The sequence below is a fragment of the Chlamydiota bacterium genome, assembly GCA_016178055.1.
GTDB lineage: Bacteria > Auribacterota > JACPWU01 > JACPWU01 > JACPWU01 > JACOUC01.
This window is the reverse complement of record JACOUC010000071.1, coordinates 1-57,671: the sequence shown is the minus strand read 5'-3', so window position 1 is coordinate 57,671 and position 57,671 is coordinate 1. Positions and strand designations below refer to the sequence as shown.

Genomic DNA, 57,671 nt, shown 5'->3' with positions numbered 1-57,671 from the left:
GAAATAAAATTCCAAAGCGATGCTGTACATGGGGTTGATAAAGAAGGCTTACATTAAAGCCCAGCCCTTCCCCATCTCCAGCCAATCGAGAATTGCCATCCGCCATTCCCGAAATTCCAGCCAAGGCTCCAAAATCAACCTTGCTACGCAGATCAGCACTTCCAATCACTACGTCCAAACCAGCCGCGGCAGAAAGCTCAGGGGTTAATTGATAAGCGATCACCGGACTCACGTCCATCGTTCTTAATTCAGAACTCGTGGTCACATAACGGAAAGCCCCTCGATCATTGTATTCTGTTGCAAGCCCAAAAAGAGAATAAACTCCCAAACCAATCGCCCATTTTTTATTGAGTTGTTTCACAGCATAAAAATGGGGAACCATCCCCATATCATTTTCCGAAGATTCTTCGACCCCAGATGTACTTGTATAATCGGTATCGAGAAATATAAACTCTGCTCCCGTCAAAGCTTGATCGCCTTTAAGACTGGGCATCGCCGCTGGATTATAATAAAGACTCGAGGCATCATCCGCTTGAGCCGTATAAGCGCCAGCCTGTCCTTGAGCCTTTGCCCCTTCATCGTATAACCTAAAACCAATCGCATAGGCTGATGAAGCTGAAAAAATAAAAACCATCCAAATTCCTAATCCATAAGCAACAAATTCTGCTGTTTTATTTTTTTTCATAAAGAGCTTACCTCCCTTTGAAGGACTGGAATTGGAGAATCCCCTTTTGTTTCCATCATTCGAATAAAAGATTCTACAAGATCAGGATCAAACTGACTTTTCCCTTGCTCGCGTAATTCTTTAAAACTGAGCTCACTCGATTGTTTTTCCTGATAAACTCGCTGGGAGGTCATCGCATCGTAGGCATCAACAATGGCTAACATTCTTGCGCCCAAAGGAATTTCACGCCCCCGAAGTCCTGCAGGATAACCTTGCCCATCAAAGCGCTCTTGGTGATAGAGCAAAATGTCCAGGACATCTTTTAACAAATCTACCGATTGGAGAATTTTATATCCAATAAAGGGATAAAGCTTGATTTCTTCGTATTCTTCTGACGTCAGACCCGACTTTTTATTCAAGATTTCTTGGGCAATTCCGATTTTACCAATGTCATGTAAATAGCCAATAATCTCTAATTTCTCAGCAATCTCAGAATCTATTTTAAGAAATTTGGCAAAGCGTGCCATGAGTTTTGAAACCCGATAGGAATGTCCAGCGGTATATTGATCTCTGATATTAATCGCAGAAATTAAAGCACGAATGGTCCCATCATAATTTCTCTGAATCGCCTCCGAGAGCTCTTGAATTTTCTCCTGATTTTTCTGATAGGTTCTTTTACGTTCCAAAGCCCGTCTTGTGGCCTTTAGAATTTCATCCACTGTAAAAGGTTTGAGAATATAATCCGAAGCTCCTAAACGAAGAGCAGCAACAGTGGTATCGATCGTAGGATAGCCCGTTATTAAAATAACTTGTGCCGTTGGACAGAATTTTTTGACATTCTCTAAAAACTGGATCCCGGTCATCTGGCACATAAGAATATCGGAGAAAATGACATCCACATTTTTAAGATTTGTTTGAAGAAGTTGGAGGGCTTGTTCAGCACTAGGGGTTGTGAAGACTCGATAATGCTCTTTTAAAATCATGTCGAGGGACTTACGAATCCCCTCTTCATCGTCTACCACAAGAATTGTCTTTCGTAGACTCTCCATGACGATTCTCCAAAAAAAAATTTCCCACAGGAAGTATCCATTTTTTCTGGCATCCCGCCTGTGGGTGGGAACGAGGAAGCACTCGGGTCCTTATATATCAAGTCCCATGCCAAGTATAAATTTAAATAAAATTAATATGTAAGTATCTATAAATAAATAAGTTATAAAAATTATTCTTTTTGATTTTAATTTTAAAACACTGAATAGCAATATACAAAAAAGGACGGAATAATTAGTTTGCCCAATTTTGTTAGTTATGATAAAAAAACGAGAGGATTCTATGAATTTTCAATGAGACCTGGAGAAGGCAGAATTTCATTGGGAGAGGGAAGAGAAGAATTTTCTTCTTGTTTGTTAGATTTACGAGAAGTTCGCACAGGCTGAATTTGGAGTTGGTCAATTTTATATTTTAAAATCCTTCTCGTGGTCCCTAAAAGTTTTGCCGCTCGAGTATAAATCCCGTTACATTTACGAAGCGCTTCTTCAATGATCTGCTTTTCAAAAGCGGCGACAATGGATTCCAGAGAAGCACCTTCTTTAGAGTTTTGACCAAAAAGATTTTTTTGAAACTGGTGCATCCGAATTTGTTGAGGAAGATCCTCCAAACGAATCATCGGATGATCTACCATGACCACCAAATTTTCTAGGGCATTTTGAAGCTCTCGAACATTTCCAGGCCAGTCATAATTTTGAAGCGCATCCATCGCTTCTTGAGCAAAACCTTCGACTTTAGAATGGGCTCCTGTTCGATGACGATCTAAGAAATGATAGACCAAAAGGGGAATATCTTCTCTTCTTTCTCTCAAAGGAGGAAGAACAATCGGAACTACACTGAGTCGATAATAGAGGTCTTCTCTAAAGCTACCCTCTTTTACCGCCTTTTCCAGATTTTTATTGGTGGCAGCGACAAATCGAACATCGACCCGAATAGACTCTGTTCCTCCGACTCTTCGAAATTCCTTTTCTTGAATGGCCCTCAAAAGCTTGGCCTGAAGCTCAAAGGGCATATCGCCAATTTCATCAAGGAAAACGGTTCCTCCATCGGCAAGCTCTAATGTTCCATCTTTTCTTTGAATGGCTCCGGTAAAAGCACCTTTTTCATGCCCAAAAAGTTCACTCTCCAAAAGTTTATCAGGAACAGCAGAGGTATGAACCACTACAAAGGGCTGTTCTTTTCTATTTCCATTATAGTGAATGGCCCGGGCAACCAGTTCTTTTCCAGTACCACTTTCTCCCGTGACCAAAACATTGGCATTAGAATTCATCACACGCGTAATGCTTTCAAAAAGATTTTTCATTTTTTCACTGGTTCCCACAATATTGTCAAATTGATAGGCCTTCTTTAATTCAACCCTCAATTGATCAATTTCATGGCGAAGATTACGCTGTTCCAAGGCACGCTTAACAAGAATTTGAAGTTCATCAACATTAAAAGGTTTATGAATGTAGTCGAAGGCTCCCAATTTCATGGCCTCAACCGCCGTTTTCACTTTACCCTCTCCCGTGACCATAATGACTTGCGTGTCCGGTTTTAAAGACCTGACTTTTCGTAACACCTCAATCCCCCCCATCCCCGGAAGAAGAACATCCAAAAGAACTAAATCAGGATTTTCATTGTCCAATACCTTAAAAGCCTCTTCGCCCGTGGGAGCCGTAATCACCTGATAAGAATCTTTGAGAATCATTTTTAAAGATTCTTGAGAACCTAATTCATCATCAACAACCAAAACTTTTGGAGATTTAGCTGATTTCATCTCGCACCTCATTGGATGACATTTCAAAAGCCATGGGTTTTTTTTGATCTTTTAGTTCGTCTCCCTCTACAGGCATTTCACTGGGTAATCGAATCGGAATCACTACCTGAACACAGGTTCCTTTTCCTTTTCGACTGGTAAAACTGATTTGACCTCCATGATCTTCAATAATTCTCTTTGCCATAGGAAGACCCAGCCCCATCCCTAAAGTTTTGGTCGAAAAGAACGGCTCGAAAATTTCTTGAGAATGTTCTTCAGAAATTCCATCGCCGGTATCTTCAATTTGAATGAGCAAAGCCTCTTCTTTAAAAAGATTATCAAACCCTTCACCCAGAGGAGGGATCTTCGTTTTGAGAGTCAATATGCCTCCCTTCCACATCGCTTGAGCTGAATTTCGAAGGATGTTTCCCAAGGCCCTGATCATCAGGGTACGATCCATCAGAAGAGATCCTATGGAGTGCTGATAGACCCTCTCAATTTGAATATTACTGAGGTTAACATCCTTCAAATCTCCTAAACTGGACTCAAGAACTTCACGAATATCTTCAGATTTCATTTTTAATTCAATGGGCTGAGAGAAGAATACAAAATTATCGACTAAATTCTCGAGACGATCAACCTCGCCAGAAACGATGGTATAAAAATCCTTGCGAAAACTTTCTTCCATATATTTTTCTGGTAAGAGTTGAGAAAAAGTCTTAATTGAAACCAAACAATTTTTGAGTTCATGGGAACAAGATTGTGCAATTTTAGATATAAAACTAAATTTCTCCTGGGTTCTCGATTGCCTCTGGAAATTTTTAATCTGGGATAAATCTGTGAAAATGACAACAACCCCTACAAACTCATCTGAACGAGAACGAATCTTAGCTGAATTCACCCCAATATGCTTTCCGTCTCTTAATTTAACTTCATGACGGTGATATCCCCGCCCCGTTTGTAAAGTCTCTTCTATTAAGTGAACCAAGGTTTCGGGTAAAAAAGAAAGATCTTTGCCAACCCATCCATAAGAACTATTCCCTAGAATATGCTGAGCTTCTCGATTCAAATGGGTGATTTTTCGTGTACAATCGACGGTAATAACCCCCGTAGAGGCATGTTCAATCACGCTCTCGGCATAATCCATCTTCAAAAGAACGTCATCCGTCATGGTTGCATCCTTTGAGATGAAGATTGTTTGGGCAGGAATAAAGTAGAGCGAAATCCTTCTTCAGGATTTCGTAAAAAATATTACTGGTTCTACAATTAGATAAAAAAAGCACTCGGTTCACAAAAATTCTCCGAAGTGCATCCTCGTTTAGCAAAAATAGTATCAGCTTTCCTTTAGATAAACCAAGAAAATTCTTTTGTACACCTTATTTTTTATTTTAAACTCGTATTTTTACAAAAAAAAAGCCCCGGGATTGACCCCGGGGCTTTTTTAAATCAAACCTACTAGAATCTCCAAACAACACCACCACCGACGAGGAAAGAATTTAAATCAACATCTGATTCTCCAAGAACGCTGGTAGAAAGATCTGGATCAGAAAAATAAAAACGCATATCCAAATACCCAGACACATTTTCATTGAAATGATACTCGACACCGCCTCCAATTTGACCTGCAAAGCTATTATCGATGTCCACATCATCGCCGACCACTTCAATGTCGTTAAAACTAACACCGATACCGCCGAAAAGATATGGATCGACCATGTAAACACCGGGCCAAAGATTGACACGAGCATTGAAAAGAAGCGGAACTACAGTGACATCACCCGCATCTTGATCAAGATCCGGATTGGTCCATCCTGCATCTACTTCAACGGCAACATACTGATTCCACTGATAACCGACTTTACCCCCGACGAAAGGAGCAACGTCCAAATTATCGTTGAAGGGAACAAAGGCCTGGAAGTTCGGCTCAACATATAAGCCATGAAGCGTCCAAGCCATCTCCTCACCATCAGCCTGAGCAAACCGTGTAGTGACAAGGCCTGTAACCAAAACAAGCAATGCCAAAAATATCCTTTTCATTTTGTAAATCTCCTTTCTTAATGTAATGATTCTTAAAATAACACCACGCACTTGTGATGTTTTCATTTAATGCTCGTTTCTAAATTCTCACCCCCCCTTCTGTGAGATTGGGAGACACTCTATCAAATTTGACTCCCTTAAGGGAAGGGAAATTTTTTCCTCTTCCTCATCTTTGCTACAAAAAAACCTTCCATTTGGTTATTGGGAAGGATTCGTTGAGAGCGTGTCACTGATGGGTGGAATGTTTTTTCTTCCCAGGTTTTTAAACCATTCATTACATTGGGAATATTCAATGAGAGGGGCTCGATTTCGATTTTGTCTTTAAATGCTTCAAGTGCCTCGTTCAAAACCCCTTCATTTTCCTCGGGAGCAAAGGTGCAAGTAGAATAAACTAAAACGCCGCCGGGTTTTAGAGCTAAAATTCCTGAGAAAAGGAGTTTCTTTTGCTTACGGGCCATTTCATGGACTTTGGAGGGTTTCCAGTATCCGAAGCTTGCCGAATCATGAACGTCAAAACGCCCCTCGGCACTGCAAGGAGCGTCGACCAGCACACGATCAAAATAATTTGGATATTCTCGTCCAAAGGCTTCTCCATACCTCAAAGAAAGTTCTACGTTTTTTACCCCTTGCATTTCAACATTGGCTTTAAGCCGGTAAAATCGGATTTTGTTGTTGTCATTGGCAACAATCTTTCCTTCGTTCTTCATCAAGGACGCCATTTGGGTCGTCTTACTGCCAGGAGCTGCTGTTAAATCCAGAATCATTTCACCGGGTTGCGGGTCTAAAACCAAAGGGGGAATCATACTCGTAAGGCTTTGAACATAAATTTCTCCCTTTTCATACATTTCCGTTTTCTGAAGCTCGCGTAAAGAATCTCCCTGAAGAATCAGTGCATCCGGATACCATGAAACTTTCTGGACCCGAAACCCTTGAGCCAATAATTTTTCTAGAACAATGGAAGCGGATGATTTTAGCGGGTTGACACGAAAGGTTGTGGGACGTTTTTCAGCAAAGGTGTTGGCCAGGGTATCCCATTTAGAAGGCGGGAAAATACGCTGTAATCTTTCTAGGAAACCCTTTGGAAGAGATCGAATTTCGCTACGCATGTTATTTAAATGGTAAGAGCTTGAAAAGAACGAATTCCCAAAAGAATTTCCTTAAGCGGCGGAGTTTTAAACCAAATTCTTTGCGTGATCTCATTTGAACAGGCTTGATAAAGAAGCGAAATCAATTTCAAGAATTCTTCTGGAAGAGGTTCCGGTCTATTTTTTACTTTTTCCTTCCAGCGAATTCGATCCTTTTTCTTTGCTTCCTCAACTTCCGTAAACCAGGGGGTTTTGCGATAATAAACGCGTGCAATCTCTTTACTGACAGGCATTCCTTCAAATGTAAACCGGCATTCATCTGGGGTTCCCAAAACATCGACCAGCATCAAATTTCGATGTTCATCAAAGGCAAATTCAACCTTCCCATCCTCATGAACTAAACCGACCCGTTCAACCTCTTGGGTAATGAGTTGGTTAATCGCAAGGGTTGCTTCTTTTAAGGCAACAAATTCTCCCGTTTTTAAATTGGCTAAGGTACGAGCCTCATTCCAAGAAAGATAACGGTCAATGGTTTCTAATTTCGTCGAAACATCCAGCATGGGTTTTTGAAGCCTCTCGCCTGGAATGGGCATTTTATCTAATCCCATTTCGTGAAGCGTGAGGCTTCCTTCTTTTAATCGCTTAAAAACACTAGCTCCCTCAGGAAGAGCATTGCGATAAATAACCTCCAAAGGAATAAGAAAATTCCCCTTCTCTTTCTGATAGAGAGAATAATTAAAAACGCCATTTTCTAGTGAGGGGCGTAGAATACGAACCAAACGAACTTGAAGAGTATCGATAGATTCTTTCAATTCTGATAACCGTGTCACCTGACCATTTGCGATAAGCCCAAGGTAATGGGTTTTAAGCCCCATTTTTTCCAGCTTCTCAAAAAAATAAGCGCTTAAAATGCACAGGGCCTTCCCTTTTCCTTCAATGTGATCCGGCATTTCTCCCCAATCAAAAACAGAATATCGATCTGAAAAACGAAAGGAACCTACGCCCAAGGCATGTTCTTCGGGCTGACTCAAAATATTTAAATCTTTAACGCTTCCCACGTCGAACCTCCTCATCGTCTTTCTCTAAAGTTTTTTTCTTCTCTTCTTGATATTTTTGAAGCTTCGTTTTTAATGAGGGATTTCCCATGGCCAAAATTTTCACAGCTGCCAAAGCAGCTTCTTCAGGCTCTAGAACAAACATCGGACAAACGCCTGAAGGCATTCGAAGGCTCGAAAAAATGTCTCCCCCTGAAAATTTTTCACTGTAGGGAGGGCAGGCAAGAACAGGAAGACTCGTATGGGCATCGACAAATCCGCTTAAGGCGTTGCTGCGTCCTGCAACCGTAATAAAAACCGCTTCTTCTTTTTCGTGAGTTTTAATAATTTCTAAGACCTTTAATGGAACTTTATGGGCAGAAGCAATTCTTAAGACGTGAGGAACATTTAACTTTTTTAAAAATTTTGCCATTTTCTCGCAATGCTCAAGATCTCCCTTGGAAGCCATGAGAATAACAACTTGACCCATAAAAACCTCCTTTAAGATGGTCGCCGGTGATCCTTAAAACAGTGTTTCATTCTAAACTTGTTAATTTCCCTTTGCAATCCTTCTTCTAGCCAGGATTTCTCATCAGATTTCGTAGCGAGACCGTCAAGTCCGCTTTGGATGCTAGGAAGACGACCGAGACCCTGTGAGGCGTACTTTACAGTACGTTGAGCAGGGTCGACCGAGTTTGACGACGCAGACGAGGCGGAATTGGCGCTCTGAGTAGAAATGTGATGAGAAATTCGGGCTATCCCACCGCTTTTATTTCCAGAATTCGGTCGACACGAAAGGTTCTTTCCTCCTGCCTTTGGGAATCATAGGCCTGAACTCCAAGGAAAGATTTGCCTTGATAGTTCAGTTCTCCTGCAAAAAAGGGCTGAATGAGTCTCTTCGATTTTTCATCATTGGTCTTAAGATAAATCACCTCCAAGCTCTTTTTTGTTTGAATGGCTTCACGAATAAATTTCATTTTCTGATCCATAGGAATGTTTTTTTCAGAGAGTTGATATTGATATCGGGTGACAAAAGAAACAACCCGCCAATCGACAAAAATATGTCTTTTTTGAACAGGCTTCTTAAGAAATATTCCCTCTAGAGAGGTGGACCGGCTTAAAGCCACATACATTTGACCATGGGCAAAGGTCCCCTTGCCAATGTCGATCACCAGACGTTCAAATGTTCTTCCCTGACTTTTGTGAATGGTCACTGCCCAGGCGAGCATCATCGGATATTGGGTAAAGGAGCCCACCATCTGTGAAGTCAGTTTTTGGGATTTTTCATCAAATGAAAATTGATAAAGCTCCCAGGTGAAGGGGGTGACCTCGACCCGATTTCCATTCGTGAGCTTGACCCAGACGACATCCTCTCCTTCACTGGAATCAATCTCCTGAATCTGACCGACACTCCCATTGACCCATCGACCCGATGAATCGTTATTGAGCATCATCACCTGAGCTCCAACTTTAAGGCCCAGTTCCATCTTTGTCGGTAAATACGAATCTTTAAAATCGCCTTCCTTGAGCCCGGAATAGGTATACAGTTTCCCAGGAAGTTTCATCAGTTGGGACACATTGATTTCTTCAGCCAATGCGTTGGTCGTCGTAAGTTGAATGAAAAAATCCTTCCCGTCAGGTTCAAAATCCGGTTTACATCGTTGATTGATGACTCGAAGATGTTCTTCGGTGGGGGTATTATTACGAATGGCATTCAGTATTTCGATAAAACGGGAATCGCTTTGCCGATAAATTTTTTCGAGTTCGATCCAGTTCATCTGAAAATTTTTAAAAACATGTGAATCAAAAAAGTACGGGCTTACGTAATGCCGTTCGAAAATCTCCCGCTCCTTTGAGGGGACCACCGGAGGGAGTTGATACAAATCTCCGAAAAAAATCATCTGAACCCCGCCAAAAGGCCTCGAAGAGTTTTGACCATTGAGCCTCATAAACCGATCAACGCAATCTAAAATATCCGCTCGAACCATGGAAATTTCATCGATAATAATCGATTCGATTTTTTTATAAATGTTCTTGCCTCGGGAAGAAATTTTTTTGATTTTATCTAAAGTGATGTCTGGTTTAAAACGGAAGAAGGAATGAATGGTTTGTCCCTGTACATTAAGGGCTGCAACTCCTGTGGGGGCGAGAACCACCGCTTTCTTTTGGGTATGATGACGAAAATAATTGAGAAGGGTTGATTTCCCCGTTCCGGCCTTCCCTGTGATGAAAATATTTTGAGAAGTATTTTCCATTCCATCTAAGGCCTTCTTAAATTCGGAATTGAGGTCAAGTTTTTCCTTCAGATGTGATTTTGTGCTGTCCATACGCAATACCTTTTCAAGCATTCTATCGTTTTATGTATCCAGCGCAATGGGAAATTATCTCTCATGAATCTAAAATAAATATTTTTCTTGAATTAAAGCATCTGTACGAATACCTTTACTTCTATGGAACAGGAATGGCCAAAAGCACTAGCGATGATTATATGTGATGAAATCATCGAAGACAAAAGAACGAATAAAAAGAGTTTGATAGGAATTTTTAATTCTATAGCGGCGTATAATTTACCCATCCGTCATAAAAAAATGCTTGTATTTATATCTGTAACTAACTGCAGGGGAAGCTATAAGACAATTCTTCAATACTCCAGTCTTAAAGATCTAAAACCTATAGCACAAATTCATGGTACAATCACGTCCACGGATCCCAATGCAGTTATCGAGTGCGCTTTCGAACTCTTTGACGTTGCTTTCCCTTATGAAGGAAAGTATAACTTTCAACTTCTTATTGATGATAGGCCAGTTACAGAGAGAGTGTTTAATCTCGTTAAAGGTACGGTGTTATGAGAAGGAATCCTATAGAAAATCCTCTGCAGATATTAGGAAGCAACGCATCCATTAAATTACAAAATAGAGAGATTGGGTCCATTCCAAATGTAACTTTTTTCTATTTCACAAATCAGACCTTTGAAACTCTCGATGAAGAAATTCTAGAATGGATATCAAGAAACAATCCTTCACACAGTTTCTTGTACGATGAAGATGAGGATGTTTATTCATTGGACGATGGCTTTCCCGTATGAGTTTATCGCGAGGGGATGTTGTACTTTTAAGTTTTCCTTTTACGGATCTTTCATCTCAAAAGGTCCGTCCTGCTGTAGTTTTATCACGAGAGTCTTATAATAATAAAGGAGAAGATATCATTGTCTGTTCTGTTACCTCAAACATAAATAGACAGGGACTCTTTAACATAAAAATTGATGATTCTCATCCTGAATTTTCAATCTCTGGATTTAAATTGCCATCGGCCATTATAGTGGACAAGATTCACTCGCTTCACAATTCTCTCGTAAAAAGGAAATTAGGATCATTAGGACAAAAAACTCTTAGCAAAATTGAAAAGATATTGAAAGAGATTTTGTTTAGCTAAGAAACTGATCTTGTTTCGACTTAGCTATTTTGAGACGGCTGAAAATTGGAAAGCGACTTATGTTGCTTTTACACCACTTGGGTTGATCGTAAGTTTGGGCTTAGATCATGCATCAGAAAAAATTTCAAAAAATATTGGTGGCCAACCGAGGTGAGATCGCGATTCGTGTTTTTCGGGCGGCGACAGAACTTGGGGCAAGGACCGTTGCGATTTTTTCCGAGGAAGATCGCCTCTCGCTTCATCGCTATAAGGCGGACGAGGCCTACCCCATTGGGTGGGGATTAGGCCCTCTCAAAGCCTATCTTGCCATTGATGAGATTATCGAACTTGCAAAACAAAAGAAAATCGACGCCATTCATCCAGGCTATGGATTTCTTTCTGAAAATGCCGAATTTGCCCTTGCTTGTGAACGCTCTGGGATTACGTTTATTGGTCCTTCCTCAGAACATATTGCCATGATGGGTAATAAAGTTGCCGCTCGAAATGCTGCTCAAAAGATAGGCCTGCCTGTCATTCCGGGTACTCCAGATCCAGTTACCCTTGATGAAGCGATTGCGTTTACGCATGAGATCGATTTTCCTGTTATGTTGAAATCTGTCTTTGGGGGGGGAGGGCGAGGCATGAGAATTGCTCGCGATAGAGAGGAGCTTAAATCATTCTATATAGAAGCTCAAAGAGAAGCCAAAAGCGCCTTTGGCCGGCCAGAGATTTTTATTGAAAAATTGGTGGAAAATCCCAAGCACATTGAAGTCCAAATTTTGGCAGATGCCTATCAAAATGTCGTGCATTGTTTTGAGCGTGATTGTTCAATTCAAAGAAGACATCAGAAGGTGATTGAAATAGCTCCAGCAGGGTCCCTCTTAAATGGATTAAAAAATGGGGAAGAGCTTCGTCAGAAAATCCTAAAGGCAGCTGTGGATCTGGCCAAATCTACGGGCTATCAAAATGCGGGAACAGTCGAATTTTTGGTTCAGCCCGAGCTTGGAAAATTCTATTTCATGGAAATGAACACCCGCATCCAGGTGGAACACACCGTGACCGAGATGATCACGGGAATGGATCTGGTCAAGGCACAAATTCGAATTGCAGAAGGTTATCAACTTTCAGATCCAGAGATTGGTATTTTAAATCAATCGGATATTCAATATCGCGGAGCGGCGATTCAATGCCGAATCACAACGGAAGATCCAGCTGCCAATTTTGTTCCTGATTATGGACGCCTAACGACTTATCGGTCTCCGGCAGGGCATGGGGTTCGTTTAGATGCTGGAAGTGCTCATACAGGAGCCATTATTACTCCTTTTTATGATTCTCTTCTTGTTAAAGTCACAACTTATGGCCGTCATTTAAAAGAGGCGGCTGAACGCATGGACCGGACTTTGGCCGAATTCAGAATTCGAGGGGTCAAAACCAATATTAATTTTCTTCGCGCCGTGATGAAGGAAAAGGAATTTTTAGAAGGTCATTTCAAAACGGATTATTTAGAGCGACATCCGGAGCTTAAAGTTCCTTCCGAAACTCAAGATCGGGCTTCGAAGTTGCTCCAATATATTGGAAATATCATTGTTTGCGGGGCTCCTCATACCAAAATCATTCAAAGGCCCAAGCAAATGCCGACACCTCGCATTCCGAAATATGATGGGACGTCCCCTGTGCCTTCCGGAACAAAACAGATTTTAGATGAGAAGGGACCTGAGGGACTGATTGAATGGATCGGGAAGCAAAAGCATCTTTTGATCACCGATACCACTTTTCGAGATGCTCATCAGTCACTTCTGGCCACCCGTGTTCGAACCTTCGACATGCTGGGCGTAGCTCAAGGGATGTGTCGGCGAGAACCCCATTTGTTTTCCTACGAAATGTGGGGAGGGGCCACATTTGATACCTCTCTTAGATTTCTCAAGGAAGATCCATGGGCAAGGCTAGCTGCGATTCGTCAAGCGATGCCCAATGCCCTTTTGCAAATGCTCTTGCGAGGTTCTAATGCGGTGGGCTATACAAGTTATCCATCGGCCATTATCAAAAAATTTGTTCAACTTGCAGCGGATACGGGGATTGATATTTTTAGAATATTCGATGCCTTTAATCAATTAAAGGGCATTCAAGTTGCAATCGAGGCGGTTCGAAATGTAGGCCGCATTGCAGAACCGGCCATTTGTTACACAGGAAATATCGAAGATCCAACGCGGACAAAATATTCGCTGCAATATTATGTCAAACTTGCAAAGGAATTTGAAAAAGCAGGAGCTCATATTCTGGGGATTAAGGATATGGCGGGTCTTCTACGCCCGTATTCAGCGAGAGTTCTGGTAAAGGTATTGAAAGAAGAAGTGGGGATTCCTATTCATTTACATACCCACGATACGACGGGAGTGCAGGCGGCGACTATCCTAATGGCTGCAGAAGAGGGCGTTAACATTGCGGATGCGGCTCTTGCTTCCATGAGTGGAATTATGTCCCAGGTTAATCTAAATAGTCTTGTGGCAGCTCTGGAGCATCATAAGCGATCGACCGGGCTTCATCTTTCGACTTTGAATGAATATTCGGCCTATTGGGAAGAGGTAAGAAAAAATTATATTCCCTTCGAGTCTCATTTGCGCTCAAGCTCGGCCGAAGTCTATTTTCACGAGATGCCAGGGGGTCAATACACCAATCTCTATGAACAGGCCGAGGCCATGGGCCTTTCCCCTCGATGGAATGAGGTGATTAATGCCTATGCCCTGGCGAACAAACTTTTTGGTGACATGATCAAAGTGACCCCTTCTTCTAAAGTGGTGGGGGACATGGCTCTTTTTATGGTTGCAAATAATTTAGATGGAAATAGCTTTTTTGAAAAAGCGGAGCATTTATCTTTTCCAGCCAGTGTTATCAATATGTTGAAAGGGGATTTAGGCTTTCCTCCCGGAGGATTTCCGAAACGTCTTCAAAAGGTAGTTCTTAAGGATCAAGTGAAAGAGAAATCGAAACCATTGATCAGTTTGGCTGAAAGTCGGGTAGAACTTGAGAAAAAACTGGCAGCCTCCTCTAAAAAAACCTCTTTTAAAGTAAGTGAACAGGATGTGATTTCTTATGTGATGTATCCTCAAGGCACCGTTGATTATCTTATTCATAAAAAAATGTACGGCGACACATCGATTCTTCCGACCTCTACCTTCTTTTTTGGGATGCAGCCGGGGGAAGAAATTGCGGTTGACCTTGAAGAGGGGAAAACCCTTTATATCAAACTGATTGCAATTTCTGACACGGATGTCGAAGGAATGAAAACGATATTTTTTGAATTAAATGGCGATCCCCGCGACGTCAAAGTGAGAGATCCCGGTCGCGAAGTCACTGTTCCAAAACGCCCAAAAGCAGACCCTGAAAATTTGCATCATGTAGGCTCTCCCATTCCCGGAAGAGTGACCGATGTCTTTGTAAAAACAGGGGACGCCATCCAAAAAGGCGATAAGTTATTTATGCTTGAAGCCATGAAAATGGAAACCTCCATTTCTGCCTCACGGTCAGGAACCCTATCCACGATTTATGTCAAATCTGGCGATGTTGTTGACGCTGGCGATTTGGTCATGGCTTATCAATAATCACTCATTGATTCATCTTTTCAAAACTGATATCGTCATTTTAAGTATGAGAACGGCATTTCTTTTAACCATTTCTAATATTTTCATGACCTTTGCTTGGTACGGGCATCTTAAATTTAAACAGTCCGCTTTGTGGAAGGTTATTATCATCAGTTGGCTCATCGCTTTTGTAGAATACTGTTTTCAAGTTCCAGCCAATCGCTTCGGACATGGATCCTATAGCGCAGCTCAATTAAAGACCATGCAAGAAGTCATTACTTTGGTCGTTTTTTCCATTTTTTCTCTTTTCTATCTCAAAGAGCCCCTAAAATGGAATTATTTGGTTGGTTTTGGCATGATCGTTGCTGCTGTTTTCTTTATTTTTCACGAATGGTAATTTCTCTATCCTCGCATCTCTTATCTAACTCCAGATTTAGATTAAATTTTTTCTAAAAAATAATTAAATGTTACTCATTCTTTTCCAATAAGTTAAGGAATTTTTGGAGACTATTTATCAGTGATTCTAAGATCTATCTATTGACATCAGCTGTAATGGTTTTATAATTAAGAGTGATATAACAATCGAATAAGTTTCTCTGAAAAGGGCAAACTATCCGTAAGGGTAGGACGCAAAGCTATGGGTCCTAAAAAGGCCGCTTTTCGTGAAGCGTGGCTCGCATTTGGCTATAAGGGATTTTAATCCTTTTTTTGGCGATATACGAGATACGAACGACGATCAGTGGTTCTTAAGGGGCTGCCAGGCTACCAGAGGTTGAAGGTCATAAAGCGTCTATTCTTTTACGGAGAAGTGTCTGTGAAAGAATGGGCGCTTTTTTTTTCACGTTTCTAGGTGCCAGATGAGAATGATTCTTTTAATTCTAATGGAGATGAACATTATGGCCAGTTTTCTTAATGCTGAGTCTGAAAAAGACAAGTTAGAGGAGAGGGGAACTCAAGGAGAAATTCTCGTCCGGTTTAAGGTTGGAGTTTCGGAAGAAAAAATCCAATCCGTGTTCGACCAATACAAGCTAACGGTCATCGAAAAGTACTCCTTGGTAGAAAATCTTTTTCTTTGTCACACGCGAGAAGGTCAGGATGTTCATCAGTTGATTGATGTCCTGAATCAGAATTCTGAGATCGAATATGCCGAGTCGAATCAGAAGGTGGAAGCGCTAGACGTAGAATCATAAACGCACTCAAGCACTACGCGAAGAAGGGCCGGGATTCTATGAAGAAGTCCACCTGGAGCCAGAGGTGTGGAGTTGTGTTGTTGGGGTTAGGGCTATGGGGTTATGGGGGTTTATACATTTTTTCAGATGAAGAAAAGAAATATGTTCCGGACGAAATTCTCGTTCGGTATAATTCGGGTGTTTCGAGCGCTGAGATCCGTCAGCTGAGACGATTGATCAACGCGGAACGTCTTGAAAAATTTTCCATCAATAATGTTCATCATTATAAACTAGATTCAAACACCTCGGTTGAAGAAGCCATTGCCGAGCTCGAAAAATCTTCGAAAATCCGCTATGCAGAACCCAATTATCTTTTGAGCATTGATACGACCCCCAATGATCCGGATTATTCCAAACTCTATGGGATGAATAACACCGGACAAACCGGAGGAAAGGTCGACGCGGATATTGATGCCCCAGAGGCTTGGAGTACTCAAACCGGAAATCCCAATTTGGTCATTGCTGTCATTGATACAGGAATCGACTATAACCATCCCGATCTTGCAGCCAATATTTGGACAAACCCGAGCGAAACGCCGGGAAATGGAAAGGACGACGATGGAAACGGATATGTGGACGATATTCATGGCTATGATTTCTATAATAAGGATGGAGATCCCATGGATGATCATTATCATGGGACTCATGTGGCTGGAACCATTGCAGGAGTGGGGAATAACAGCACAGGAGTTGTTGGAGTGGTCTGGAAGGCCAAGTTAATGGCTCTTAAATTTTTAAGCTCGAGTGGTTCCGGCTCAACATCCAATGCGGTTTTGGCCATTCAGTATGCAACCAAGATGGGGGCAAAAATTTCGAATAACAGTTGGGGAGGTGGCGGGTTTTCTCAATCCCTTAAAGACGCTATTACAGCCAATGGAAATGCCGGAGCCCTTTTCATTGCTGCTGCGGGAAACAGTGGGGCCAATGCAGACTCGTCTCCCATGTATCCTGCGGCCTATGACAATCCAAGCATTGTTTCTGTTGCAGCAACGAATTATAACGATGCCCTTGCGTCTTTTTCAAATTATGGTCTCACAACCGTTGACTTAGCCGCACCAGGCGTTAATATTTACAGCACGGCCCCCAACAATCAGTATAAAACGCTGAGTGGAACCTCGATGGCAACCCCCCATGTGGCAGGAGGAGTTGCATTGATATGGTCCCAACTCCCAAATTTAACAAACTCGCAAATTAAAGATAAGCTACTCCTTTCTGTAGATCCGATTGCTTCTCTTTCCGGGAAAACAGTCACGGGAGGCCGACTCAATGTTTATAATTTTATGGATAATGACACGACTCCTCCAAGTCCTGTCACGAATCTTGCGGTTCAGACCCAATCCTATTTTACAGAAACACTTACATGGATAGCGACGGGGGATGATGGATCAACAGGGAAAGCGAGTTCTTACGATTTGAGATATTCAACCAGTACCATCAATGACTCGAATTGGTCCTCTCTAACCAAGGTGACGGGTCTTCCCACTCCCAAAGATTCAGGGCAAACTGAAGTTTATAAAGTCGATGGGCTTTCAGCCAACACAAAATATTACTTTGCCTTAAAAGTGATCGACAACATGGGAAATACCTCCACTCTTTCTAATGTGGCTTCAGGAACCACAACCAATGGAACGGTTTTTTACAAAGAAAATTTTGAGAATGGTCAGAATAATTGGGTGACGAGTGGCACCGATGGAAATGGAGGTGGAACATTGTGGCATCTTTCAAATCGAAAATCGATGAGCCCGACCACTGCTTTTTATTACGGGATTGAGTCTTCCGGTACTTACAATACGGGTCAGTCAAATTATGGATCCTCGACCTCTCCCAAAATTTATTTAACCTCGGCCACCTCTTCGATGTTGATTTTTAGCCAGTATCTAACCACTGAAAATCTCCCTCCTTATGATGAGGCTTCTGTTCGAGTTTCAAAGGATGGAGGAGTGACGTGGAAAACCCATGCAAAATATTATTCAACGGGAGGAAAATGGTCTCAGGTTGCACTTGATTTATCGCAGTACGATGGCAAAGCCATTCAAGTCCAGTTTTATTTTAACACACTCGATGCCCTTTATAATGGCTACGAGGGTTGGTATGTCGATGATGTTCAAATCATGGCAGAAGGCTCAGCCGATACCACTCCACCTGCGGCGGTGACGAATTTAGCCGTAGGTGAACTCGAACAGTATGCGGTAACGTTAGGATGGACGGCCACAGGAGATGATGGGAATACGGGGACAGCCGCCCTCTATGATATTCGATATTCGACAAGTTCCATCAACGATTCTAATTTTTCTTCCGCTTCTCAGGTGTCTGGAGAGCCCGTTCCAAAACCTGTAGGCTCTTCAGAATCTTTCGAAGTGGCGGGTCTTTCAGCGGGCACAACTTATTATTTTGCAATGAAGGTGATCGATGATTTGGGCAATACATCAAGCCTTTCAAACGTTGTGAGCGGGAAAACAAAAACAGGTCCCAAAATGAATGTTACTCCTTCCAGCATTCCAAAAATGTCTTTGAATACGGGTCAGACAGGATCTCAAACATTAACGATTCAAAATACGGGTGATGAAAATTTGACCTATGATATTTCTGAAGTTCCTAGCGCCAGTGCCATCGGAACAGAATCCATCGAACCTGATGCCCTGACGAATTCATCAGAAAAAGCGGCGTATGCCCCCTCACAAATTTTGGTGAAATTTAAAGAGGGAGTGTCCGAAATATCCATCCGAGATCTGGCTGAGCAAATGGATGCTCATACCATAAGAGTCTATCCTGAAATTGGTGCTCGATTAATTGAAACAGTTGCCCAAATTGATCCGATGGAATTGGCACGCATGTATTTGGCAAGCGGGTTGGTGGACTACGCTGAGCCTGATTATATTGTCCAAACCATGGCCATTCCCAATGACCCATCCTTCTCCAGCCTTTATGGCCTCAATAACACAGGTCAAACGGGAGGAACAGTGGATGCCGATATTGACGCCCCCGAAGCTTGGGACATCACCAAAGGGAGTACCAGTGTGGTGGTTGCGGTCATCGACACAGGCGTTGATTACAGCCATCAGGATCTTTCCACCAATATCTGGACGAATCCGGGAGAAATTGCAAATAATGGTAAAGATGATGATGGGAATGGTTATGTCGATGATATTCGAGGATGGGACTTTGTCAACAAAGACAATGACCCCATGGACGACAACAAGCACGGGACTCATGTGTCTGGAACCATTGGCGGCGTTGGCAATAATGGGGTAGGTGTGGCTGGTGTTTCATGGACTGTAAAAATTATGCCTCTTAAATTCTTGAGTGGGAGTGGCTCTGGTTATACCTCTGATGCAGTATCGGCGGTGATTTATGCTGCTAAGAATGGGGCCAAAATCATGAGCAACAGCTGGGGTGGCGGTGGATATTCTCAAGCTTTATACGATGCCATCAAACTTGCAGATTCTAAAGGGTGTCTCTTTGTGGCAGCCGCTGGAAATAGCTCAAGCAATAATGACCAAGTTCCCAATTATCCTTCCAACTATAATGTGCAAAATGTGATTGCTGTTGCTGCAACGGATCATAATGATAACCTCGCTTCTTTTTCAAGTTACGGTGTAAAAACCGTTCATTTGGGAGCTCCTGGCGTGAGTATCTACAGTACACTGCCCAATAATTCTTATGGCTCACTGAGTGGAACGTCCATGGCAACCCCTCATGTGGCTGGAGCCTGTGCTCTCGTTTGGGGAGGAAATCAGTCGTGGAATTATCTGAAAGTCAAAAATCAAATCCTTGCCAATGTCGATAAAATTTCTAGCCTTTCAGATAAGGTGATATCGGGAGGAAGACTCAATGTTTATAAAGCCTTTCAAGGACTGGAAACCATCCCTCCTGCCGACGTGACCAATCTTTCTAGCGAAATGGTTTCTTACTCTACGATCAAGCTGAAATGGACGGCGACGGGAGATGATGGAGGGAGTGGAACAGCGACCTCCTATGAGATTCGCTACTCGACCAGTGTTATTAACAGTTCTAATTTTAGTTCTGCTACGCTTGTGAAAGGAGTTCCCGCTCCCAAACCTTCGGGAAGTCTAGAGGAACTCAACATCACGAGTCTCACTCAAAAAACAAAATACTATTTTGCACTCAAGGCCATTGATGATGTCGGAAATATCTCCGGGTTATCAAATGTTCCATCGGCTACGACTGATGAAGCCTCAGTGGTTTATAAAGATGATATGGAAAGCGCTGCTGGATGGACGGCAACAGGACTTTGGCATCAATCCACAAGAAAAAACAGCAGCCCAACCCATTCTTTCTACTATGGGAGTGAAACCAAAGGAAATTATGACACCGGGGCGAAGAACAGTGGAACGCTTACCTCTTCACCCATTGATTTAACCTCAGGAGTGAGTCCTGGACTCTCCTTCCAATTTTGGCGAAGTGTCGAGAATTATGCCTACGGGTCTTACGACAAAACCTATTTAGAAATTTCCAAAGATAGTGGAAAGACATGGAACCTCCTTTGGTATAAAGATTCTAAAAATGCCTCTGAACAAGCCTGGACTTCTTCAGGACAGCTCGACTTAACTTCTTACAAGGGATATAAGGTGTTGTTACGATTCACCTTTAACACCGTCGATGCCTATCTCAACTTTTACGAAGGACTGTATGTCGATGATCTTCAGATTTTAGATGCTAAAACCAATTATGCCTGGCTCGCAGCTCAACCGACTTCTGGAACTGTCGCTCCCAATCAATCAAGCACCGTTACCCTTCAATACGATGCAACAAATCTTTCGGGAGGAACTTATAAGGGTGCGATTAATATCAAAAGCAATGATCCCCAAAAAAGTTCTGTCACCTTAAATGCTGAATTAGAAGTTTCACAAGATACCTCAGCTCCGAGTGCGATCAGTGATTTAAGAGTGACTTCTTTACCGAATGCCACTTCGATGAATCTTTCGTGGACAGCGCCTGGAGATGATGGGATGACCGGCAAAGCCACATCCTATGAAATTCGCTATTCAACTTCAATGATCACAGAATCTAATTTCTCGCAAGGCACACTCGTTTCAAGTCCACCCACACCTCAAACGGCTGGAAGCACAGAAACATTCACTCTATCGGGAATCAATCTTCTCCAAAGCACTTATTACGTCGCAATCAAAACGAAGGATGATGTCGGAAACGTGGCTCTTATTTCTAATGTAATTTTGAGCTCCAGCCTTGATTCAGATGCTGATGGTTTGTCCGACCAAGACGAATTGGCCTTGGGGACCAATCCCTTTAATCCTGATTCGGATTCAGATGGTTATACAGATGGGCAGGAGAAATCCATTGGGACAGACCCATTAAGTGGTACAGACTATCCTGCAAAAATATTGATATCGGGAGATGATGCGTATCAACTTTATGCTAATGGGACACTCATTGGAACGGGCTCAAAATGGTATATTCCAGGTACCCATTTATGCAAGCTTGGAGATTCGATCGCCATCAAAGTGAATAATTATGGTTGGATTGGGGGCTTGATTTTTCAAGTTCAACATGGAAGCAAGATCAAACCTTCCAATTTTCTTGTGAAGGTTTCAAAGACGGCAGCCTCAGATTGGAAAGAAATTAATTTTGACGATACCTCCTGGCAATCGGCTAGCGAACATTATCCTTACGGAAAGGGCCCTTGGGGAAGCGTTGTAAATGGATTTGATTCCTCAGCCTATTGGATAGGGCTCGAAAATCCTTTTGAATCCACTTTTTATGTGAGATTTAAAGTTGATTTCACACTGAATGCAAAAATTAACATTACAGCCGACAATGTTTTTGAAGCCTGGATGGATGGTCAATCTTTAGGTTCAGGGGACTCTTGGTGGCTTCCTAAAACGTATATTGCTACGGTCAAAACGGGAACTTTGTTTGCCATTCATGGAATCAATCAAGGAGGACCCGGAGGACTGAGTGCATTAATCACCTATATTGATGACAATGGTAAAAGAAGATCGATCGGAACGGATTCCTCATGGAAGGGATCTCTTTTCCAAGAAACAAACTGGGAGAAAAAGAGTTTTGATGATGGTCACTGGGCCCCATCGCTTGAACTCTACGGCTTGGGCTCAGGTCCATGGGGATACTCTGGAATGTTGAACCAAATGTCGTCAACGGATGCCGCTCATTCTTGGATCTGGGGAAGCCTCGATACAGAAAAAAACATTCATTTCTATACACGTAAAACCATTCCTGAACTCCCGAATGCAACGATCTATGTCACTGCGGACAATCAATTCTCCCTTTATCAAAATGGGAAACTCATCGGAGGTAGCAGCGAATGGTGGAAAACAAAATCGTTTGGTCTTAATGTCAACAAAGGAGATGTCATCGCCTTTAAGGTCGATAATTTTGGCGGACCGGGTGGACTCATTGCATCGATGGACTACAATGGGAAAACCATCGTCTCAAATACCACATGGGTTGTTACCACAGAATCCATGAGTGGAAATAATAATTCTTGGACCTCTCAGAATTATGATACCTCCAGTTGGCTGAACGCCTCGTCCCTTGGGGAAAATGGATCTTCCCCTTGGGGAATACGCCCTGGAATTGATGCTTCAGCCGAATGGGTTGGTCCCTCCGATTTTGAAAGTAATCCTGTCGCCTACTTTCGCTTCAAGGTGGGAGATGCGAATGCCCCTGTCGGACAATGCAAAATCCAATCGGCATGCGATGATGAATGTAAAATGTATCTTAATGGAAAGCTCATTGCGAGTGGGAATAAATGGTATCAGCCTCAGAATACAAGTATTTCTGCTTCTTCAGGAGATATTCTCGCTGTGGAAGCGAAAGACCATGGCTATAAAGCAGGAATGCTTTTCAAAATGACGGGGACTTATTCACTCAATTCTGACACCACCTGGAAATGTTCAACGAACGCCCCTTCAGATTGGAAAGAGAAAGACTTTAATGATACCTCATGGGAGAATGCAACTTCTTGGGGAGTCTATGGAGCAGCTCCCTGGGGACAGAATGTGTCTGGTTTTTCAGGCGGTAGCTCTTATTGGATTTGGAGCAAGAATAATCAAACGGCTTCTTTCAATATTGATGCTACTGTTTATTTTAGGAAGAAAATTGAATAAATGGACTGTGAAAATCCAAAAATCAAACATCAAAAATCTTGTCGGACAATGTAAAACTTAAAATGTTTCCCTTGAGATAGCATAGGAAATTTTGGATTTTAGGTTGTCATTTTGCATTTTGACTTTTAAATTTTGAATTAAAAAGGAGAGTTGGAGGACTTATTTTCACGCAGTGTATGTTGATAAACTTCTCTCTTTGAACTCCCTCGTCGATGGGCCACCCACTGAATCGCCTCCTTCTTAGAAAGATGTAATTTTTGAATTGCCTCTTCAATTTCCTCTTCAATGGAAGAATCCTGAGCTCGTGAAGAGACTTCTTTTTTCCCTTCAAGGACGAGAACATATTCTCCTTTAGGAGAGCTGTTCGTACCGCCATCAACAAGTTCACGAAGAGATCCCCTTTCAACCGATTCAAATTTTTTGGTCAGCTCGCGGGCAAGTGTGGCTCTTCGGTCCCCAAGAATTTCAAGGGCATCTTCTAGACTTTCGTGTATACGTTTAGGAGATTCATAAAAAACGATCGTTCTTTCTTCCTCTTTTAAAAGCATCAGATGTTTACGTCTTGCCATTTTCTTTTCTGGAAGGAATCCCTCAAATATAAAACGATCCGTCGGGAGTCCTGAAATCACTAAAGCGCTCAAAAAAGCAGAGGCCCCAGGAATGGGGATAATGGAAAACTTTAATTCTGCAGCCAGAGAAATAATTCGATACCCTGGATCTGAAATTCCGGGAGTTCCTGCATCGCTGACCAAAGCAATATCATTTCCTTTCCTCAACTTCTCAACCAGCTCATGGGCCCTTTTCTCCTCATTAAAATCATGATAGCTGACCAAAGGTGTTTTAATTTGATAAAATTCAAGAAGTTTAAGCGTCTGTCTTGTATCTTCACAAGCGATGAGATGCACTTCTTTTAAAGTCCTAAGTGCTCTCAAAGAAATGTCTTCAAGATTTCCAATCGGAGTCGCTACGATATAGAGTTGACCGGTCATAAAATTTTTTCGTTCATAATCAAGTCTTTGCGAAACTTATGAATCTTTCTGGTGTTCAATTTTGAAAATCCAAAAATCAAACATCAAAAATCTTGTCGGACAATGTAAAACTTAAAATGTCTCCCTTGCAATAGCCTTAGAAATTTTGGATTTTAGGTTGTCATTTTGCGTTTTGATTTTTGGATTTTAAATTTATTGCAAATTCAATTCTTTTTCTAATACTGGGATGGTCATAAAGAAGAAATTCTATCCAAGGATGTGGATTTATCTCTGAAAGATTTTGCTCAGCCAATTTTTGCATGGCTCTCACAAAGGCATCAGGCATTTGTGTTCTCTCAAGAGAAAATTGATCGGCTTGTCTTTCAAGTTTTCGAGAATAACCATTTTGTAAAGGCATGACGAAAAGGAAAAATAAAAAAAGAATTAGCAGAAACGTTGGCAACCCTGCAATGTTTGCAATTTCAAAAATCCCAAAAGTCGAAAGGACTATCGACAAAATTCTAGAAATAAGAAAAAATCCAAGCAGTGTTGTTCCAAAATTTAAGAAAATGAGACGCCAAATGTGTTTGTGATAATAATGCCCCAATTCATGTGCCAGCACGGTTTCTATTTCGTCCGGTTTAAAATTTGAAAGTAAAGTATCCCCTAGAATAATTCTTTTTGATTTTCCGATACCCGTAAACATAGCATTTGCCTTTTTGGTTTTCCGGCTCATATTCATTTGGAAAACGCCAATAATTTTTGCTCCGGCTTTTTCGGACAAGGCCTTTAACCTTTCGACAAGAGCGGTATCCTCTAAGGGTTTGAGTTTGTAAAAAAGTGGGAGAATGAAGGTCGGAGCAAGACGGCTTAATACAAGTGTAAACAAAAAATAGAAAAGAGTCCCTAAAATCCACCAAGTTTTTGAAAATTGTTTAAGTAAAAAATAAACCGTCTCTAGACAAACAATAGAAAAAATCAAATTTAAAAAAAAGGATTTTGTTCCATCCCAAAACCAGGAACGTAACGTTTGTTTCGAAAGTTGGAATCGGTGCTCTAAATAAAATTGACTATAATAATGGGAAGGCAGGAATACAAATGTCGATATTATTATAAAAACTACCACAAATAACATATTTTGTATGTAAAAATTGGGATTAAACAATTTAATTTGGCTATAAATTGATAAAGATAAACCACTTATTTGTATAAATAAGAGATAAATAAATGTAACTAAAAAATCAATGACAATAACTATTCTTTTTATTTTTACATAACATTTTGATTTAGAATAGATTATAGTATTATTTTTATTATTTTCCATTTTATAAATTTTTTATTTAAGGTGGGAGATTTTACATTTTTAAATTAATCGATGATGGGGCTAAAAGATCAACCAATCTCTCAAGATCATCGGATGAATAGTATTCAACTTCAATACGGCCTTTTTTAACTCCTTGTTTGATACAAACCCTTGTATGTAAAGAAGATTCCAATTTTTCCTCAATTTCTCGAACCACAGGATCCCTTCGAAGCGACCGGGTCTTATGAAGGGGAAGTTTTCTTGAAAAATGAACTTTTTCTTCTACTTCTCTCACTGAGAGACCTCTTGCAACAATCTCTTTGGAAATTTTTAATTGTTCGGAAGGATTTGAAACTCCTAAAATGGCTTTTGCATGGCCTAAGGAAATCAAACCTTTTTCAATCATCTCTTGAATTTCCTCTTGCAAATTTAAAAGTCGTAAGGTGTTTGCAACCGTCGCTCTATTTTTTCCAACTTTTTCTGCTACAGTATCTTGAGTTAATTTATAATCCCGCATCAGTTTCATAAATGCTCGGGCTTCTTCCATAGGATTGAGATTTTGGCGCTGAATATTTTCGATGATGGCAATTTCGAGAGATTTTTCATCCGTCGTTTCTTTGATCAGGGCTGGGATCGTTGTTAAAGCAAGTTCTCGAGCTGCCCTTAATCGTCTTTCTCCAGCAATTAATTCATAACGACTCCCCTGTTTTCGGACTAAAATGGGTTGAAGAATGCCATTTGTTTTAATCGAGTCCTTAAGTTCGCCTAGTGACACGGCCTCAAAATCTTTTCGAGGCTGCTGGGGATTAGCATCCACCAGGTGAATGTCAATAAACTCGACCTTGCTCGCATCAACTTTTAAATTTTCATTTTTTTGAATCAAAGCACCTAACCCTTTGCCAAGAGCTTGCTTAGCCATTTATTTAATCCTCCTTCTTAAAGACGGTTTAAAGTTTAAAGTTCAAGGTTCAAAGATCCCCACACGTAATTGTTCCGGCTTTTTCTTTGAACTTTAAATTTTGAACTTTGAACTGTTTTTTACCACAGGCACTGGTGATAAATTTCTTTCGATAACCTCCTTTGCAAATTGAAGATAACTCTCCGAAGCAATCGATTTTTCATCATAATAAAGAATGGGTTTTCCAAAACTGGGTGATTCACTTAAACGAACACTTCGAGGAATGATGGTCTCATAAACGCGATCAGGAAAATATTTTTTAACCTCGTCGATCACTTGACGCGTTAAATTGGTCCGGATATCTGCCATGGTAAACAAAATCCCTGCAATGGAAAGTGTTGGATTAATATTTTCTTTTACAAGATCCACTGTTTTAAGCAATTGACTTAGGCCCTCAAGGGCATAGTACTCACACTGAATTGGCATGAGAACAAGATCTGAAGCAGATAGCGCGTTGATGGTTAAGACATTTAATGAAGGAGGACAATCAATAATGATGGCTTCATAACTATCTTTACTGATTGATAGAGAGTTGGTTAAAATATTATTTTTATCATCAATTTCTAAAAGCTCAACTTCAGCCCCGGATAAATCAGGTAAAGATGGAATCACTTTTAAACCATCAAAAAGGGTTTCAAAAATAGCTTCTTCAAGGGGTATTTTTTTGACAAGAACATCATAAATACTATTTTTAATTTTATTTCTATCTAATCCAACCCCACTCGTCGCATTGGCTTGTGGATCAATATCGATTAATAAGGTCTTGACATTTAAACGGCATAAACAAGCCGATAGATTAACAGCCGTTGTTGTCTTCCCTACACCTCCTTTTTGATTCGTTACAGCAATGATTTTTCCCATGATCCCCCTTTTTGATCATTTTGTTCCACGTGGAACGAATTAAATGATCTTATGGATGATAAGAGGAATGATAATAATAGTTTTATGAACAATCAACATTTAAATGCAAAATGACAATGCAAAATTTAAAATACATCCATTGCAATAGCATTAGAAATTTTGGATTTTAATTTGTCATTTTGCATTTTGATTTTTAAATTTTGAATTAACCAGATCTACTTAGGTGAACTGAAAGTTTATGGTGAAACGATAAGATATATCTAAAATGCTGGCTGTGACTCGAGTTGCTTCTGCCAAGCCAGGCGTATTTTTTCTAATCTTTTTAAAATATCCAAGAAAGAAGCATCGTGATCTATAGCAACGAGCAATTCATCAATCTGATTAACTGCAAGATTCAATTTGACATCTTTTACATCTTGTTTAACCCAAATCACATTTCTTTTGATTAATTCGAGGCTTCCGGGTTTTTCTTTTCGTGAAAAAGATTGAACACCCGAAGCGACACACTCAGCTCCTTCCAAATGAACTCCTAATATAAAAAGACTCGAAATCTGAGTACTTAAACTTTCCCAACTGTTTTGTTCAGATTCGATACTTTTAATCAAACGCTCTTGAATTTGAGAAAAAGAAAGTTGGTCTAATTGAGATTGAAGTTCTACAAGCGAATTGGCTGGATTTCCCATCCGCCGAGCTGTATCAATGCTCCAAGACACATTTCGTTTGATTAAATTAAATGCTCCAGGTCGTTCAGCGTTTGAAAATGCTTCATTTAAAGAAGCTGTACACTCTGCACCTCCCAATTGAATGCCAAGAAGAAAAACATTTCTCTTCATTTCATCAGCAAGGCATATTCTATAATCAATGAAGCCAAATATGAGAGAAAGATATGAGATTTGAGCAAGCAATCTAACTTTCAATGCTACCCCCTTTTCATGTGACTACACACTCAGACAAAAATAATTTTTAAAAATCTGAAAGCTCTTACCATTATCATACATAAACTATCATTTTGCAAATCAGTCTACAGTCCACAGTCAATCAGGTCTATCCAGACTTATTGTCAGACAAGTTGAGGTGGACGGAGCAAGTTTGATTTTGTAGAAGGCCCAAATTTCGGGTGAGAGATAAGAATGACATCGTAGAAACATTTTAAATTTTGATTTGTCATTTTGATTTTTGATGTTTGATTTTTGGATTTTCATCATTGTTCCACGTGGAACAATTTTGGTCTTAGGGATAAGTTAAGAAAAATTTTCTTTCTTAACCTGATGCAGGTAAACCAATAAAGTAGAAATATCTGCTGGGGAAACACCTGAAATACGGGAAGCTTGGCCAATTGAACGTGGCTTAATAAAATTAAGTTTTTCCTGGGCCTCTATTCTTAATCCTTTAATTTTTTTAAAGTCTAAAATGAAGGGAATTTCTTTATTTTCTAATTTTAACATTTTTTCTATTAACTGGTATTCCCTGTGAATATAGCCTTCATATTTAGCTTCGATTTCAACTTGACGAATAATTTCTTGAGAAAGATCAGGTCCTTTTTTTGCCTCTTTGGACGAGTCTTTGATGGGATTGACTTGAAGCTGAATAACGTCAGCATAACTTTTTCCAGGTCTTTTCAGAATTTGATAAAGACTTTCTTGACCATGATAAGCCTTCCTTAATCGCTCCAATTCAACATCGATCATTTTTCTTTTCTCTTGAAGTTTATCATAAGCATTTCTATGGATTAGACCCACCTCATATCCATATTTCATCAATCGCATATCTGCATTATCCTGTCGAAGCAAAAGTCGATATTCTGCGCGTGAAGTAAATATTCGATAAGGCTCTTTAGTTCCCTTGGTCACAAGATCATCAATCAAAACACCGATATAAGCATCTGAACGCTTCAAAATCAGGGGTGGTTTCTCGCGCAACTTAAGTCCGGCGTTGATTCCAGCAATAAGTCCTTGGGCTGCAGCTTCTTCATAACCACTTGTTCCATTAATCTGACCCGCTAAATAAAGCCCTTCAATCCTTTTAGTCTCAAGTGTTCCATGAAGTTGCGTGGGCGGGACAAAATCATATTCTACGGCATAGCCATAGCGAATGATTTGGGCATTTTCAAGCCCGATAATCGAGCGCACAATTTTTTCCTGAACATCTTCTGGAAGACTTGTCGAAGAGCCATTGATATAAATTTCATCGGTATCCAATCCCTCGGGTTCTAAAAAAATCTGATGGCGAGGTTTATCGGAAAATCTCATGATTTTATCTTCAATGGATGGACAATACCGGGGACCAATTCCAACAATTCTACCAGAATAAAGAGGGGAGCGATGAATGTTTTCACGAATAATTGAAGCCGTCTCTTTTGTTGTATAGGTAATGTAGCAAGGCACTTGTGGCAATCTTTTCTCGACCGGAAAATGAGAAAAGGAGTAGACTCCTGGATCTCCGTGCTGAATCTCTACTTTGCTGTAGTCGATAGATCGGGCATTGATCCGTGGCGGTGTTCCTGTTTTCAGACGAATTAATTCAAATCCCAATTTTTTTAAGGAATCAGAAAGACCATACGATGGAAATTCTCCAGCCCTTCCAGCGGCGAAAGAAGACTCTCCGATGTGGCAAAGGCCTTTTAAAAAAGTTCCGGTCGTAATGATGACGATTTTAGACTTATATATTGTATTCGAATTAGTTACAACTCCTTCTACATGAGAATGTTGTGTTAAAATTTCTTCGATCATTCCTTGCTTTAAATCTAAATGGGCCTGCTTTTCAACAATATGTCTCATTTCAGCTGCATAAAGTTTTTTATCAGCTTGAGCTCGAGGTGCCCAAACGGCAGGGCCTTTGCTTGTATTAAGCATTTTAAATTGAATGCTGGTCCGGTCCGTGACCTTGGCCATTTCTCCTCCCAAGGCATCAATCTCTCGGACCAAATGTCCTTTGGCAACGCCTCCAATGGCAGGATTGCAGGGCATTTTAGCAACGGTATCCAGATTAATCGTGAAAAGGGCGGTCTCTAGGTTCATCCGGGCAGTGGCCAAGGCAGCTTCACAGCCTGCATGACCCGCTCCTACGACAATCACATCATAAGATTTTGGATAGGTATACATAGCGAAATAGCGTACAGCGTTTAGCGGTTAGCGTACAGAAAAAACAAAGATGTAGACGAAATTTTAATTGTGCTATATACTGCACAATATATACATATTTTGTGCAATCTACAGGATATAAAAATTAAATGAACAAAGAAATCATCCGACAAATATTGATTGAACAAAGAGAGGAAAGGAGAGCATTCTCTAAGAATAAAATGATTCAAAGGGAAAGTGTTTTTCTTCATCGAAAATTCATGACCTCTCATCTTATTAAGGTGGTGACAGGTGTTCGACGGTGTGGAAAATCAACCCTCTGTCAAGATCTACTCAAGAACATTCAACACGGTTATATCAATTTTGATGATGAAAGATTGATCGGGGTGAAAGCTCAAGATCTCAATAATTTTTTGGAAGTCCTCCATGAAATTCATGGAGAGATTCGATTTCTCTTTTTAGACGAAATTCAGAATGTTGAGGGTTGGGAACTTTTTGTGAATCGACTGCACAGGGCCGGATACAATATTCTTGTTACGGGAAGTAATTCTAAACTTTTGAGCCGAGAGTTGGCCACACACTTGACGGGGAGACACTTTACCCTAGAGCTTTTTCCTTTCTCCTTCAAAGAGTTTCTTCTTTATCATGATGTTTCTCTTCCCAAATCTCTTGTTGCCACGACACGTGAGAGGGCCATCCTTAAAAAACGTCTGGAGGAGTATTTGAAATATGGAGGATTCCCCGAAGTTTTTCAACTAGAGGCAAAACAGCGCTATTTACAGGAATTGTATGACCGTCTTGTAACTCGAGATATCGTTTTAAGATATAGAATCAAACATGTCTTGGATCTTAAAGAAATTGCCCTCTTTACACTTTCTCATTTTTCTTCCAGGTTGAGTTTTCACAAAATTCGAAACATTTTTGAAATGAAGAGCGTGCATACTGTAAAAAACTATCTTGACTATCTTGAAGAGGCTTATCTTTTATTTCAACTCAAGGCCTTTTCTTTTAAATTGAAAGAACAGCTGCGTGCTCCAAGAAAAATTTATTGCATTGACACGGGGCTTTTAAATGCCGTGGTCCCCCGAACTGCACCTCATCAGGGGAGAATTCTTGAAAATGCAGTTTTTTTAGAATTGAAGCGCAGGGAGAAGGAACTTTATTTCTATTCTCAAGAGGGTTTTGAAGTGGACTTCTTAATCCGAGAAGGATTAAAGACAAAGGAACTTATCCAAGTCTGTTATTCTCTTTCCTCTGAAGAAACGGTTCACCGAGAAATCCGTGCTCTTCTCAAGGCCTCAAAAGACCTATCGTGTCGAACATTAAAAATCATCACCTGGGATGAAGAAGGAAAAGAAAAAAAAGAGGGGCGAATCATCGAAATAATTCCATTTTGGAAGTGGTTGTGTGGTTAACCTCATTTCATCCCCTCATGAATATCTTTGATTAATTTGGGCAAATGCGAATTCATCCAAAGGGTCTCTTTTTTAGAAAGAACTTCTTTTGTTCCAATCCCCTCTGTTAACTCCAGACAACGATTCATTTGAATCAAGAGTTGGCTCACCTCTAAACTTTCTGAAAGATTCTCTAGGGCCTTTCTAAATTCACTTGGGTAACTCGTGTGAAGAAGGTACAAATCATAAATGTCCGTGGGTTCAATTCGATCCACAATGCAGTGGAGTTTCTCCAGAATCATATCTTTTTCAGATAAAATAGGACAGTGGAATTGAGGATCATAAAGTAACGTTACCGGACGCCAAATTTTTCCAATATCGACTTTTGTTTCAAATTTGGGATAGTGAATATACAGTTGACAGAAATGCTCCCCTCGACGTGTGATTTCATATCGAACTTTTTCACGTTTACATTGTTTGACGACTTCAAGCATCGCTTTATGACTTGAAATCCCCTCATTTGAGGAAAGAACATCTACGTCTTTGCTGTAACGTGAATACTGGGGAAGCCTTAAAGTCAACCATGTTCCTCCCGAAAGGGCATAATTTTTGCGAATAAGCGGGACTTTTAAAACCCATTGGGCAAGCAATAAAATATCTTCTCTAGAATGTTCTTTAAGGATTTTTCTCATAAAGTCCTCGAATCATGCTCTTACGGAAAATCCTTTCAAGAGGGGTTCTTCCTTCACAGGCGTATTTTTCTGCGACGGATTTTGGAATCATTTTAGGAATAAGCTGAGGGGCACGTCTAAAGAGAATAGGAATTGCTTCTTCTTTCGATGGAATGGATTGTTCTCTCCAGAAGATTGAATATCGAACTTTTTTTCGAGGCCTTCCAGAAGAATAACCATCTTGAATTTTTTTAAAACGATCAAAAGAAGATAACGGAATAAACCACATGTGCCCCTTTTTTAAACATTGTTTTAAGCGCTTTTCTCGACAATATCGAGCCATTAAGGATTTTGTAATTCCTAGTTTTTTTGCTGCTTCGGTTGCAGTCAGAAAAATATCTTGTAGCATGGATTTATTATACACTATTTTGAACAATTTATTAAAAATATTTTTAGCATCCGCTTTTTTAACGAGGCAAACCTTTAAGAAAAAATAGGGTGTTTTTCGTTTATAAAAGGTATTTTTCGGGATGAAGATTACTTTCCAATACAAAATCTCGAAAAAATGGACTGAATGATTTCTTCATCAATCGATTTTCCTGAGAATTCATCCAATTTCTGAATGGCATTTTTGAGATCACTTGCGATGAGGTCGTCCCCTAAGTCTTCCCTTAAGGCTTTTTGGGCGGATTCCAAAGACTCCAAAACGCTTTCAAGGATTTCTTGATGCCGTGCATTGATCAGATATTCACATTCAAGCAAGTCACTGTGTTTTGTCATCCAATGCTCAATCATTGTTTCAAGCTCTAGTGTTCCAGAATTTTGAAGGGCTGAGGTTTCTAAGGAAGGCCTCTCAGGAAACATTTGAAGAATGGCTTCTTTATTTATTTTAAAGGGTAAATCGCTTTTATTGAAAATGAGAATGGCCTCTTTTCCATTTGAAAGATGCTGCTGGGGATAAACCAGATTGGGCTCTTCGGAAACGTCAAAAATCCAAAGAATAAGATCGGCTTCTTCAAGTTTTTGATGGGTGATCTTCATCCCTTTTTCTTCGGCAATATTTTCAGCTTTTCGAAAACCTGCTGTATCCGTAAAATGAACCGGAATCCCCTTTTTTTGAGTTTCAAATCCGATGGCGTCTCTCGTTGTGCCAGGAAGTTCAGTCACGATGGCTGTTTCTTTCCCTGCTAAGGCATTGAGAAGGCTTGATTTCCCAACATTGGGTTCTCCCGCTAAAACAATTTTAAGACCTTCCTTTAAAAGGGTCTGAATTTTTGCAGATTTTAAGAAATCTTGAACGATGTGTCTTACCTTTTTAAGAATTTCAGTAAAAGCATTTTTTGAAACCTCTTCAGGCACATAGTCTGGAAAATCAATATTGGCTTGAGTTTCGACCATCACATGAAATAAAGATGCCCGAACGTCTAAAAGTTTTTGCGACAAAAGACCTTGCACCTGTTTTAGGGCATATTTTCTCTGATATTCCGTTTTGGATTGAATGAGATCAATCACCCCTTCCGCCTGAGAAAGATCCATACGGCCATTCAGAAAAGCCCTTTTTGTAAATTCTCCAGGTTCGGCCAGCCGAGCCCCTTTCTCGAGGGATAATGAAAGAACTCTTTTTAAGATGTAAGGGCCTCCATGGCAATGGATTTCAAATATATTTTCTTTTGTATAACTTTTGGGGGAGCGCATCAGACACGCCATCCCTTCATCGATCGTTTCATTCTCTTCACAAATCTCTCCAAAGTAAAAATGATGCGATTTGAAAGAGGAAGGTAAACAGCCCTTTTTAGACCTAAAAAGGTGGTCCGCAATGGTCAGGGTTTGGGGCCCACTCAAACGGATGATTCCGATCGCCCCTTCTCCGGGAGGGGTAGCAATAGAAGCAATGGTATCGTCAAGTGAGCTCATCATATGAAGAGGACTATAGGTGTGTAAAAGATGAGAATCAAGTTAAAAGTAATTTTACTCTGAGATGATTCTATAAATTCCTAAGATAACTTGGAAAAAGTAAAGTATTAGGTTATACTTTATAGTATGAAAGACCTTTTACTACGCATCGAAGAAAAAAAGGGGAAATTTCAAGCTCATCAACCCTGGCCCATGGCTCTTGTCAAAAATTTAGACGAGTGGTTCAAAATAGAGTTGACTTATACCTCCAATGCGATCGAAGGAAACACACTGACCCGTCAAGAGACGGCCTTAATCGTCGAAAAAGGAATCACGGTTGAAGGGAAATCCATCCGAGAACATTTGGAAGCGGTCAACCATGCTCAAGCGTATGAATGGATCCAAAAACTTGTCAAAAAAAAGGTTAAAGATATTACGGAAGAGACTATTTTAGATATTCATTCCATGATTCTCCAAAACATTGATTCATCCCATGCAGGGCGCTATCGCACTGTTCCTGTACGAATTGCGGGATCTACGGTCATCATGCCCAACGCAAGGAAAGTCCCTGGTTTGATGGAAGCATTCATAAGCGAGCTCAAGATTAGAGAGAACAGCATTGAAGTTGCAGCAGACGCTCACTTTAGACTTGTAAGCATTCATCCCTTCATTGATGGAAATGGACGAACGGCTAGGCTCCTGATGAATTTAATCCTGATGCAGGGAGGCTATCCACCTGCCATCATTAGGAAAGAAGATAGAAGAGCTTATATCAATAGCATCGAAAAAGGACAATTATACGGAGACCTTTCAGATTATTACCCTCTTATCTTTACCGCAGTAGAGCGTTCTCTGGACATTTACTTAGAAACCCTAGAACCACCAGAATCTCCTCTGGGCATTCCTCCCAAATTGCTTAAAATGGGTCAACTCGCAAAGGTGACTCACGAAACTGTCCCAACGATTCGGTACTGGACAAAAGAGGGACTTTTGAAAGCAGCTCAACATTCTAAAGGTGGATATCAACTTTACTCTGAAGAAATGATTCCCAAAATTCACAAAATCCGCCAGCTACAAAAAGAAAAGCGGCTTACGATTGCTGAGTTGAAAAGAGTTTTGAAAGAAATAAGCTACTGAGATACGCCTGCTCTACGAGCGAGTTATTTTTGGCTCCAATCTTTCTTGTCCCGCGTCTCCACAATCACTTTTCCAATTTTGTAATTCTCAAAATGGCGATGGGTGGTTACCTTGCGAGATGCCTTAATTCCTATTTGATCTCGTTGGTTCTAGAAAGAACGAGAGCTGCATACTCAATCAATTGAGGGTGGTTTGGATTTTGAAGAATAGCTTTCGCTTTCTTATGCGAGAGTCGTTACGGTTACGTGGTGATATCCTTTGCGAGTTACAAATAGATCCACAAAAAATAAAGGCTAGTTTATTTTGATTTCCTTTTCGTATGTCTCAACAGCCTGCTGAAGGAAATGAAGGATTTGTGCATGTAGGGATCGGGTCTCCTTCTTTGAAATCCGGACAAGTTTCTTATGCAGATTTTCCGAAAGGCGAAGCTCAAATCGAACAATTTTTTTCATGGAGAAATTATGACTTTATTGAAACGACTTGACAATACCATTATATTAATGGTTTAATAATGGTATATTGATTCACATTTCAATCACTTCCTATTCTGAACCAGGGTATCTTGTGTAGATGAAGTTTTACCCCCTTCGATCAAAGCAAGTTTCTTGATTCTCGGCAATGCCTTCACTTTACCTTCTCGAATGAGGGCATCGGATTTGGTTTTACAGGTTTCTTGATAAACGAGTCGAAGGGGAAGACGGGAACGGGTATAGCGGGCCCCTTTTCCTTTGGAGTGTGTTTTAAAACGTTTTTCAATATTTTTCGTAATCCCGGTATACAAAGAAAGATCGCTGCATTTCAAAATATAGAGAAACCATTTTTTACTCACGACTCCCTCTCCCTTTTATCCTCTGTAGTCGCCCGATTCATCGGGCAAATTCGTGCAAGGGGCATGGCCCCATAAATGGGGCGACTACAAATTCTTAATTTTTTATAATTAACTTAGCATTTTTATTTTTTTGCGGTTGAAAATGTTTTGAGGTCTGCTATTCTAAAATGTAGAGCACTCGAGTTGAGGGTGAGAGATGAATGCATTAAGAGAAAAAAAGGGGGGAGTTTTTCACTCTTAAAATCATGCGAGTCGGGTTAACCTATAATCTTAAAAAGCGAGATCAAGACCCGGCAGACGAGCACGGTGCTGAATGGGATACGCCTGAGACCATTCAAGCCATTGTCCATGCCCTTTCTCGTCAACATAAGGTGGTTCCTCTGATTGCAGATCACGCTGTTTTTTCCCAATTAAGAAAAAATGAATTGGATATTGTGTTTAACATTGCTGAAGGGGATAAAGGCCCCAACCGCGAATCGCATATTCCATCCTTTTTAGAATTTTTGGATATTCCCTATACAGGATCAGATCCCTTTACCTTAAGTGCCTGTTTGAATAAAGCCAGAACGAAAGAGATTCTCGCTTTTTATGGAATTCCTACCCCTTCCTTTCAAGTGGTGAGGGAAGCGAGTTCCTTGCGTTGGCAGGGTTCTTTTCCTGTTTTGGTCAAACCGCTTTGGGAAGGTTCGAGTATGGGTATTCATGATGCTTCTTGGGTTGACAACCGAGCCTCTCTTCATCAAAAAGTTGAAGACATTCTTGATCAATATCGACAGCCGGTGATCATTGAAGAGGTTTTGAAAGGGAGAGAATTTACGGTCGCCTTGATTGGGAATAGAGATGCCCTTTCAGTTCTTCCAGTGGTTGAGGTGAGACTGGATGTTTTGCCGCCTCAAGCCCGTCCGATCTATTCGTATGAAGCCAAGTGGATTTGGGATACTCCGGATCGGCCTTTAGGTATTTTTGAATGTCCCGCCCGCATGGACCCTTTATTGGAAGAGAACGTGATCAAGATTTCAAAATCTGCTTTTAACGCTTTGGGATGTCGAGATTGGTGCCGGATCGACATTCGGCTCGATCGAAAAGGGAATCCTCATATCTTAGAGCTTAATCCGCTTCCGGGAATTTTGCCGGATCCACTCCAGAATTCTTGTTTTCCAAAAGCGGCTCGGGTGGCCGGGATCAGTTATGACGACATGATTCTTAAAATTTTGAATGTAGCTTTAGAGCGTTACGAGACTTCCAGCTCTGAATATAAAGTGGGGAGTCAAAAATGAAAATTGGCATTCTTTATGATGCGACCCCTGGTCATCAAACCGATCTTGAGGCTAAAGGAGCCTTGGATGTTTTGAAAGATGTCGAGACCATTTCGGATATTTTAAGGACAGATGGGTTTGAAATTCAACCGATGGGCCTGGATCTACCTGTGATTCGTAAATTTGGAAATTTGATGGATTCAAAAGTCGATTTGGTTTTTAATTTATGTGAGGGACTTGGGGAAGAAAGTAGTTTCGAAATTCATGTGGCTTCACTTCTTGAACTTTTGGGTCTTCCCTTTACGGGGACGGGGCCTTTGGGCTTAGCACTTTGTCATGATAAGGCCAGGGCAAAAGAGCTCTTAAGTTTTCATGAAATCTCTACGCCAAAGCATGAGGTCATTGAATGGGGAGACGCCATGAACAAAAAAGGATTGGACTACCCTCTCATTGTTAAACCCATTCATGAGGATGGTAGTTTCGGGATTGAGGAAGACTCGGTGGTGAGTGAGGACGCTCAATTAAAATCCAAGGTTCGTCAAATTCATCAGAATTTTAAACAGGCGGCCATTGTTGAAGAATTTATCGATGGCCGTGAATTTAATGTTTCTATTCTAGGAAATGAGCCTTTTCTTTTTACTCACATTCGTGAAATTCAATTTTTGTCTTCCCGTCGTCCCAGAATTATTAGCTTTGCCTCGAAATGGAAAAAATCAAGCTTGGGTTATCGTACGACGATTGGAACTCAGGTGACGGATTTGTCCGAAAAAATAAAAAAATTGATGCTCAATGCCGCCCTTCAGTGTTTTCAGATTTTTAAGATGAGGGATTATGCGAGGATTGATTTTAGAATGGGGAAAAGTCAAATCCCTTATGTGATTGATATTAATCCAAATCCATGTATTTCTGCCGACTCGGGAATGAGTATGGCGGCAAAGGATCAAGGATATTCATATGAAGAACTTATTCGAAGAATTACCTTCCTTGCACTTGAGCGAAATCAAATTCTCGATCGAAGAGCCCTTGGAACACGATCGAAAAAAAATTGAATTAATTCTCGAGGAAGGAAAGGTTTTTAGCAAAGAGGAGATTGCGTGTGGTCTTTCTCTTTTTGATGAATATATTCGAAGGGGATCGGATCCCAACGAATATGTTTTTTGTTGTGCCTATTCTTCTGATAAGGAAATTTTAGGGTTGATGTGCTATGGGCGGGTTCCTTTAACGGATCGCGTTTATGATCTTTATTGGATTGTGACAGATACAAAATATCAGGGGGCAGGGGTTGGAAGTTTCCTGATGAAGGAATTAAGCAATCGCCTTCAAGGGTTAAAGGCGAGAATGGTCTTGGCCGAGACTTCTTCAAGGGTTGATTATGAGAAGGCCCGGCGGTTTTATTTACGCCATGGTTTTTTTGAGGTGTCTACCATTCAAGATTATTATGCATGGGGTGATGACTTGATTGTTTACGGGAAAAGATACGAAAATCGTGCTTAAGGGATCCGTCAAAAAGGAGAAATTCCGCTGAACACAAAAATACAAGAAAAGTTTAATGCAACTCCTGAAGAATGGAGTAATTGGCATTGGCAGATGCGTCACCGGATTACAACGGGAAAGGAGCTGAAAAAATACATCGATCTTTCTACCGAGGAAGAAAAGGGGATTGAATGGGCTTCACGACAAAGAAGTCTTCCCTTAGCCGTGACTCCTTTTTTTGTGTCCTTAATGGATCCCAAGGATCCCCATTGTCCGATTCGTAAACAAGTCATTTGCCGTGTGGAAGAATCCTATGATGCCCTTTTTGATATGCAAGATCCTTGCGGAGAAGACGCCCACAGTCCTGTGCCCAATCTGGTTCATCGTTATCCAGATCGTGTGTTGTTGATTGCCACCGATCGGTGTCTTTCCTACTGCCGCTATTGTACGCGTAAACGTATTGTGGGAAGTGGGGAACTCGGGCTTCCAACAGAAAAAATAGACCGAATTTGTGATTATTTAGAAAGGACCCCTCAGGTCCGTGATGTCCTGATTTCAGGTGGGGATCCCCTCATTCTTTCAGATGAGAGAATTGATCACCTTCTCGGTCGTTTGAGAAAAATTAAGCATTTAGAAATTCTTCGGATCGGTTCACGAGGGCCCATTTTTATTCCTCAGCGAATTACACCTAGACTGGTCGCCATTCTTCGTAAATATCATCCTTTCATGATGAGCATTCATATCAACCATCCTCAGGAATTGGCGCCGGAGGTTCATGCGGCTCTCGAGATGTTGGCGGATGGCGGAATTCCCCTGGGAAGTCAGACTGTTTTACTGAAAGGGGTCAATGATCAACCTGAAATTATTATGAAACTTTGTCATAACTTACTGAAGGCAAGAGTTAGACCTTACTATCTTTATCAGTGTGATCCCGTTTTTGGGACAGAACATTTTCGGACCTCGGTTGATGTGGGAGTCAAAATCATTGAGAAATTAAGAGGACATACGACAGGCTATGCGATTCCTACGTTTGTGGTCGATGCCCCTGGGGGAGGAGGGAAAATACCCCTTTCTCCAAATTATCTCGTTTCGAAAATTAGGGGTAAGACCATTTTACGTAATTATGAAAATAAAGTTTTTGAATATCATGATCCGATCGAAGAGAAGCTTAAGAAAAAGAAATTGAAGGTGTCTCTCCCTTCGACCCAAATGCTTCTCCCCCTCTCGATCGAAGAACTAGAACGTGCTTCTGAAGGATTTGGAAGCATGCTAAAATCTGCTTCCAAAAGAGCCATGCGTTAATCGGTGATTGACTCATTGAATGAAAGGGACTTGCCTTGGAATTGATCGATTTAGGCATTGCCTGGGAATGGGAGTACGATAAAGATTTTGTAAATTTGATTGAAAAAGAATCTGCAGCCCATTCCTTAAAATGTCTGACCGTCCATCCAGAAAATTTCAGAGAAGTTTCTAAAAAAATTGAGAAGGGAGAAATCCAATTCCTTTCCTATTTAGATCGGGCAGGGGATGTCCTTCCAGATTTTGCCCTGGTTTCACGGCGTGTCATGGAAGAGGGAACGTGGGTGATTAATCCCCTGAAGGAGGTCGAGAGAGCCCGAGACAAGGCGACCATGCATTTGGAGTTTTTAACCAAAGGGCTTCAGGTCCCCTTCACCGTTATCTTGTCCCCTTATGATAAAGATCCAGAATTGAGAGTGAGTGAGCTTGAGCAACTGGGGAGACCCTTTATTATCAAACCTGCCTGTGGAGGGGGTGGTTTGGGGGTTGTCATGGGTGCTGAAAATTTGATGGATGTGATTGAGGTGCGCAAGGAATACCGTGCCGATAAATATCTTTTGCAAAAAAAAATTAACCCTAAATATTTTGGATCCCATCGTGCTTGGTTCCGTTCCTATTATGTTTGTGAGAAGGTGATCTCTTGCTGGTGGGATGATCAGACCCATCTTTATGAAGCGATTACGTTGGAGGAAAAATTAATGTATCGATTGGCCAAATTGAGGGAAATTACGAAGTCCATTTCTGAAGTGGCTCGGCTCAATTTTTTTTCAACAGAGATTGCTGTGGATGAAGAAGAAAAATTTATCGTTGTGGATTATGTGAATGAACCTTGTGATATGCGCATTCAGTTGCTTCATCGGGATGGAGTTCCTTTGGAGGTTGTAAGTGAGATCGTCCAGTCGATTTTATTAGGAGTGAAGAAAAGGAAGAAGGTTTTTGCGTCTAGGAATGTTCTTCTTCTTTAACATCGTCAAACTTGTAAATGATTTCCTTTGGTTTTGACATCCCAAGCTCCTCCCGAGCCACTTTTTCAATGGAGACCGGATCATTCTTCAATTTTTTAATTTGTTCTTCCAAATCTCGATTATGCAATTCTAGCTTCGCAATTTCATCTTCAAGAGCGCTGATCTGTTGTTGGGTTTTAGCCAGCCGCAAGAAATTTGGATAGAAAAGATAGACCAGGAGGCAAAAAACTAAAAAAAGCAAAACGCCCATTTTCCAGCGGTCAAGTTTCATGTTTAAACCAAAAATCAAATATCAAAAATCAAAATTAAGGAATTTATTTTTTACTCACGACGGTTCTTAAATATTCCCTCCAAAAAGACCTCGCCCTGAAAGACTTTCTTCAATTCTTAAGAGCTGATTGTATTTTGCAATCCGGTCTGTTCGAGAGAGCGAGCCCGTTTTGATTTGTCCCACATTGGTCGCAACAGCGAGATCGGCGATGGTTGCGTCTTCTGTTTCACCAGATCGGTGACTGATCATCGCGGTATAGCCCGCTTCTTTGGCAAGTTCAATGGCATTGAGCGTTTCGGTCAAAGTTCCAATTTGGTTGACTTTGATCAGAATGGAGTTTGCAACCCCTGAAGTAATGCCCTTCTCGAGCCGTTGGGTATTGGTAACAAATAAATCATCTCCAACCAATTGAACACGATCCCCGAGCGCTTCGGTCAATTTTTTCCAACCTTCCCAGTCATCTTCCGACAATCCATCCTCGATTGAAATAATGGGATATTTATCGACCATCTGGGTATAAAAATCAATCATTGCGCTAGAATTTAAACTCATTTTTTTGCTTTTGAAGGTATAGCGATCCGTTTTTTCTTCAAAAAAGGAAGCGGAGGCAGCATCGAGTGCAAGGGCAATATCTCGACCTGGGGCATAACCACTTTTTTCAATGGCTTCCAATATCAGCTGAATGGCTTCTTCATTAGAAGAAAGATTTGGGGCAAAACCTCCCTCGTCTCCGACGGATGTTGAAAACCCCCTTTTATGGAGGACATCTTTGAGATTATGAAAAGTTTCGGCGCCCCATCTGAGGGCCTCACGAAAAGAAGAGGCTCCCCGAGGGACAATCATAAACTCTTGCAAATCCAAATTGTTATCTGCATGCATTCCTCCATTCACAATATTCATGAAAGGAACGGGAAGCACTTTTGCGTTAACACCACCGATATACTGATAAAGCGGAAGACCTGCGGCAAGACTCGCCGCTCTGGAAACGGCGAGGCTCACCCCCAATGTGGCATTGGCGCCTAATTTGGCTTTATTTTCAGTTCCGTCGATTTCTAAAAGCGTCTCATCCAATTGAATTTGATCCGTCGCATCCATTCCGACGATCTGGGGAGCGATGATCTCATTCACATTTTGGGCTGCCTTCAAGACTCCTTTTCCACGATAACGAGCCTTATCCCCATCTCTCAATTCCAGGGCTTCATGGATGCCCGTTGAGGCCCCAGAAGGGACAGCGGCTCTTCCAAGAAAACCATTCTCTAAAACCACATCCACTTCCAAAGTAGGATTACCGCGAGAATCTAAAATTTCACGAGCGTGGACTTCTAAAATTTTATGGATCATAGCATTTCCTCTCTCAATAAATTCTTATCAAACTCAAGACTCACTACTCAAAACTCCCAACTTATTTTTATGAAAGTGGAGTCATCATAGTTTTTAATGCTCTTTTTTTCAATTAAAAAGAAGAGAAAAGCCCTTTTTGATAAAATGACTCTGTGAAAAAAAAGGTACTCATAAAAAAAATGATGCTTGATAAAGAAAGAGTTATTCTTTTTTTAGGCATCACCCTTTATATTCTCACCTATTTTGGAATTTGTTTTTTAAAATATCGCTCTTATTCCTACCATGATTTTGATCTGGCCCATCATGCCCAAACCCTCTCCAATATGTTGCAGGGTTCCATCGAAACTTCCATTTTAGGAATTCCTTTCTTGGGAAATCATACTCACTGGATTTTGTTTTTGATTCTGCCCTTTTATGCCCTTTGGCCCTCTCCTTTACTCCTTCTTTTTCTTCAAACATTGACTTTAGGTCTGGGCGCTTGGCCGTTATACAAGATAGGGAAGAAATGGATTCATTCTTCAACTGGCCTGATCTTTGCTTTTGCATTTTTAATGTATCCGGCTTTAGGGTATCTCAATCTTTTTGAATTTCATCCCACCTCTTTCGCCCTCTTTTTCCTTCTATGGACTTTTTGGTTTTTTTGCAATGAGAATTTAAAACTTTATAGCCTTTTTCTGGGGCTTTCATGTCTCACCCAAGAGAATTTATATTTTGCTGCGATTACTTTGGGTCTTTATGGATGGAGATGCCACAGAAGTTGGAAATGGATTATTCCTCCATTGTGTTTGGGAATAATGGGTTTCATGATTTCTCTCTTTTGGATGATTCCTCATTTTAATCAAGGAAAGGTCGGTTTTGAAACTCTTTATTCGCATTTGGGATCAAATTGGATGGATATTTTTCATAACCTTTTTTTTAAGCCGGGAGTATTCATTCACTTCATGGTTCAAGAAAGAAACATTCATTTATTAAGTCAGTTACTGATGCCCCTTTGTTTTCTTCCTTTGCTCAGTCCTGTTCTTTTACTCGCCCTCCCTTTTTTTTTGCAACATTTCTTGTCCTCTCGCTCGACAGAACATACGATTTATTATCATTACACAGCTGAGATTATTCCCTTCCTTTTTGTAGCGGCTCTCGATGGAATGAGAAAAGTTTTTGCTTTTCAAATCATTAAAAAAAAAGAGATTCCTATTCTTCTTTTTCTAGGTCTTTGGGCCTTCATTGTGGGTTGTGTGACGGGGCCACTTCTTCCCACGCTCTTCAGAACTTCTGATCTTAAAAAAGACGAAATAGACGAGGTTAGGGATGCCCTCATTCAGGAAGTTGGAAATGGATCTGAATCTGTGATGGCTACATTCGATTTTTTATCTCATTTAAGCAATCATCAAAATCTTTATTCCTTTCATCATCTCTACAGTGGTGTTTACACCTTGAGTCACAAAAATTATGAAATCCCACAAGGGTTCCAATATCTTTTAATGGACAGCATGGATCCTTTAACCTTTAGCGTGTTTGATTCACCTCAAGCAACGCGGCGTCTGAGGCATTTTTTAGAATCAGGAACTTGGAAGGTTAAGGATGTTGATGAGAATATCGTTCTTTTCGCTAAGGATGATGTGGATTCCTTTCGTCTTTTTCAAACATTCCCAGATCTAAGCCCTAAAACCGAAATTGGACTGCGGAATTCGACGCAACATCTTGGGGCACTTGACCTTCAGAAATGCTCGACAGGCATTTTTTTATGCATGCCTGCGCTTCCCCCTTCGGGGACCTTGTCTTCAGGCCAATCTGGCTCAAGCTCTTGCGTCTCGGTTCACGCGCCAATTTCGGTTTTAGGGCTAAGCATAGATCAGGTTCTTTCTCTTCAATCGAATTCTTTTCCCGTTCTTTTTGATGGGAAATTAGAATGTAAAAAAGCCTGTATTCTCTCCCCTCAAGTTTCAGAAGGGGGAAGGATTCAGTTATCTTTCTTTTGGCAGGCAAAGGCGGCAATTGAAAAGGATTATTATCTTTCCGTTGGTCTTTTCAATCCAACAGGAAAACTGATTCGTCAAGTTTTTCATCCCTTGTGCTATCGGATTTATCCGACATTCGATTGGAAAGAGAATGAAAGGGTCATTGAATATTTTTCTTTTGTTCTTCCCAAATGGCTTTCGATGGGACGCTATTCCCTTCGATTCTATTTGGTCGATCGTTCGAGTGGCGAAAGGGCAAAAATAAAGTTTTCTCGCATTCGAAATCGTGTTCGAAAGGGAGAAGTTGTTCTGGGTAATGTTTCGATTTAATTTTAAAACTAGCTGTGAATATACAAATTTGAACAAAATGAAATATAAAAAACGCTGCACTCGAAAAATATCCTATTTTCCAATTATTCTCACCAACCAATACTCCTTTTCTCCTTCTCCTGGAGGCTGTAACAAAATTATTTCTTCAAAAACTTGTGGAGTAGAAGAGCGGGAGGGGGTATTATCGCTCGCCTTCAAGGAAATTTATTTTTAACTATCCATAACATGTTGGTAATAAGATTTTTAAGAAAAAAGTGATTTTAATTCACTTTTTTTAAACTTTTTCCCTTCGGGACGGGTCTATATCTATGGAAGGAATGGAGGAGGCGACTTCAAAATGTCAGCAAATGATTATATTAGACAAGAAGTGGCGTTAATGAAGAAAGAGTGTAGAAGACTTGGGATTCACCCAGAAGAGTGGATTAAGCGGTTTGCGATCAAGTATCACAACCAGTTTTCTGAAATGGTTATGCTCACTCATCACTTAAAAACGAATCAGAACCAATAATATCCCTACACCGGCCCGTAGGGGTGGCGGGGATAGTTTTCCTCTAAGGAAGCTGTCCCCGCTCTTTTTTTTAACCTTCCTCTCCTTTTAAATCCACCACTACGGGTAAAAAAGAAACAATATTCCCTTGTGAAAAAAGAAAGGCGATCTTGTCTCCCGTGGGAGATCATTGAGGCAAATAAGCCTCACCTCTTAGATTTGTCAAAGCTTTTGCAAAAGACCCGTCTAGGTTCATGACATCAATGTCAGAGCGACTCTCTCCATAGGAGGGGTTCTTCTTTTTAATAGCCACTTTCATCATCAAAAGGCGTTTTCCATTCGGTGACCACCTCGGATAAATTTTAAGCCCTTTGCCATGGGTCAGAATCTGTTTCTCTCCACTCAGCAAATTCACTATTGCTATTTGATTTCCATCGACAAAAGCGATTTTTTCTCCATCGGGGGACCAGCTCGGAACAAGATAATAAATCAAATCCTTTCGGTGCTTTTCTGGAAGGGATATACCTGAAATAATAATCTTTTCAGAAAGATCGTTTACATTTGATACCACCAAATCATACTTATTTTCTTGTAGGCGAATAAAGGCGAGCCTCTTTCCATCAGGTGCCTAGCTTGGGAGCATGCACGAGCCCTCGGAGGCGATGACTCTCTTTTGCCCCTTTAAATCGATCAGGATAATTTGATAAGTTTTTTTAGATGAGTCAAAATTTTGAATCGCCAATAAATCTCCCTTGGGATTCCTATGGATTCAAAGTATAGTGAGACTTCTCCTCCTCTTTTGTAAGCCCTGAAAGCTTTTTAATCTCATGGCTAGCAACATTCATGACCTTAAGTTCCATTGGGTCGTTGGCCATCATCTCAGAGTCATGGTAAAAAAATGCGATTTGAGATCCGTGATATTCATCCTCTCCTTTTTCATTTTTGTAAAAAGCCCCCAAAACCAAACACTTCCCATCCGGTGTCCAGGAAGGAAGCTCGTAGATACATCCATTTAAAAAAATTGAGACGAGAATCAAGCCATAAAAACGTAAATATTTAAACATAAGCTCCTCCCAAAATTGGATTGATTATATCCCAGTGTCTTTTGTTATAAAATTAGAATCGATCCAAAATTTCATTTTAGATTTGAGATCGAACTTTCTCTGGCTCAAAAGAGGAGAGTTTGATAATATCAGCCACGCTTTTATTCTCCGTACTATTCGCAGGTCGAGGTTTTTCTTTGAACTTTGAACTGTTTCTCGTCGTTACTCCCCGGTAGCTCAGCTGGTATGAGCGGCTGGCTGTTAACCAGCATGTCGCAGGTTCGAGTCCTGCCCGGGGAGCCAACTTTAATAAGGTGTCGCCGCTGGCGACTTTATCTTTTTGGCCCAACCCGTCATTTTTCCCAGCGGTCGCCCCCACCCGACAGCGGGATAGAGGAAAAGAAACATCTACTGCCGCACTCGGCCCTTTATCTGCCACAGGCAGCGGGCCTCCATTGTCGGGTATTTGTGTCTCAGAGGCTTTTTCGGAACTACCTTAATAATAGAGACTTAATTCAATTTCATCCTTGCCGTATTTGATTTTCTTAATAAATTTTTTTGCCCAAAGATTTCTTTCGATCCCATGTCTTCCCGATAGTCCTTTGACAAATGTTTTTAGGTTCCCTTCGACGATTTCCGGGCAGATTTTGGAGGACTCGGCCGAAAGTTCGAGTCCTGCATGGCCGCCCGAATTGGAATTATTGATCTTGAATACCAAACTATCGAGATAGTGCTTATCAAGAGAGATTCGCTCAAGATTTTGGAAGATATAATCCTCTAATCTGTTAGCGTTAACCTGCTTAGTCCCGCAAGCGTTCCAATCTTTTTTAAAAGTTTTAGTGCATCGGTAATAGTAGTAACGATTTCTTTTCCCATTCTTCATCTTATTCGAGTGGCAAGGTGTCATAAATGACCCGCATTCTTGGCAAGTGATCAAGCCAGTTAAAGAATAATTTTTATACAATCTCAAAGATCGGACTTTCTCTTTGTGAACCTCTTGAGCAAGGTTGAAAATCTCATCAGAAATAAGGGCAGGATGATTTCCCTGATAGATCTTTCCTCCATAGTTGAGCTTTCCAGTATAAATAATGTTTCGCAGAATATAGGAAATTCTGCTTTTTGAGAAGGAAATGTCAGTCCTAACCATCGTTTTCAAATGTTCGTAGACTTTAGAAAGGGACTGGCTGGAAATATAGCTTTCAAAAATATCACGGACAATTTTGGCTTTTTGAGCCTCACAGGAATTAAACTCCACTTCTACCTGGTTGTCCGTACTGACTCTCGTATAAACGGCACATTTTAATTTGTCTTGCATTTTGCCTCCTGTTTTCTGAAACTGTTATAATTGTTAGCAAGATTTATTATCCTTTAAAGGATATCCAAATATGGATATATTATCAAATAAAATAATTTCTAAAAATGTTCGAAAATACAGGATCAAGACTGGTTTATCTCAGGATAAACTGGCAAGGAAGGCAAATGTGCCTTATAGTACCTACATTAAAATTGAATCGGGTCATACTCCCAATCCCTCCATACAGACAGTTGTCAGTATTGCAGAAGCTCTGAAAATATCCTTGGACGAACTTATATATAAGGATAAAAAGTAAGGAGAAATTAATGGAGATTGTTAATGTTTACATAGACGGCCCAAATTTACTGGGAGCTGTAAGTGATCTAAGAAAGAAGCGTGTTTGGGTAAATCCTTTACAGCTTTCAAATCATTTAATCAATAAACAGACGCAGGAGATAAAGGCGATTTTTTATGCTGAAACCCCTTATCCTGAAAATCTCCACAGCCCCGGCTCATTTCGCAAACAACAAATTTTCTTCGGGAAAATTTATACCTATATTCAAAACAAAGAGGTGTTTCATATTAAAGGTAGTTATCGAGTGGACACAACTACGGTTCCACTTTTTATTGTAAATCAGCTAAAGCCAGATGTACAAAATTTGGTCAAAAGTCTCAGCTGGAAAAAGCCCATGGAAAAAGGCGGTGATGTAGGCCTTGCCGTGCGACTTGTAAGAGATGCCTTTCGGGGAGAATTTGATCATGCAATCTTAGTCACTGCAGATCAAGACTTTGCACCAGCAGTTAATATCGTTCTTTCGGATGCTAAAAAGAAGGTGAGCATAGCCTACGTGAACAATAGCTATCGGAATGCACTAGCATTGAGGAACAAATGTGAGGGAGCAGGATTTATACAGATAACACGAAAAATAATAGATGCATGTGAAATGAGTTAGAAAAAAGGTGTAAAAGCAGGTTGGGCGAGGTTGCCCTCGCCCGGTCCCTATAATCGCAAGCAACTATAGGGAAGTTGAACCACTATCGTACTTCCCTTTATATACAAGTCAAGCCCTTTTCTTAGCAATTAAATACTATCATTTCAGCTCATGCTTTTCAATAGAGTGTTGTTATAGCCATAATATATTCTTGCAGAGAATATTATGTTAAACACCTTGATATCAAATAAGTTCCGAAAAAGCCTCTGAGACACAAATACCCGGCAATGGAGGCCCGCTCCCTGTGGGAGAAAAAAGGGAAATTTGACGGTGGAAGGTCAAATTTCCCAGTTCGAAAAAACTAAGATGGCTCCTGATTCCAAAATCAGTCGCACTATTTCTATTATTTTACCTAATCTGATTCATAAATGTAAGAAAAAGGACCTTTAATGGCTTGGTCTCCTCCGTTCCGTCGGAGCCGGTGTCCTTCCGCCACAAAGACAGGCGGACAGGCTGCCTTCGTGGCGGAAGGACACCGCCTCCGACTAGTCCTCCGATGTCATATCGGAGGGCGGAAGGAGGAGGCCAAGCCAATTCACCTGTAAGCCTTCGGCTTAAAGATTCTTTTTCTTGCTTCCATGAATCAAATTGGGCAGAATTATCGAAATAGTGCGACCGGATTTTGAATCAGGAGCTATTTTCGAAGAAACGAGCGACATATTCCTCTTACGGGCAAAGGACTCGAATTGAGGTGAGCGCCCCGACGTGACGTCCGGGAAAAGCGAAGGCGGGAGCTTGAGTAGCTGAGTGGAACAAAGGAATCAAAGGGCCTTCACATTAAGAATTGTATAGGCGAATGCGGTTTTGGTATTCCACGAGATGGCCGATGGGTGTGCCACGGTAACTTTCAGGAATGAGTCGTATTGTTAATTAAAATGAGACGGTCCATTGCAGGGAGATGATATAAATGATCTCGCATCACAATAAGGTCTCATGGTAGAATAAAATCTATTGTAGGAGGGGTTTAAAATGATGCCAGGTTTTTCCGAATGGGTGGTTATCTTACTTATTATTCTCTTGCTTTTTGGAGCCAAGCGCCTTCCAGAAATCGCGAAATCTTTGGGAAAAGGTATTAACGAATTCAAGAAGGCGATTAAAGGTGAAGACAACGAGGAAGACAAAAAGTTGGGTGAGGGGAAAAAATAGTTTGGAAGAAATGTTTCCGGAGAAAAAGCCCTTTTTCGATCATCTTGAAGACTTTCGTCAAACCTTCATCAGAATTCTTGTTACGGTTGGAATAACCACCGTTCTATCCTTTTTCCTTTCTCCAAAGATTTTTTCAATGCTTAAGTTTCCTCTTGAGCGGGCCCTTACTTCCATTGGAAAAGTGGGGATGGAGAAGGAGATTTTAAGAAGTATGGCCCCCGGTGGCGCTTTTTCTCTGAGTTTAAAAATTGCTCTATGTTCAGGACTGATTGTTTCATCTCCCATTTCTCTCTTCTTTTTGGCACAATTTATTCTTCCAGGTCTTCTTGAAAAAGAAAGACGATATCTTTATCCAGTCCTTTTCTGGGGTGGGATTCTTTTCCTTTTAGGAGTTCTTTTATGCTATCAGATTGTCCTTCCTCAAAGTTTAAAATTTCTTTGGCGGTTTCATGATTTTATGGGGATTGTTCCCTTATGGACGGTGGACCATTACATATCCTTTACACTCTTTTTGATGCTCTCCTTTGGTCTTTCCTTTGAAACTCCTTTACTCATCCTTGCCTTGGTCAAACTGAATATTTTATCTTCTAAGACACTCCGTGAAAAAAGGCGCCACGCCATTGTGGCCATCTTTATCATTGCAGCAGTCTTAACTCCTAGCCCGGACGCGTTTAGCCAAGTTCTTCTGGCTCTTCCGATGATTTTACTTTATGAAGGGTGTATTTGGGTAAGTAGAAAACTAGATTAATCAAAATTTTTTCTTACATCTATTTTCTGTGAATGGTAAATGCCCGCATGGCCTGAAAAAAGGTAACTCATAACACAAGCGATGCTGGCGTAAACACCCATTGAGGGTCCAAAAATTTCAATCGCAAGAATTGTACAAGTGAGGGGGGTATTGGCCGCTCCCGCAAAGACAGCTACAAATCCAAGACCCGCTAAAAGGGGTGTTGAAAGCCCTAACAAATAACCCAGTGCATTTCCCAGAGTGGCTCCGATAAAAAATAAAGGAGTGACTTCTCCGCCCTTAAATCCCATCCCAAGCGTAAGAGAGGTAAAGATTAATTTTGCCAAAAAATCCCATGGAGGAAGTTGTGCGATAAAGGATTGAATCATGGTGGGAATACCCAATCCAATATATTTCGTGGTTCCGCAAAGTTTAATCAGGAGTAGAACGATGATTCCCCCAATGAAAAGACGTAGGGGATTGTAGGTGATATATTTTTTTGAGATGCGGGTGATTTGATGTGTCGTGTTTGAAAAAAGCATGCTGATCAAACCAAAGATTATTCCTGCTAACGACACTTGCAATAGGCCGCTGATAGAAAAGGAGGGGATGTTTTGAACAGAATAAAGTGAATGATGAACTCCCCACATCAGCGCTACTTGATCTCCAACAATCGCTGCTACAAAACAAGGGAGAATAGCATCGTATCGGAGTCGTCCGATGGCTAGCACCTCTAATCCAAAGATTGCCCCTGCCAAAGGGGTTCCAAAAACAGATGCGAAACCCGCACTCATCCCAGCCATGAGCAAAATTCTCCGGTCTTGAGCTTGTAGACGAAAGGGAATCGAGAGTTGATCTGCGAGAGATCCTCCCATTTGAACTGCGGTCCCCTCTCTTCCTGCAGAGCCTCCAAAAAGATGGGTTGCAAGCGTTGATAAAAGAATCAGCGGGGCCATTCGAAAGGGGACTACTTTTTTAGGATCATGAATTTCATCTAAAATAAGATTATTTCCAGATTCAACTTTTTTTCCCAAATGATGATAAATCAGCCCAATCAGAAAGCCAGAGAGGGGGAGTCCTGCAATGATCCAAAGGTGAGATTCACGCCATTGGGTCACCCAATCCAGAGAGATAAGAAAAAAAGCGGAGGCACTCCCTCCCAAAACACCAATGACCAGGGCGAGGATAAACCATTTTATGACTTGAGGAAGCAATTGTAAGGGTTCGTAATCTAGTTTCATAATTGTTCCCACAAACTTTCGTCTACCCAATTCCTCTTTTTAATTTAAAATCCAAAAATCAAAATGCAAAATGACACATTTAAATCCAAAATTTCTAGCGCTATTGCAAGGAGACATTTTGAATTTTACACTGTCATTTTGATTTTTGATGTTTAATTTTTGGACTTTCATACTTGCCTTTTATTTCCTCTTACTAAAAATAATAAAGGAACCGAAAGAAGTTGTGTCAAGATCGAAAAGAAAATCATAGAAAGAATAGAAACATCATAAAGCTTTCCTAAAATGACACTTCCCAAAAACCAAAATAAACCATAACCTGCATTAAAAATGCCGTATGCCGTTCCCCTTCGGTCAGTTGAAACCATTTGAGCAATGGCGGCACGCATGACAGATTCTTGAGCCCCCATTCCTAAACCCCATAACCCCATCCCTAAGATGGCCTGATAAAAACCACCCAGAAATACCAAAGGGGCAAAAAATGAGGCGATTACTGAAGCTACAATCAAAATGGAAAGGCCTTTGCGGTCAAACCATCGCCCAAAAAAGAGCGCTGAAAGAGTATCGATTCCCATGGCAATCGAGTAAGAAACAGGGATCCATATTTTTGGAATACTCTCGACCTTTTCAAAATGATAGGCGATCAGAGGAAAATCTGCATACCCTGCTGCAATTAAAACGACAGCGGAAAGATAAATCCAATAGATTTTTGAAAGGCTTTTTGACTCGAAATGAGGCGTTACTTTTTCTAAATCTTTTGGATGAGGATAAAGAAATCGTGCCAGCGAAAGGACACTGAGGGCCAAGAGCGCCGGAATAAGCAAAACTAAAAATCCTGTTTTGTAACTTCCTTTAAAGTAAAGAACGGATGAGACGATGAGAGGGCCCAACATGGCACCGATTTGGTCCATAGCTTCATGAAAGCCAAATCCCCAGCCATGTCCTATTTCTGATGTTGCATGGGAAAGCATGGCATCTCGAGCTGGTGAACGAATGGCTTTTCCTGTTCTTTCGGCAATGATTAATATGCCAGCCATCTTCCAATTTCCCGCAAGAGCCAGGAGAGGGACAGCGAAAAGATTTATGGCATACCCTATAAAGATGATGGTCCAGTATCGCCCAGTTTTATCACTGACATAACCCGAGACAAGGCGCAAACCATACCCGATGAGTTCTCCAAAACCAGCGATAAAGCCAACTGTAGCAGCACTCGCTCCAAACGTTGCCAAAAAAGGGCCTGTAATACTTCTGGCCCCTTCATACGTCACATCTGCAAAAAGACTTACAAATCCAATGAGGATGACAAATTTCATGGAGGGAGAACGAATCATGTCAGACCTTTTTTTAGAATAGCTTAAAAATAAAAAACTCCTACAATTTCGGTTTTAGGGTTTAACGGAAATAGTAGGAGTTATCAGCCAATATCGGCGGTTTTATAATCAGGTGAACTCCATCACTAAACCTAAAACTATTTCGACCCCAACGGGATTCGCCCTGCCATTCGGCAGGGCGCCCCGTCGGATGACGGGGCGAACCCTTTTTTTGATCCCTATTCACAACTCTAAACCTAAAACTATTTCGACCCCAACGGGATTCGAACCCGTGTCATCACCGTGAAAGGGTGATGTCCTAGGCCTCTAGACGATGGGGTCTCATAAAGAAAGTTTAAAGTTCAAAGTTTAAGGTTCAAGGACTATGGAGCAGGGTTTTTCTTTGAACTTGGAACTTTAAACCTTGAGCTTTATTGAAATGAGCCGCGTGGGACTCGAACCCACCACCCACAGCTTAAAAGGCTGTTGCTCTACCTGATGAGCTAGCGGCTCTTAAAGACAGTTCAAAGTTTAAAGTTCAAAGTTAAAAAAACTCTAGATTGCTGATTCCTTGAACTTTAAACTTTGAACTGTCGTTTAGACTTGCGTAAGTTCTTTTTCTTTATGAATTAAAATATCATCGACCTTCTTAATAAAATCATCCGTTTTAATTTGTACTTCTTTTTCAATGCGAAAAAGATCATCCTCCGTGATTTGGCTATTTTTCTGTCCTTTTTTTACAAATTCATTCATTTCGCGGCGGGTATTTCTTAAGTTGACTCTGGCCTCTTCCGCCATGTTTTTCACGACTTTTTTAAGCTCATTGCGACGCTGCTCGCTCAATTCTGGGACTTGAATCCGAATAATTTTACCTTCTAATTTTGGGACAAGACCGGATTCATTTTTGTTCAAGGCCTTCATGATTTCTTCGATCGCCGCTATATCCCAGGGTTGAATGACCAGGGACCGAGGCTCCGGAGCCGTAATTCCTGCCAATTCTTTTAATTTAGTAGGTGTTCCGTAATAATTCACCATCATCCCCTCGACCAAAGCAGGATTGGCTCGACCCGATCTTACTCCGGAAAGTTCGTCTTGGAAAAATTCGATGGTTTTTGTCATCTTTTCTTTAATCTGACCTAGAACTTTTTCTTCGAATGTCATTTGATCCCTCCTCTTATTCTAGAGACCTCTCAAAAAGGTCCCAGATGCAAGGCGCCCGCAAGCGACTGCGGAGGCGTACTTTTTTTCGTACGCCGCACAAAGGAGTGCAGCGGGCAACGCAGCAGATGGGCCTTTTTCAGAGGTCTCACTTATCCCGCACAAGGGTCCCGATCGTTTCTCCCATAATAACCCTTTTCAGATTTTCGGAATTCCACATATCAAATACAATAATGGGGACATTGTTTTCCATACACAAAGAAACGGCTGTGGCATCCATCACTTTAAGTCGCTTGCTCAAAACTTCTAAATAGCTGAGTTCTTTAAATTTGACGGCTTTGGAATCTAAATGAGGATCGGCACTGTAAACGCCATCGACCTTTGTTCCTTTGAGAATGACCTCGGCATTAATTTCACTGGCCCGAAGAGCGGCAGCGGTATCGGTCGAAAAGTAAGGGTTTCCTGTTCCACCCGCAAAGATGACCACTCGGCCTTTTTCCAAATGACGCATAGCCCGTCTTCGAATATAGGGCTCGGCAATTTTAGCCATTTCAAGCGAAGTCTGAAGACGTGTCATCACCCCACATTTTTCAAGGGCATCCTGAAGGGCCATTCCATTAATAACGGTGGCCAGCATTCCCATGTAATCTGCAGTGGTCCGATCGATGCCATCCCCGCTGGCATTGATTCCTCTAAAAATGTTTCCTCCCCCGATGACAATGGCAATTTGAACTCCAAGTTGCTTCACCTCTTTGACTTGTTCAGCAATTGAAATGGCGGCCTTCGGATCCACTCCATAGGATTTTTCTCCCATCAGAGTTTCGCCACTCAATTTTAAAATGATTCGGTTATACTTGGGTTTTGGATGAGGGGTTTGACTCATACACAAATTGTCATTAAAGTGAAAGAGAGTTATTCGCCTATCTGATAGCGAACGAATCTGCGAACAACAATATTTTCTCCCAACTCGGCAATTTTAGACTGAATCAATTGCTGAATGGTTAGATTTCCATCTTTAATAAAAGGTTGATCGAGTAAACAGATTTGCTGATAATATTTTTCGAGTTTTCCCTCGATGATTTTTTTCATTGCATCAGGATTTTTCCCAGCAGCTTCTTTCTCAAATTCCTGTCGGGCATGGCTCGCGACACGCGGTTCAATCTTGTCTCTGGAAATATAGAGAGGGGTAGGATGAGAACCTGCAATCTGAAGGGCAACATCCTTTGCCAAGGCTTGAAAAATCCCATTTCGAGCAACAAAATCCGTTTCGCAATTGATTTCCAGAAGAACCCCGATTTTTCCTCCCATGTGAATATAGGAAAAAATCAGACCCTCTGAGGCCTCTCTCTGAGACTTTTTCTCGGCAACCGCAACTCCCTTCTTTTTTAGAATTTGAACGGCGCTCCCTAAATCTCCTTTGGACTGTGCAAGGGCTTTTTTACAGTCCATGACGCCCGCATTCGTTTTTTCGCGAAGCTCCTTGACCAAGTCCTTATGAATCTCCATTTAAGCAATCTCCTGTGATGCCTGGGCTTCAACATTTGAAGCTTTATCTTTATTCATTCCTCGAGCTTGTAAAATAATTTCTTCGACTTTGGTGACCAAAAGGCTGATAGTTCTAATGGCATCGTCATTACAAGCGATCGGATAATCAATTTTATCGGGATCACAATTGGTATCAATGAGGGCCACAATCGGAACCCCCAAACGCCGCGCTTCCTCAACCGCAATTTTCTCTCGATTGGGGTCAATGACAAACAAAGCTCCCGGTTTACGATCCATCTCGCGAATGCCCATTAAATTTTTCTTTAATTTATGAAGCTCTCGGGTCAAACTTGCAGATTCCTTCTTGCTGAGTTGAGCCATCGTTCCGTCAGCCTGCATTTGCTCAATTTCTTTAAAACGTCCGACGCTCTTACGAATGGTCTGAAGATTGGTGAGTGTTCCTCCCAGCCATCGCTCCGTCACCCAAAAAGCTCCACACTGCTGAGCAGCTGTCTTGACAATTTCTTTGGCTTGTTTCTTGGTTCCCACCATTAAAATGGCTTCACCTTGCTCAATACAATGAGCTAAAAACTGAACTGCTGTTTTAAATTGATTCACTGTTTTTTGAAGATCGATGATATGAATTCCATTTCTCTCTTCAAAGATAAACTTCTTCATTTTGGGATTCCACCTACTGGATTGATGCCCAAAATGAGCTCCCGCTTCTAAAAGTTCTCTGACACTTACCTCTATCTCAGCCACCCTAAAACCTCCTGTCAAAATTAATAAAATAGGCTCTTATTTTTTAAGAGCTGGACTAATATATCACAGCTTATTTCAAATGCAAGGCGAAAAAACGAAAGGGATAGGTTCCATCCTTTAGTGATTATTCAGTGATGCACATTGACACTTTGGTAGGAAATTAGTTACAATAAAATTATAAAAAGAAAGGGGGCCTTCAGTGAATATCCAAATTGCCTTAAGTTTTCCGTTTAAGGATTCAAATTGGATTTTGAAACTTTTAATCGGTGGTGCGCTTTCTTTTGTAAGTTTGTTTCCCATGGCTTTTGGGGTTGTGGGGCAAGAAAATGCCTTTATCCGGCTTTTAACCTATCTTCTTTTCCTCGTTCTTGTGGGGGTCTTTTTTGCTCCTTTGGGTTACGCTTTCTCCATTTTGAAAAGTGCTTTGGCCGGAGAAGAGAAGCCCTCTCTTCCTGAATGGAAAAGTTGGGAGACCTTGTTTAAAGATGGACTGGGAGTTTTTATTGTGGGGCTTGCCTACGGGATTTTAATAGCTCTTTTGAGCATGCTGGTTGGAGTCTTAACGGCCAAAGTGCCTGTGTTAGGAGCCGTTTTTTCATTGCTACAGCTGGTGATCGGTATTTTAATCCTTTTGGTGAGTCCTTTTATTGCAATTGCCCTTTGTAAAGTGGCTCAAACGGGTCAGGTCTTATCGGCTTTTAAGTTCTTAGAGATTCTAAATGAGTTAAAATCCAAAGCGTCTCAGTACATCAGCGCTTCTCTCATCCTTTTGGGTGTTATGCAGATTATCAAGATTTCTCTGGATCTTAATCTTTTTGAATACATGATGTCTGCTCGAGCTCATCTAAATTCAACGGTCAGTTTTCCGCTGGTGGGCTTTTTGACCCCCTTTGTGATGTTTTGGATTTTGATTGTTTCTTTTAGAATGTATGGGGAAATTTACGGTAAAAAATAAAATAGTTCAAAGTTCAAAGTCTAAAGTTCAGTGCGCCAAGCAAGCCAACAAAAGCAAGCCGAAATAAGGAGCCTGAGTAAAGGCTAACCACCGACTCAGAACTGAACTCTGCACTTGGAGAGGCAACGAACCGAGTGAAGCCAGAGGGAAGGAGATTGACG

The 57,671-nt window shown here is 41.0% G+C and carries 51 protein-coding genes, 3 tRNA genes, 1 pseudogene and 1 riboswitch (1 of these 56 running past the window's edge); of the genes and pseudogenes, 23 read left to right on the top strand and 32 right to left on the bottom strand.

The window, feature by feature from the left end; genetic code table 11:
* From HYS07_10580 to HYS07_10540, 9 genes are all read right to left on the bottom strand, one after another.
* Positions 1–685: the 5' portion of an outer membrane protein transport protein gene (locus HYS07_10580; GenBank protein ID MBI1871622.1), read on the bottom strand. It extends 584 nt beyond the left edge of the window; 685 of the gene's 1,269 nt are visible here — the first part of the coding sequence; the start codon lies at positions 683–685; its stop codon lies beyond the left edge, outside the window.
* Positions 682–1,713: a response regulator gene (locus HYS07_10575; protein ID MBI1871621.1), complete on the bottom strand. Its 1,032-nt coding sequence runs from the start codon at positions 1,711–1,713 to the stop codon at positions 682–684. Before HYS07_10575 ends, HYS07_10580 begins: the two co-directional genes overlap by 4 nt.
* Before the next feature lie 278 nt (positions 1,714–1,991).
* Entirely contained in the window at positions 1,992–3,467 is a 1,476-nt protein-coding gene (locus tag HYS07_10570; protein MBI1871620.1) for a sigma-54-dependent Fis family transcriptional regulator, read from the bottom strand.
* Entirely contained in the window at positions 3,454–4,617 is a 1,164-nt protein-coding gene (locus HYS07_10565) for a PAS domain-containing protein (protein ID MBI1871619.1), read from the bottom strand. Before HYS07_10565 ends, HYS07_10570 begins: the two co-directional genes overlap by 14 nt.
* Before the next feature lie 284 nt (positions 4,618–4,901).
* On the bottom strand, positions 4,902–5,549 hold the full coding sequence (locus HYS07_10560; GenBank protein MBI1871618.1) for a porin family protein: 648 nt from the start codon (positions 5,547–5,549) through the stop codon (positions 4,902–4,904).
* Between the two features lie 71 nt (positions 5,550–5,620).
* On the bottom strand, positions 5,621–6,589 hold the full coding sequence (locus HYS07_10555; GenBank protein MBI1871617.1) for an RsmB/NOP family class I SAM-dependent RNA methyltransferase: 969 nt from the start codon (positions 6,587–6,589) through the stop codon (positions 5,621–5,623).
* A gap of 5 nt (positions 6,590–6,594) precedes the next feature.
* Complete coding sequence (gene purC, locus HYS07_10550) at positions 6,595–7,626, bottom strand: phosphoribosylaminoimidazolesuccinocarboxamide synthase (protein ID MBI1871616.1); 1,032 nt, start codon at positions 7,624–7,626, stop codon at positions 6,595–6,597.
* Entirely contained in the window at positions 7,613–8,092 is a 480-nt protein-coding gene (locus tag HYS07_10545) for an AIR carboxylase family protein (GenBank protein MBI1871615.1), read from the bottom strand. Before HYS07_10545 ends, purC begins: the two co-directional genes overlap by 14 nt.
* A gap of 265 nt (positions 8,093–8,357) precedes the next feature.
* Positions 8,358–9,929, bottom strand: a complete 1,572-nt coding sequence (locus HYS07_10540) for an AAA family ATPase (GenBank protein MBI1871614.1) — start codon at positions 9,927–9,929, stop codon at positions 8,358–8,360.
* A 123-nt stretch (positions 9,930–10,052) separates the two neighbouring features.
* Between HYS07_10540 and HYS07_10535 the strand changes: the two genes are divergently transcribed.
* From HYS07_10535 to HYS07_10505, 7 genes and pseudogenes are all read left to right on the top strand, one after another.
* Positions 10,053–10,451 (top strand): hypothetical protein, encoded by a 399-nt coding sequence (locus tag HYS07_10535; GenBank protein ID MBI1871613.1) that lies wholly within the window; start codon positions 10,053–10,055, stop codon positions 10,449–10,451.
* A 232-nt stretch (positions 10,452–10,683) separates the two neighbouring features.
* The gene (locus tag HYS07_10530) at positions 10,684–11,034 is read left to right on the top strand and encodes a type II toxin-antitoxin system PemK/MazF family toxin (protein MBI1871612.1); all 351 of its coding nucleotides are present in this window, start codon (positions 10,684–10,686) and stop codon (positions 11,032–11,034) included.
* A gap of 107 nt (positions 11,035–11,141) precedes the next feature.
* A complete protein-coding gene (locus tag HYS07_10525; GenBank protein MBI1871611.1) occupies positions 11,142–14,612 on the top strand; it encodes a pyruvate carboxylase in 3,471 nt (1,156 codons plus the stop codon).
* A 46-nt stretch (positions 14,613–14,658) separates the two neighbouring features.
* The gene (locus HYS07_10520) at positions 14,659–14,988 is read left to right on the top strand and encodes a DMT family protein (protein ID MBI1871610.1); all 330 of its coding nucleotides are present in this window, start codon (positions 14,659–14,661) and stop codon (positions 14,986–14,988) included.
* Positions 14,989–15,185: 197 nt separating this feature from the next.
* A riboswitch (cyclic di-GMP riboswitch) is annotated at positions 15,186–15,361 on the top strand.
* A 126-nt stretch (positions 15,362–15,487) separates the two neighbouring features.
* Entirely contained in the window at positions 15,488–15,781 is a 294-nt protein-coding gene (locus HYS07_10515) for a hypothetical protein (GenBank protein ID MBI1871609.1), read from the top strand.
* Positions 15,782–15,819: 38 nt separating this feature from the next.
* Positions 15,820–17,088 (top strand): annotated as a pseudogene (locus HYS07_10510) (S8 family serine peptidase).
* Positions 17,089–18,216: 1,128 nt separating this feature from the next.
* Positions 18,217–22,929 (top strand): S8 family serine peptidase, encoded by a 4,713-nt coding sequence (locus HYS07_10505; protein MBI1871608.1) that lies wholly within the window; start codon positions 18,217–18,219, stop codon positions 22,927–22,929.
* Positions 22,930–23,066: 137 nt separating this feature from the next.
* On the opposite strand, the gene rsmI is transcribed toward HYS07_10505, so the two are convergent.
* The 6 genes from rsmI to mnmG all read right to left on the bottom strand — a co-directional run bounded on the left by rsmI (position 23,067) and on the right by mnmG (position 30,120).
* On the bottom strand, positions 23,067–23,918 hold the full coding sequence (rsmI, locus tag HYS07_10500; GenBank protein MBI1871607.1) for a 16S rRNA (cytidine(1402)-2'-O)-methyltransferase: 852 nt from the start codon (positions 23,916–23,918) through the stop codon (positions 23,067–23,069).
* A gap of 160 nt (positions 23,919–24,078) precedes the next feature.
* Positions 24,079–25,221: a M48 family metallopeptidase gene (locus HYS07_10495; GenBank protein MBI1871606.1), complete on the bottom strand. Its 1,143-nt coding sequence runs from the start codon at positions 25,219–25,221 to the stop codon at positions 24,079–24,081.
* Positions 25,222–25,252: 31 nt separating this feature from the next.
* A complete protein-coding gene (locus tag HYS07_10490; protein MBI1871605.1) occupies positions 25,253–26,119 on the bottom strand; it encodes a ParB/RepB/Spo0J family partition protein in 867 nt (288 codons plus the stop codon).
* 93 nt (positions 26,120–26,212) lie between these two features.
* A complete protein-coding gene (locus HYS07_10485) occupies positions 26,213–27,019 on the bottom strand; it encodes a ParA family protein (GenBank protein MBI1871604.1) in 807 nt (268 codons plus the stop codon).
* A gap of 260 nt (positions 27,020–27,279) precedes the next feature.
* Positions 27,280–27,936, bottom strand: a complete 657-nt coding sequence (locus tag HYS07_10480) for a hypothetical protein (GenBank protein MBI1871603.1) — start codon at positions 27,934–27,936, stop codon at positions 27,280–27,282.
* 324 nt (positions 27,937–28,260) lie between these two features.
* The gene (gene mnmG / locus HYS07_10475) at positions 28,261–30,120 is read right to left on the bottom strand and encodes a tRNA uridine-5-carboxymethylaminomethyl(34) synthesis enzyme MnmG (protein MBI1871602.1); all 1,860 of its coding nucleotides are present in this window, start codon (positions 30,118–30,120) and stop codon (positions 28,261–28,263) included.
* A gap of 128 nt (positions 30,121–30,248) precedes the next feature.
* On the opposite strand from mnmG, the gene HYS07_10470 reads away from it, so the two are divergent.
* Positions 30,249–31,514, top strand: a complete 1,266-nt coding sequence (locus HYS07_10470) for an ATP-binding protein (GenBank protein MBI1871601.1) — start codon at positions 30,249–30,251, stop codon at positions 31,512–31,514.
* A 2-nt stretch (positions 31,515–31,516) separates the two neighbouring features.
* Here HYS07_10470 and HYS07_10465 read toward each other — a convergent pair whose 3' ends face one another.
* The 3 genes from HYS07_10465 to mnmE form a co-directional block, all read right to left on the bottom strand.
* Positions 31,517–32,185, bottom strand: coding sequence for a nucleotidyl transferase AbiEii/AbiGii toxin family protein (locus tag HYS07_10465; GenBank protein ID MBI1871600.1), 669 nt, complete (start codon positions 32,183–32,185; stop codon positions 31,517–31,519).
* Entirely contained in the window at positions 32,169–32,573 is a 405-nt protein-coding gene (locus HYS07_10460) for a helix-turn-helix domain-containing protein (protein ID MBI1871599.1), read from the bottom strand. The genes HYS07_10465 and HYS07_10460 overlap by 17 nt, the downstream gene beginning before the upstream one ends.
* A gap of 128 nt (positions 32,574–32,701) precedes the next feature.
* A complete protein-coding gene (mnmE, locus tag HYS07_10455; GenBank protein MBI1871598.1) occupies positions 32,702–34,081 on the bottom strand; it encodes a tRNA uridine-5-carboxymethylaminomethyl(34) synthesis GTPase MnmE in 1,380 nt (459 codons plus the stop codon).
* Between the two features lie 123 nt (positions 34,082–34,204).
* On the opposite strand from mnmE, the gene HYS07_10450 reads away from it, so the two are divergent.
* Together HYS07_10450 and HYS07_10445 are read left to right on the top strand one after the other, a co-directional pair.
* Positions 34,205–35,194: a Fic family protein gene (locus tag HYS07_10450; protein MBI1871597.1), complete on the top strand. Its 990-nt coding sequence runs from the start codon at positions 34,205–34,207 to the stop codon at positions 35,192–35,194.
* Between the two features lie 319 nt (positions 35,195–35,513).
* Positions 35,514–35,678, top strand: coding sequence for a hypothetical protein (locus HYS07_10445; GenBank protein MBI1871596.1), 165 nt, complete (start codon positions 35,514–35,516; stop codon positions 35,676–35,678).
* Positions 35,679–35,729: 51 nt separating this feature from the next.
* Here HYS07_10445 and HYS07_10440 read toward each other — a convergent pair whose 3' ends face one another.
* Positions 35,730–36,023 carry a GIY-YIG nuclease family protein gene (locus HYS07_10440; protein ID MBI1871595.1) on the bottom strand — a complete coding sequence of 98 codons (294 nt, stop codon included), beginning with the start codon at positions 36,021–36,023 and terminating at the stop codon, positions 35,730–35,732.
* A gap of 245 nt (positions 36,024–36,268) precedes the next feature.
* On the opposite strand from HYS07_10440, the gene HYS07_10435 reads away from it, so the two are divergent.
* From HYS07_10435 to HYS07_10415, 5 genes are read left to right on the top strand one after another with little or no spacing between them, the layout of a single operon-like run.
* Positions 36,269–37,300: a D-alanine--D-alanine ligase gene (locus HYS07_10435; GenBank protein ID MBI1871594.1), complete on the top strand. Its 1,032-nt coding sequence runs from the start codon at positions 36,269–36,271 to the stop codon at positions 37,298–37,300.
* Positions 37,297–38,328, top strand: coding sequence for an ATP-grasp domain-containing protein (locus HYS07_10430; GenBank protein MBI1871593.1), 1,032 nt, complete (start codon positions 37,297–37,299; stop codon positions 38,326–38,328). The genes HYS07_10435 and HYS07_10430 overlap by 4 nt, the downstream gene beginning before the upstream one ends.
* A complete protein-coding gene (locus tag HYS07_10425; GenBank protein ID MBI1871592.1) occupies positions 38,303–38,773 on the top strand; it encodes a GNAT family N-acetyltransferase in 471 nt (156 codons plus the stop codon). The genes HYS07_10430 and HYS07_10425 overlap by 26 nt, the downstream gene beginning before the upstream one ends.
* Before the next feature lie 27 nt (positions 38,774–38,800).
* Entirely contained in the window at positions 38,801–40,054 is a 1,254-nt protein-coding gene (locus tag HYS07_10420) for a KamA family radical SAM protein (protein ID MBI1871591.1), read from the top strand.
* A 35-nt stretch (positions 40,055–40,089) separates the two neighbouring features.
* Positions 40,090–41,016, top strand: coding sequence for a hypothetical protein (locus HYS07_10415; protein ID MBI1871590.1), 927 nt, complete (start codon positions 40,090–40,092; stop codon positions 41,014–41,016).
* On the opposite strand, the gene HYS07_10410 is transcribed toward HYS07_10415, so the two are convergent.
* Together HYS07_10410 and eno are read right to left on the bottom strand one after the other, a co-directional pair.
* A complete protein-coding gene (locus tag HYS07_10410; protein ID MBI1871589.1) occupies positions 40,994–41,287 on the bottom strand; it encodes a septum formation initiator family protein in 294 nt (97 codons plus the stop codon). The two genes, HYS07_10415 and HYS07_10410, sit on opposite strands and share 23 nt — an antisense overlap.
* 66 nt (positions 41,288–41,353) lie before the next feature.
* Positions 41,354–42,625, bottom strand: coding sequence for a phosphopyruvate hydratase (gene eno / locus HYS07_10405; GenBank protein ID MBI1871588.1), 1,272 nt, complete (start codon positions 42,623–42,625; stop codon positions 41,354–41,356).
* A 182-nt stretch (positions 42,626–42,807) separates the two neighbouring features.
* Between eno and HYS07_10400 the strand changes: the two genes are divergently transcribed.
* Together HYS07_10400 and HYS07_10395 are read left to right on the top strand one after the other, a co-directional pair.
* Positions 42,808–44,913: a DUF2079 domain-containing protein gene (locus HYS07_10400; protein MBI1871587.1), complete on the top strand. Its 2,106-nt coding sequence runs from the start codon at positions 42,808–42,810 to the stop codon at positions 44,911–44,913.
* A 337-nt stretch (positions 44,914–45,250) separates the two neighbouring features.
* Positions 45,251–45,421, top strand: a complete 171-nt coding sequence (locus tag HYS07_10395) for a hypothetical protein (protein MBI1871586.1) — start codon at positions 45,251–45,253, stop codon at positions 45,419–45,421.
* Positions 45,422–45,587: 166 nt separating this feature from the next.
* Here HYS07_10395 and HYS07_10390 read toward each other — a convergent pair whose 3' ends face one another.
* Together HYS07_10390 and HYS07_10385 are read right to left on the bottom strand one after the other, a co-directional pair.
* On the bottom strand, positions 45,588–45,971 hold the full coding sequence (locus HYS07_10390; GenBank protein ID MBI1871585.1) for a PD40 domain-containing protein: 384 nt from the start codon (positions 45,969–45,971) through the stop codon (positions 45,588–45,590).
* A gap of 190 nt (positions 45,972–46,161) precedes the next feature.
* Entirely contained in the window at positions 46,162–46,464 is a 303-nt protein-coding gene (locus tag HYS07_10385; GenBank protein ID MBI1871584.1) for a hypothetical protein, read from the bottom strand.
* Between the two features lie 205 nt (positions 46,465–46,669).
* Between HYS07_10385 and HYS07_10380 the strand changes: the two genes are divergently transcribed.
* Positions 46,670–46,746 (top strand) — tRNA-Asn (locus tag HYS07_10380).
* A gap of 193 nt (positions 46,747–46,939) precedes the next feature.
* Here the strand turns inward: HYS07_10380 and HYS07_10375 are convergent.
* Complete coding sequence (locus tag HYS07_10375) at positions 46,940–47,758, bottom strand: recombinase family protein (protein MBI1871583.1); 819 nt, start codon at positions 47,756–47,758, stop codon at positions 46,940–46,942.
* A 70-nt stretch (positions 47,759–47,828) separates the two neighbouring features.
* On the opposite strand from HYS07_10375, the gene HYS07_10370 reads away from it, so the two are divergent.
* The 4 genes from HYS07_10370 (at position 47,829) to tatC (ending at position 50,623) form a co-directional block, all read left to right on the top strand.
* A complete protein-coding gene (locus tag HYS07_10370; protein MBI1871582.1) occupies positions 47,829–48,053 on the top strand; it encodes a helix-turn-helix transcriptional regulator in 225 nt (74 codons plus the stop codon).
* Positions 48,054–48,063: 10 nt separating this feature from the next.
* Complete coding sequence (locus tag HYS07_10365; GenBank protein MBI1871581.1) at positions 48,064–48,690, top strand: NYN domain-containing protein; 627 nt, start codon at positions 48,064–48,066, stop codon at positions 48,688–48,690.
* A 1,011-nt stretch (positions 48,691–49,701) separates the two neighbouring features.
* On the top strand, positions 49,702–49,875 hold the full coding sequence (gene tatA / locus HYS07_10360) for a twin-arginine translocase TatA/TatE family subunit (protein MBI1871580.1): 174 nt from the start codon (positions 49,702–49,704) through the stop codon (positions 49,873–49,875).
* Entirely contained in the window at positions 49,829–50,623 is a 795-nt protein-coding gene (gene tatC / locus HYS07_10355; GenBank protein MBI1871579.1) for a twin-arginine translocase subunit TatC, read from the top strand. Before tatA ends, tatC begins: the two co-directional genes overlap by 47 nt.
* On the opposite strand, the gene HYS07_10350 is transcribed toward tatC, so the two are convergent.
* The 8 genes from HYS07_10350 to rpsB all read right to left on the bottom strand — a co-directional run bounded on the left by HYS07_10350 (position 50,620) and on the right by rpsB (position 56,546).
* Positions 50,620–51,843, bottom strand: coding sequence for a voltage-gated chloride channel family protein (locus HYS07_10350; protein MBI1871578.1), 1,224 nt, complete (start codon positions 51,841–51,843; stop codon positions 50,620–50,622). The two genes, tatC and HYS07_10350, sit on opposite strands and share 4 nt — an antisense overlap.
* A 167-nt stretch (positions 51,844–52,010) precedes the next feature.
* Positions 52,011–53,171 (bottom strand): MFS transporter, encoded by a 1,161-nt coding sequence (locus HYS07_10345; GenBank protein MBI1871577.1) that lies wholly within the window; start codon positions 53,169–53,171, stop codon positions 52,011–52,013.
* 248 nt (positions 53,172–53,419) lie between these two features.
* Positions 53,420–53,492 (bottom strand) — tRNA-Glu (locus HYS07_10340).
* Between the two features lie 98 nt (positions 53,493–53,590).
* Positions 53,591–53,663, bottom strand: a tRNA-Lys gene (locus tag HYS07_10335).
* 84 nt (positions 53,664–53,747) lie between these two features.
* Positions 53,748–54,311 carry a ribosome recycling factor gene (gene frr / locus HYS07_10330; protein ID MBI1871576.1) on the bottom strand — a complete coding sequence of 188 codons (564 nt, stop codon included), beginning with the start codon at positions 54,309–54,311 and terminating at the stop codon, positions 53,748–53,750.
* A gap of 145 nt (positions 54,312–54,456) precedes the next feature.
* Positions 54,457–55,191 (bottom strand): UMP kinase, encoded by a 735-nt coding sequence (locus HYS07_10325; protein ID MBI1871575.1) that lies wholly within the window; start codon positions 55,189–55,191, stop codon positions 54,457–54,459.
* A gap of 29 nt (positions 55,192–55,220) precedes the next feature.
* Positions 55,221–55,814: a translation elongation factor Ts gene (gene tsf, locus HYS07_10320; GenBank protein ID MBI1871574.1), complete on the bottom strand. Its 594-nt coding sequence runs from the start codon at positions 55,812–55,814 to the stop codon at positions 55,221–55,223.
* A complete protein-coding gene (gene rpsB / locus HYS07_10315) occupies positions 55,815–56,546 on the bottom strand; it encodes a 30S ribosomal protein S2 (protein MBI1871573.1) in 732 nt (243 codons plus the stop codon).
* A gap of 208 nt (positions 56,547–56,754) precedes the next feature.
* Between rpsB and HYS07_10310 the strand changes: the two genes are divergently transcribed.
* Positions 56,755–57,510 (top strand): DUF4013 domain-containing protein, encoded by a 756-nt coding sequence (locus tag HYS07_10310; protein MBI1871572.1) that lies wholly within the window; start codon positions 56,755–56,757, stop codon positions 57,508–57,510.
* Positions 57,511–57,671: the final 161 nt, after the last annotated feature.

Bases quoted from the DNA above. Each gene is read 5' to 3' on its own strand.
- HYS07_10575 (MBI1871621.1), bottom strand. From the start codon at position 1,713: ATGGAGAGTCTACGAAAGACAATTCTTGTGGTAGACGATGAAGAGGGG.
- frr (MBI1871576.1), bottom strand. From the start codon at position 54,311: ATGACATTCGAAGAAAAAGTTCTAGGTCAGATTAAAGAAAAGATGACA.
- HYS07_10485 (MBI1871604.1), bottom strand. From the start codon at position 27,019: ATGGGAAAAATCATTGCTGTAACGAATCAAAAAGGAGGTGTAGGGAAG.
- HYS07_10490 (MBI1871605.1), bottom strand. From the start codon at position 26,119: ATGGCTAAGCAAGCTCTTGGCAAAGGGTTAGGTGCTTTGATTCAAAAA.
- HYS07_10430 (MBI1871593.1), top strand. From the start codon at position 37,297: ATGAAAATTGGCATTCTTTATGATGCGACCCCTGGTCATCAAACCGAT.
- HYS07_10350 (MBI1871578.1), bottom strand. From the start codon at position 51,843: ATGAAACTAGATTACGAACCCTTACAATTGCTTCCTCAAGTCATAAAA.
- HYS07_10325 (MBI1871575.1), bottom strand. From the start codon at position 55,191: ATGAGTCAAACCCCTCATCCAAAACCCAAGTATAACCGAATCATTTTA.
- HYS07_10385 (MBI1871584.1), bottom strand. From the start codon at position 46,464: ATGTTTAAATATTTACGTTTTTATGGCTTGATTCTCGTCTCAATTTTT.
- tsf (MBI1871574.1), bottom strand. From the start codon at position 55,814: ATGGAGATTCATAAGGACTTGGTCAAGGAGCTTCGCGAAAAAACGAAT.
- HYS07_10445 (MBI1871596.1), top strand. From the start codon at position 35,514: ATGTCTCAACAGCCTGCTGAAGGAAATGAAGGATTTGTGCATGTAGGG.
- HYS07_10395 (MBI1871586.1), top strand. From the start codon at position 45,251: ATGTCAGCAAATGATTATATTAGACAAGAAGTGGCGTTAATGAAGAAA.
- mnmG (MBI1871602.1), bottom strand. From the start codon at position 30,120: ATGTATACCTATCCAAAATCTTATGATGTGATTGTCGTAGGAGCGGGT.
- HYS07_10365 (MBI1871581.1), top strand. From the start codon at position 48,064: ATGGAGATTGTTAATGTTTACATAGACGGCCCAAATTTACTGGGAGCT.
- HYS07_10560 (MBI1871618.1), bottom strand. From the start codon at position 5,549: ATGAAAACATCACAAGTGCGTGGTGTTATTTTAAGAATCATTACATTA.
- HYS07_10470 (MBI1871601.1), top strand. From the start codon at position 30,249: ATGAACAAAGAAATCATCCGACAAATATTGATTGAACAAAGAGAGGAA.
- HYS07_10520 (MBI1871610.1), top strand. From the start codon at position 14,659: ATGAGAACGGCATTTCTTTTAACCATTTCTAATATTTTCATGACCTTT.
- rsmI (MBI1871607.1), bottom strand. From the start codon at position 23,918: ATGACCGGTCAACTCTATATCGTAGCGACTCCGATTGGAAATCTTGAA.
- HYS07_10370 (MBI1871582.1), top strand. From the start codon at position 47,829: ATGGATATATTATCAAATAAAATAATTTCTAAAAATGTTCGAAAATAC.
- HYS07_10545 (MBI1871615.1), bottom strand. From the start codon at position 8,092: ATGGGTCAAGTTGTTATTCTCATGGCTTCCAAGGGAGATCTTGAGCAT.
- HYS07_10435 (MBI1871594.1), top strand. From the start codon at position 36,269: ATGCGAGTCGGGTTAACCTATAATCTTAAAAAGCGAGATCAAGACCCG.
- HYS07_10450 (MBI1871597.1), top strand. From the start codon at position 34,205: ATGAAAGACCTTTTACTACGCATCGAAGAAAAAAAGGGGAAATTTCAA.
- HYS07_10555 (MBI1871617.1), bottom strand. From the start codon at position 6,589: ATGCGTAGCGAAATTCGATCTCTTCCAAAGGGTTTCCTAGAAAGATTA.
- HYS07_10460 (MBI1871599.1), bottom strand. From the start codon at position 32,573: ATGCTACAAGATATTTTTCTGACTGCAACCGAAGCAGCAAAAAAACTA.
- HYS07_10410 (MBI1871589.1), bottom strand. From the start codon at position 41,287: ATGAAACTTGACCGCTGGAAAATGGGCGTTTTGCTTTTTTTAGTTTTT.
- HYS07_10540 (MBI1871614.1), bottom strand. From the start codon at position 9,929: ATGGACAGCACAAAATCACATCTGAAGGAAAAACTTGACCTCAATTCC.
- HYS07_10375 (MBI1871583.1), bottom strand. From the start codon at position 47,758: ATGCAAGACAAATTAAAATGTGCCGTTTATACGAGAGTCAGTACGGAC.
- HYS07_10515 (MBI1871609.1), top strand. From the start codon at position 15,488: ATGGCCAGTTTTCTTAATGCTGAGTCTGAAAAAGACAAGTTAGAGGAG.
- HYS07_10525 (MBI1871611.1), top strand. From the start codon at position 11,142: ATGCATCAGAAAAAATTTCAAAAAATATTGGTGGCCAACCGAGGTGAG.
- HYS07_10400 (MBI1871587.1), top strand. From the start codon at position 42,808: ATGATGCTTGATAAAGAAAGAGTTATTCTTTTTTTAGGCATCACCCTT.
- HYS07_10565 (MBI1871619.1), bottom strand. From the start codon at position 4,617: ATGACGGATGACGTTCTTTTGAAGATGGATTATGCCGAGAGCGTGATT.
- HYS07_10465 (MBI1871600.1), bottom strand. From the start codon at position 32,185: ATGAGAAAAATCCTTAAAGAACATTCTAGAGAAGATATTTTATTGCTT.
- HYS07_10495 (MBI1871606.1), bottom strand. From the start codon at position 25,221: ATGGAAAATAATAAAAATAATACTATAATCTATTCTAAATCAAAATGT.
- tatA (MBI1871580.1), top strand. From the start codon at position 49,702: ATGCCAGGTTTTTCCGAATGGGTGGTTATCTTACTTATTATTCTCTTG.
- HYS07_10570 (MBI1871620.1), bottom strand. From the start codon at position 3,467: ATGAAATCAGCTAAATCTCCAAAAGTTTTGGTTGTTGATGATGAATTA.
- mnmE (MBI1871598.1), bottom strand. From the start codon at position 34,081: ATGATGAGCTCACTTGACGATACCATTGCTTCTATTGCTACCCCTCCC.
- HYS07_10505 (MBI1871608.1), top strand. From the start codon at position 18,217: ATGAAGGTGATCGATGATTTGGGCAATACATCAAGCCTTTCAAACGTT.
- HYS07_10535 (MBI1871613.1), top strand. From the start codon at position 10,053: ATGGAACAGGAATGGCCAAAAGCACTAGCGATGATTATATGTGATGAA.
- HYS07_10530 (MBI1871612.1), top strand. From the start codon at position 10,684: ATGAGTTTATCGCGAGGGGATGTTGTACTTTTAAGTTTTCCTTTTACG.
- HYS07_10345 (MBI1871577.1), bottom strand. From the start codon at position 53,171: ATGATTCGTTCTCCCTCCATGAAATTTGTCATCCTCATTGGATTTGTA.